The sequence below is a fragment of the Mesorhizobium sp. WSM4819 genome, assembly GCF_055811215.1.
In genome coordinates, this window is sequence record NZ_JBVVQO010000011.1 from 56,662 (window position 1) to 111,491 (window position 54,830).

The window sequence follows — 54,830 nt, forward strand, 5'->3', positions numbered from 1 at the left end:
CGCCTCGCATCGTCGTCGCGGTTTGCGCTGGTATGATGCTGGGCGTGGTCGGCACGCTGATGCAGCGGATGACCGGCAATCCGATGGCGGCGCCCGAGGTGCTGGGTATCTCAGGCGGCGCCTCGCTAGGCATCCTGCTGCTCTTCGTCGCGACTTCTGATGTCAACCGTCCGGCGATGATCGCCGCCGGTCTCGTCGGGGCGCTGGTCAGCCTGGCGATGGTTTCGCCGACCGGCCGCCAGCAGCCTCTCGCGCCTGATCGGTTGCTGCTTTCCGGGGTCGCCGTGGCGACGATGGCGTCGGCATTCTCGGCGGTGATGCTCGCCAGCGGCGATCCTCGGCTCGATACGCTGATCGGCTGGCTGTCCGGCTCCACCTACCGGGCCACCGCCGCCGATGCCACAATCGCCGCCGTGGCGGCGACTGCTCTGCTCGCCATCGTGCCCCTCACCATCCGCTGGCTGGAAATCCTGCCGCTTGGAGAAGCCGCCTCGCGCGGGCTCGGGCTTAGCCTGTTTCGCGTGCAGGTCGTGCTCCTGGTGCTTATCTCGGTGCCGACGACAATAGCCACGCTGGTCATCGGGCCGCTGAGCTTCGTCGGATTGATGGCGCCGCACCTGGCCCGCATGCTCGGTCTTCAACGCGCCTTGCCGCAGCTTTTCGCTTCCGCGATGCTTGGCGGGATGATGCTTGTCTCGGCCGACTGGGCCGGCCGGATGCTGATTTTCCCGTGGCAGATTCCGGCGGGTTTGCTTGCTGCCCTGGTTGGCGGGCCTTACTTCATGGTGCTGATGTGGAAAGGCCGGCAATGAGCGGCCCCGCCACGCGCTTCGGGTTGGCGACCACAAAGCGCATAGCACGCGCTCAGCCGGCGCGTGCTTCGCGGATCACGCGAGGCGCAAACGCGCCGGGCTGAGGGACATCGGCCTCGCGGCGCGTCAGCGAATTGCGCAGCAGCGCGATCACCTCGCGGCCCGCCGCCGCGATGCCGCCCGGCCTGTCGACACCGACGATCATGAACTCCTCGATTCCCAGGGCAGCATAAGGAAGCAGGGAAAGCGCGACTTGTGCCGGCGGCTCTACAAATTCGACCGCCTTCTGGCCGGAAGCGTTGCCCTCCGAACGGATCCGGACGGGGAGCGCGAAACGCAGCTTGCCGGCCCGACCGTGTTCGGCGGCGGCATTGCGCACCCGCTCCATCAGTTGCCGGATCTCGTCGAGCGAACCCGGCGTCAGCTCGAAGACATCGGCATGCCGCCCGGCGACCCTGAGCGCCGTTCCGGACCGTCCGCCCATGCGGATGCTCACCCCGGCGCTACGCGGCCCCTTGCGCGGCACATAGCCGCCGCTGACGCTGTAGAAGGCACCTTCATGGTCGAACGGCCTGTCGTTCGACCACAACCGTTTCAGCAGCACCAGATATTCATCGATGCGCTGCCAGACAACCGTATGACCGACCGGGCGTGTTTCGGCATCGTCGTCGTTCAGCGGCTCGCTGAGCATCCTGAGCGACAACCGACCGCCGCTTTTCGCGTCGAGCGCCGCCAATTGCCGTGCCGCCACCGTCGGCTCGATCACACCAGCCCAATGCGTGAGAACGATCTCGAGCGAAGAAGTGCGGTCCAGCGCCCGGGCGGCAATATCCATATTGGCCAGCAGCCCGGCCGGATCGTCGACGACGATTTTCTGGAAACCGATGTCCTCGATCAGCGACAGCTTTGTCGCTGTTTCCACGAAATCGTAGAAAAACGGCGCGGTTGGGTCGGCCGGGTGAGTTTTACCGGGAACATGCGTGAACTCGATCGGCATTGCCATCTCCTCCATCACGTTGGGGCAAGGGGCGCGATAAAGCGCACCGGGACTCGGTTCATTCAACTCCGATATCGCGAAACGGCAGACAGTTATCCCTTTAGTCAGGCCCGATGACTCGCGGGCTCCATAGTCAGGGAACAAAACCCAGAACGACCGCCCCGGTGAACACGAACGCAAGGGCAAAGACGAGATAGGCAAAGGCGCCCGCATAGGCCGGCCGCCAAGTCTGCTCGGAACCGAGCCTTTGGCCTTTGCGGGCAGTGTGGGCGTTCTGGAAATAGGACATATCGGCCTCCGTCTCGGCAGTTAATCTATTAATTCAGTAGACTTTGTCGATTGCTATTTTCCAGCGATCCTTAGAATGTTTTTCTCCAACCTGAGGACAATTTGGTTTGTTTGCTGCTTAGCGCGGCACTTTCCGAGGCCGATCGGCCCGATGGCAAAACGCCCGGTCGTGCGGGCGGGCAGGGATGGGCGGAGCGGCCGCCTAGTTGGCGGGCGGCCTGTAAGCTTCCAGGCCGAACAGCATCAGCACGAGCGACACCAGGAAGAACCCGACCGCGACGCCGAGCGCGATCCGGGCGTAGAGTCTATAAACGTCGCCCGTGATGGTGCCGAACACCCGTCGTGCCGAGGCATCGGCTGGGCGCGATTTCTCGTCGAGGTAGAGCCAGACTTCGGTGTGCTTGGGATTTTTGAAGGCTGCGGTCGTGGCTTTCCACATCAGCGCCAGAACCATGGTCAGCGTGAGGAACGCGCCGGAGCGAAATGCAGACACCGGGTTGAAGGAGAATCCGACCATGACACAGCCAATGGCAAGCGAGCCGAACATGACGGCGCGCCCGATGCACCCCACGGCAACCCGCCTGATCTCATCCATCGGCGCCCTCGGCAGCAAGCTCGCCGACAATGTGCGAGCGCTGCGACCGTATCAAATCACTTTAAGGCGAATGTGCCGCCTGGACGTGCAGGCGCGCAACTCCCCGGCGCAACATTGCGAACGCCATAGCCTGACTTCGGCCATCGACGCGGCCCGCCGGCGCGCTCTATGTTGCATGGCAAGCCGGATCGAACCTTTTCGCACCGACAGGTGCTGTCTCGGACAGGCGCTGTCTCGGCGAGACATCCGGCAGAGGAAGGCTATCGGCTATGCCGCAGGAGACGGAATTGAAGCCGGCGAGCGGCGCGACACCGCTGATAGCAATTGCGGCTGCCGCCGTCGACACCGAAACAACCGGGCCCGACGCCACCAAGGCGCGCGTGGTCCAGATTGGCGCGATCGGCATCGCGCATGGCAAGGTCGTCCGGGAAACTCAGCTCGATCTCCTCATCGATCCCGGTGAAGCAATCCCGTCCGAGGCTTCGCTCGTCCACGGCATCACCGATGCCGATGTTGACGGAGCCGGCAGCTTCCCGGATGCATGGGCACAATTCCAGGAGTTCGTCGGCGACCGCATCCTCGTCGGCCATTCGATCGGCTTTGACCTCGCGGTATTGGAGCGCGAATGCCGACGCGCCCGCTTGCCCTGGAAAAAGCCTCGGGCGCTGTGCGTCCGGCTTCTTGCAACCATAGCAAATCCCAATCTGGCAGACCATTCGCTGGAAACGATCGCCGGATGGCTTCGCCTGGAGATAACCGGCCGGCATTCGGCTCTGGGCGATGCGATTGCGGCCGGAGACATTTTTGCCGCGTTGATTCCGGAGTTGCGCAAGCGCAACATCCGAACACTTGGAGAGGCCGAGGTTGCCTGCCTTGCCCTTTCGGACGCTCTCGAAGCCGGCCATCGCGCGGGCTGGGCCGAGCCGGTGTCGCGACCCCAGGCTCCCGCGTTTCAGCCGGTTGATCCCTATGCCTATCGCCATCGCGTCGGCAGCCTCATGAGCAGCCCGCCAATTGTGGTGAAGTCGACCAAACCGACAAGGCAGGTCATCGACCTCATGGTCAAGCGCAAGATCAGCTCGGTCCTCGTGTCCGAGCGTGGAACGCCGGATCAAGCGATCGAGGCGTATGGCATCGTTACCGAGCGTGACCTGCTGCGCCGCATGTCGTCCGACGCCGAGTTGGCTTTTGACATGCCGGTCGGAAACATCGCAACGCGACCGCTGATAAGCATCCGCGCCGCCGCCTTCGCTTACCGGGCGATCGGCCGCATGGATCGGCTGAATGTCCGCCACCTCGCCGTCCGCGACGACGGTGGCATGCTGGTCGGCGTGCTTTCGGCGCGCGACCTGTTGAGGCTCCGCGCCGCCGCTGCCATCGATCTCGACGACACCATCGAACATGCCAGGGATGCTGCCGAACTGGCGGCCAGTTGGTCGATGCTGCCGGGCGTGGTACGTTCGCTCCTCGGCGAAGCAATCGACCCGCGCGTGGTGGCGGAAATCATCAGCGACGAACTTTGCTCGCTTACCCGCCGCGCCGCCGTGCTTGCCGAACAGCAGATGCAGATCGAAGGCCACGGCCCGCCGCCCTGCGCCTACGCCGTGCTCGTGCTCGGCTCAGGCGGCCGTGGCGAAAGCCTGATGGCCCCCGACCAGGACAACGCAATCGTCTTTGCAGATGGCGAGCCGGATGGGCCCGAAGATCGCTGGTTCAAGAATCTCGGGGCCAGGCTCGCCGACATGCTCGACATCTCAGGCGTGCCGTATTGCAAAGGCGGGGTAATGGCCTCGAATGCCGCATTCCGCGGTAGCCTCTCCAGCTGGAAGGGGCGCGTCGAGGATTGGGTTCGCCGCCTGCGGCCTGAGGACCTGCTCAACGTCGATATCGTCTACGACCTGCGACCGGTGCATGGCGACACGACGCTGGCCGCGCAATTCGTCGAATATGCGTATGACCGCGCCCACGCCGAGCCGGTGTTCGCGAAGCTGCTCGGCGAGCAGATGACGACCGGCAGTCCCTTCACTGTCTTTGGCGGCTTTCAGCTTGAAAATGGCCGGCTGGACATCAAGAAGCATGGCCTTTTTCCAATCGTCGCGACCGCACGCACGCTTGCAATTCGCCACGGCATCCGCGAGCGGAGCACCCGTGCCCGGCTCGAGCAACTGATCGCCCTGGATATTGGCGGGGAGCCCGACATGAAGGCGATGCTGGCCGGCCACGCCATGCTGGTCGGCTTGCTGCTCGCTCAGCAGACGCATGACATCTACGCCGGTATACCGGTATCCAACCGCGCCGAGATCAATGCGCTGTCGCGCGATCAGCAGGCACAGCTCAAGACACTCATCAAGCGCCTTCAGTCGGCACCCGATCTGGTGCGGGACCTGATGTTCGCATCGCCGGCGACGCTCGGACAGTAAACAAACTCAGCTGCGCGCGGCGCCAAGCAGTTGGTCGACGAGGGCGCTGCGGTCGGCCTGCACCAGGAAATCCTCATGCGCGCGCAGCAGATTCATTCTCAGGAAGTTGAAGATATAGTCGTAATCGTTGGTCAGCAGATTGGGGTGGATCGGGACCATCTCGAAAACCGTTCGCGCCAGCGGCTCGGGGATCTCGCGCACCGGCCGCTGTGGGCCGATCTGGGTGGCGGCGAGGCGCTGACGGGTGAGCTCGGCGGCGTCCTCCCAGAAAGTGGGGGGCGAGCCCGCCGGAACGGCATATTTGGAGAAGCTTGTTAAGGCGACTTTTTCCAGCGCCGCTGGCAGGCCCCGCTGGCGCAAGCCGGCGGGTTCGCGCAGCGCACCCTCCACCATTTCCGCCACCATGGCGTAACACGCAGGGTAGGCGCGCCAGCGTGAATGGTTGAGCGCCGCCTGGAATTCCTTCTCGCTGAACAGCTTCTGCCAGTAGACCCCTGCCCTGACCCGGCAGAACTCGACGATGCTCTTCTGGGCCAGGAAGGCGGCGCGCGAATCCATGAAGTCAGCCAGTTCATCGACGCTGACGATCGGCTGCGGCTTGCGCAGGAACTCGGGCAACAGATCGTTCAGCAGGCCCATGGCGTTCTCCCTTCGGTCTTGTTTCCAACCGATATTGACCGTGTAGCCCCCGCGACGCCGCACGGCCAGCCCTCTTACCGATTCAAGTCCTCCCACCGATTCTCCAGTCCTCTCACCGATTCTAAAGTCGTATGAACAGGCGCGACAAGAAGTGATACTCATACAAAGTTACGGTCGGCTGATTCTATACCTGGCCGCGACCTATGCCGGAGGGCTTCCGCGTCAGCGGAAGAGGCAAGCTTTAAACGGCGCCTTGCGGTCGAGACGGTTCGCAAGCTGCCAACCAAGGGAGGGTTCAAGCTATGGCGACGCCAGACCGCGTAAGTTATTGGAACAAGACCAAGAGCCTCATGTTCGTCATGCTCGGCCTCTGGGTGTTCTTCGGTTACGTCATCCACATGTTCGTGGAGCAACTCAACAGCATCGTCATTTTTGGTTTTCCGCTCGGCTTCTACATGGCCGCTCAGGGCTCGCTCATCGCCTTCGTCGTCATGCTGTTCTGGTTCGCACGGCGCCAGAACGCGATCGACGAAGAGCATCATGTCAATGAAGAATGATCGGGGGAACTTCAATGGCTAACACGACAGCGACTACAGCAGGCGGAGGCGACTTCACCTCCAATCTCGGTCGTATCTACGGCATTTACACCGGCGGCTTCATCGCTTTCATCATCCTGATGGCGATCATCAGCGCGATGGGCGTCCCGAACAGAATCATCGGCTATCTGTTCGTGGCGTTCACGATCACAATATATGCCGTCATCGGCATTCTCAGCCGCACCATGCAGGTCGGCGAGTACTACGTGGCGGGGCGCAGGGTCCCGGCGATCTACAATGGCATGGCAACCGGCGCTGACTGGATGTCAGGCGCGTCCTTCGTCGGCATGGCCGGCACGCTCTATCTGCTCGGCTATGACGGCCTCGCCTTCGTGCTGGGCTGGACCGGCGGCTACGTGCTCGTGGCCATCCTTGTTGCGCCCTATCTGCGCAAATTCGGAGCCTATACGGTTCCCGACTTCCTGTCGGCGCGCTATGGCGGCAATCTGGCACGCTTTATCGGCGTGATCGTGCTGTTCTCCTGCTCTTTCACTTATGTGGTAGCGCAGATCTACGCGACCGGCATCATCTCGGCACGCTTTCTCGGCCTCGACTTCAACGTAGCAGTCTATGTCGGCCTTGCCGGCATCCTGGTCTGCTCAATGCTGGGCGGCATGCGCGCCGTCACGTGGACGCAGGTCGCACAGTACATCGTGCTCATCATCGCCTATCTCATCCCAGCCATCTGGATGTCCACCGTGAAAACCGGCGTGCCCATCCCGCAATTGATGCAGGGACAGGCACTCGCAAACATCACCGCGCTTGAAACGGCGCAGGGCATCACGGTGCATCACATCACGCCGTTCGTGCATGGCGGCTACAACGCGCTCAACTACTTCCTGCTTATTGTCTGCCTGATGGTCGGAACGGCATCCCTGCCGCACGTCCTGATGCGATACTTCACCACCCCGTCGGTGCGTGAAGCGCGCGTCTCGGTCGCCTGGTCGCTGTTGTTCATCTTCATCCTCTACTTCACGGCGCCGGCCTATGCGGCGTTCGCCAAATGGACGATGCTCGACCTGGTGGCATCGGGCCTGACGCCCGAGAACATCAGTGAGAAAGCCGGATGGATGATGCGCTGGGCGGCAGCCGACGGCACGCTCGTACAAATCTGCGGCAAGGCTGCCACTGACGCAGCAGCAATTGCAGCGGCCTGCGCCGAAAAGGGCGTGACAGCACTTTCATTTGCCGACATCAACCTCAACGCCGACATGATCGTGCTGGCCACGCCGGAAATGGCCGGTATGCCTTACGTCATCTCGGGCCTCGTCGCCGCTGGCGGCCTTGCTGCCGCGCTATCGACTGCGGATGGCCTGCTGCTGGCCATCGCCAACGCGCTCAGCCACGACATTTACTACAAGATGATCGACCAGAATGCTCCGACCGCCCGCCGTCTGGTGGTGTCGCGTATTTTGCTCGTGCTCGTGGCCATCGCCGCCGCCTACGTGGCGTCGACCAAGCCGGGCGACATCCTCGCCATGGTGTCTTGGGCATTCTCGCTTGCCGCCGCGGGCCTGTTCCCTGCGCTGGTGCTCGGCGTTTGGTGGAAGCGCACGAACTCTGCCGGCGCCGTTGCAGGCATGATCGCCGGTTTTGGCATCTGCCTGTATTATTTGCTCGGTACCCGCTACGGCGCGGTAGGATTTTACGAGACGTGGAGTGGCCTGTCCGCGGCACCGGCTGACGCCGTTGCAAAATATGCGGAGCTGAAGGCGGCTTGGGCTTCTGCTGCTCCGGACGCACAGGCCGCTGCATGGGCGGCACTCGACAAGCATGCCCAGACCATCGCCAACTGGTGGGGCGTCAAGAACCTGTCGGCAGCCGCGTTCGGCCTGCCTGTCGGCTTCCTGATCATGATCGTTGTCTCCAGGCTGACCAGGGAACCATCTTTGGCAATGCAGGAGTTCATCGAGGAACTGCGTGTGCCGCGTGGCAAGCAGATGATGGAAGAAAAGACTGCCTGATCGCGCATAGCGATCGGCGCTCAAGGCGGGGTCCGGTGACGGACCCCGCTTTCATTTTGGAGGCGTCGCTGGCATAACGCGGCGCCGCCGCTGCTTGGAAACTCCCACATGAACGATTTCTGGTCCTATTGGTATTTCCACATCCCGAATTTCATCCTTGCCGCGGTGATGTACACTCTGATGGGGCGTCTCCTGCTCGGCCTCTTCGTGCCCGAAAGCTGGGACAACTACATCTGGCGCTTCTTCAAGAGTGTCACGGACCCGTTCCTGCGGGCCGTGCGGAGCATTACCCCGTCGATCCTGACCCAGCCGGTGGTGATCGTCTTCAGCGTGCTCTGGCTTATGGCCTTGCGCGTGTTCTACCTCGTCTTTCTGATCAATTTCGGCATTGCGCCGATGGCTTCGCAGGGGGGTTGAGGCAATGGACAGAAACGGTCTTGTCCCGGTCATGGCGGTCGCCATCGTCAACGGCATCTTTTCGCCGTGGGTGCTGATGGTGTTCCTGTTCTATCCGATCTGGTATCCGGGCTGGGCGCCTCCCCTGAGCCAGATCGTCTACATGGCAAGTGCGCTGATCCTGTCGACGATGACCATCATGCTCGCCGGCGTGCCGGCCGCTCTCTATGAGCGCTGGTCGGCGCGCCCCAGGAGCATCGTCGTCGCGTCGATCTGGCTTGCCGGCACGGTTTTGCTGACGCTGCCGGCGCTGCCGAATGTGATGCGGGCGCTAAGCGGTGGCTGAGAATTCCCTTCCCCGCCCTGTCAGCGTTCTTCGCGGCGGAACGGCTTGAGGAGCGCCGAAGGCGCGACGGCGTTGCGTGACATCACCGCCATGGCGACGATGGTGAAGATGAAGGGCAGCATCAGGAACGCCTCATAGGGGATATGGCCGAGCCCGCTCGCCTGCATGCGCAGTTGCAGGGCATCGACGAAGGCGAACAGCAGGGCGGCCCCTGCCGAACGCCAGGGATCCCAGCGGCCGAAGACGACGAGCGCGATCGCCACCCAGCCACGCCCGGAGACGAGGCCGAAGGTGAAGGCGTTGAACTGCACCATCGACAGGAAAGCCCCGGCCAGCCCCATCAGGGCACCGCCAAGGATCACCGCCTGGAAGCGAGTGGCGATGACGCCGACGCCGGCCGAATCGGCGGCGCGCGGATTTTCGCCGACCATGCGCACCGACAGGCCCCACGGAGTCCGATAGAGCACGAAGGCGGCAAGGGGAACGGCTGCCATCGCCATGTAGACCAGCGAAAACTGGTTGAACACGGCTGGTCCGAGCACCGGGATGTCGGAGAGAACAGGGATCGGCAGCGTTTCGAAACTCTTGATGCTGGGCGGCACCGATTGCTGGCCGAAGATCAGCCGGTAAAGGAAATAGGCTAGGCCCGACGAGAACAGCGTCACGCCGATGCCGCAGACATGCTGGCTGAGGCCGAGAGCGACCGTGAACAGCGCATGCACGGCACCCATCAGCGCACCGGTCAGCACCGCCGCAAGCACGCCGAGCCACAGGCTGCCGCTGAGGCTGGTCGCGGTGAAGCCGGTCATCGCCGACAACAGCATGATGCCTTCGATGCCAAGATTTAGCACGCCGGCCCGCTCCGAAAACATCTCGCCCAGCGTCGCGAAAGCCAAAGGCGTGGCGATGCGGATGATCGCGGCGAGGAAGCCGACCTGAAAAATTTGTTCGAGCACGACGCTCATCATGCGGCTCCGACGCGGCGGATGCGATAGGCCGTGAACAGCAGCGCCACCAGCATGGCGAGCAGCGCGGTGCCCTGGATGACGTCGCTGAGGAAGGCCGGAACGCCGGTGGCCCGCGACATCGCCTCGGCGCCGGTCATGACGGCGGCGAGGAACAGCGCCGCCGGCATCACGCCAAGCGGGTTGAGCCTCGCCAGCATGGCGACGACGATGCCGGAATAGCCATAGCCCGGCGAGATGTCGCTCATCACCTGGAAATGCACGCCGCCGACTTCGCTGACGCCGGCAAGGCCGGCGAGCGCCCCGGACAGCAGCGCCGTCGAGATCAGCACCCGCTCGACATGGATGCCGCCATAGCGCGCGGCCTCGGGATTTTCGCCGATCACCCTGATCCTGAAGCCGAGCGTCGTGCGCGCAATCAGGAACCAGATGACCGGTGCCGCCACGAAAGCCGCCACGACGCCGAGATGCAGCCGCGTGCCTTCGAGCAGCACCGGGAAATTCGCTGAATCCTCGATCGGCGGCGAGATCGGGTACCCGCTGAAACTGTCTTTCCAAGGGCCTTCGATCAGCGCCATCAACGCGTAGAAGATGACCGAGTTGAGCAGCAGTGAACTAACGACATCATCGACTTTGAATTTCACCCGCAGCGTTGCCGGGATCAGGGCGACCGCAGCACCGGCGGCGGCGCCGGCGAGCGCCATCAGCAGCATGGCGAGCGGTCCCGGCATCGGGATGGCGCCGACCGCACAGCTCGCCACCGCACCGGCAAGCAACTGCCCCTCGGCGCCGATATTCCAGAATTTGGCGCGGAAGGCGACCGCTACGGCAAGGCCGGTGAAGATCATCGGTGTTGCGCGCACCAGCGTTTCGGTGATCGCGTAGCTGTCGCCCAGCGACGCCGAGAACATCACGCCATAGGCCTCGATCACCCCGGCGCCGGCCACCGCAATGAGGCCGCTGCATAGCACCAATGTCGCGCCGATGGCCAGCAACGGCAGAGCCAGGTTGAACCAGGCGGGCGTTGAGGTGCGGGCTTCGAGGCGGAACATCAACTATGGCCCCCCGCTCCGGTCATCATCAGTCCGAGCCGCGCGATGGTGGCGTCGGCGCTGGCCAGCGTGCCGGCAATGCGCCCCTCATACATCACCGCGATGCGGTCGCAGAGCATCAGCAGCTCTTCGAGGTCTTCGCCGATGACGACGATGCCGCAGCCCCTGGCACGCATGTCGAGAAACTTTTCGTGGATGAAGCGCGCCGCACCAATGTCGAGGCCGCGCGTCGGCTGTGACACGATCAGCACCTTCGGGTCGAAGGCGAGCTCGCGCGCCAGCAGCGCCTTTTGCAGATTGCCGCCGGACAGTGCTCCGGCCCGCGTCATCGGCCCGGGGCAGCGTATGTCATAGGCCTTGATCTGCGCCTCGGCGAAGGCGCGGATCGCATCCGGCCTGAGCAGTCCGTTGCGGCTGAACGCCGCCGTGCCGATACGCGGCAGCACCATCGAATCGGCGAGCGGCAGATTGGTGACCAGTCCCGTCGTCATCCGATCTTCCGGAATGCGCCCGAGACCGAGCGCCTGCACCTCGCGCGGCGAGAACCGCGAGACAGCTTTGCCGGCTATCGTCATCCGGCCGGCATCGGGCACGAGCACGCCGGAGATCACTTCGGCAAGCGCCCGCTGACCGTTGCCCGAGACACCGGCAATGCCGAGGATCTCGCCGGCACGGACAAAGAGCGACACGTCGCGCAGCGCCATACCGGAATGCGACGTCGAGATGCCGTCCAGGGTCAGCACCGCGGCACCCGGTGTCGACGGTCCCCTGGCCGGCGGAACGATCTCGTGGCCGCACATCAGCCGCGCCATCTCCGAGGATGTCGTGCTGGCAGGTGCATCGACGCGCCCGGTTACGCGGCCGTGCCGCAGCACGACGCAGCGATGGGTCAACGCCCTGACCTCGTTGAGCTTGTGCGAGATGAAGATGATGCCGAGACCCTGGGCCGTCATCGACCGCAGCGCCGAAAACAGCCCGTCGACCTCTGTCGGCGCCAGCACCGCCGTCGGTTCGTCGAGGATCAGCAGCCTTGCACCGCGAAACAGCGCCTTGACGATTTCGAGCCGCTGCTGCTCGCCGATCGACAGCGCCGAGACGGGACGATCCGGATCGAGCGTGAGGCCATGCTGGCGGTCGATATCCGCCAGTCGCGCCAGCCCGCCGGCGCGGTCGATCCGGCCCGATTTGCCGGGAATGCCGATCAGCAGATTTTCCAGCACCGAAAGCCGCGGCGCCAGGTGAAAATGCTGGTGCACCATGCCGATGCCGGCGGCGAGCGCATCGGCCGAGCTGTTGATCGTCACCGGCCGGCCCTGAACCAGGATCTCGCCGGCGTCGGACGCATAGGCGCCGAACAGCACGTTCATCAGCGTCGTCTTGCCGGCGCCGTTTTCACCGAGCAGCCCGAGAATCTCGCCCGGCGCGACGCTGAGATCGACGGCTTCGTTCGCCATGACGGCGCCGAAGCTCTTGGAGATGCCGCGCATTTCGATGAGAGGGGCGGGCAAAGGCGAGGGGTGCTCCTGAATTGGCTTATGATTTGAGGGATGCAGCGCCAACCCCCAAAAAACTGCGCTCAATCCGAAACCGGCGTGTTCTCGTCGACGACGACACGGAAATTGCCGTCGAGGATTTCGGCCTTTTTCTTCTCGACCAGCTCCTTGACGTCGGCGGGCAGCGTCTTGTCGAATTTGTGATAGGGCGCCAGAAAGGAGCCGCCCTTGGCCATGCGCGAGAAATCGCCGTAATCCTGCGCGGTGAAGACGCCGGCCTTGACCAGTTTGATCGCATGCTCGACCGTCGGATACATGTCCCAGACCGGGCCGGTGATCACCGTGTCCGGGCCGAGGTTGGACTGATCGGACATGTTGGAGATGGCGAGGATCTTCCTCTCGACCGCCGCTTCGATGACGCCGAAACGTTCGGCATAGATCACGTCGACGCCGGCGTCGATCTGGGCGATAGCCGCTTCCTTGGCCTTGGGCGGGTCGAAGAAGGAGCCGATGAATGCGACCTTCCTCTTGATGTCAGGATTGACCTCGCGGGCGCCGGCAAAGAAGGCATTGACCAGCCGGTTCACTTCCGGAATGCCCATCGCCGCAACGGCGCCGATCGTGCCTGTCTTCGACATCTTTCCGGCGATCAGGCCAGAGAGATAGGCGGGCTCGTGGATCCAGTTGTCGAAGACAGCGAAATTCGGCTCGGCCGGCCCGGCGCCGGAGCCGAACAGGAAGGCGACCTTCGGAAATTGCTTGGCGGTGCGGCGGGATTCGCGTTCGGCAGCGAACGCGTCGCCCAGCACCAGCTCATAGCCGCCTTGCGCATATTCGCGCATCACACGGCTGAAATCGGCCGTCTGCACCTTCTCCGACCATTTGTACTCGATGCCGAGTTCCTTCTCGGCCCTCTGCAGGGCGACATGGATCTGGTGGACCCATGGCTCCTCGGTCGGCGTGGCGAAGATCGCCGCCACCTTCAGCTTCTTGTCCTGCGCCAAGGCACTGCCCGGCAGCATGGCTGCCGCCAGGCCGAGCGCGCCGAGTTCCAGCAAATTGCGTCGCGAAAGTCCTTCGCGTTTCGACTGGATTTTGCTCTTCCCGTTTTCCATTGCATGCCCCTCTGATTGGCGCCGTGTCGAACCGGCTGTTTCTTTGGATATCAGGCGAGGGAACTATGGAACGGCGTCCGACCTTTGTCCACATGGTCAAATTTGTCGCGAAGCTGCGTTGCCGCCCTCCGTCGCAAGACCACGGCGGCAGTGGATCGCTTGCTCAATGCTTGATGCGGTCGCGCATGGCGTACCAGAGCATGCCGAGGACATAGAGCAGGCCGCGCAGTGCGGTACCGCCGGGAAACGGCATTGGCCTCAGCGTCGAAAACAGATCGAGCCGCGACGCATCGCCGGTGATCGCCTCGGCAAGCAGCTTTCCCGACAGCGTCGACAGGATCACGCCCTTGCCTGAATAGCCATGCGCAAAATAGACCTCGCCATAGTGGCCGACATCCGGCAGGCGCGATGTCGTCACCGAGACCAGCCCGCCCCAGGCATGCTCGATGCGGCGGCCGCGCAATTGCGGAAAGGTCTTTTCCATATGCGGCCGCACGAAGCCGGCAATGTCGGCGGGCGGCGACGGCGTGTAGCGCTCGCCACCGCCGAACAGCAGGCGGCCGTCGGCCGACAGCCGGTAGTAGTTGACGACGAAGCGTGTGTCGGAAACGGCGGCATTGCTTGGGATGACGTCGCTGGTGTCGTCAAGCGGCTCGGTGGCGATGATGTAGTTGCCGACCGGCATGATGCGGCTGTTGACGCGCGGTTCGAGCCCCTGAAGCAGGGCGTCGCCGGCCAACACGACATGCCGGGCCCGGACCGTGCCCTTGGCCGTGGAAACCCGGATGGAAGGTTCCCGCTCCAGCCGCAGCGCCACCGAATTCTCGTGGATGGTGACGCCTGCCGCTGCCGTGGCGCGGGCAAGACCCAGCGTGTAGTTCAGCGGATGCATATGGCCGCCGAGCTTCTCGTACATGGCGCCGTGATAGGGTGTGTTCACCATTTCACGCGCCCGCGCTGCCGACAGCATCTCGACGTCATGAAAATTCATCACGCTGGCAAGGCACTCGGCCTCTTCCTCGAGATCGCGCAGGTCGGAGCCGTTGACCGCACCAGCCAGATGGCCGGTGAGCCGGAGGTCGCAATCGATGGCATGGCGCTCGATCAGGTCCAGCACCAGCCCGCGCGCCTCGAGGGCGAGAGCGAAAAGCGCCCGCGCCCGTTCGGGCCCATAAAGCTTGACCAGGCCCTTGGCGCCCTTGCGCAGGCCGGGGATGATCTGGCCGCCATTGCGCCCCGACGCCCCCCAGCCGATCTTACCGCCTTCGAGGAGAACCACCTTCAGCCCGCACTCGGCGGCATGAAGGGCCGCGGACAGGCCGGTGCAGCCGCCGCCGACCACCACCAGATCGGCGTCGACGTCGCCCTGCAGCGCCGAATGATCAGGGGCCGGATTGGCGGTCGCGACATAGTAGGATCTGCCGATGTCCAGGCCGGAATTGAAGCCCCCAGAATCCAAGCTCATAGTCAGACCTTGAGCAGCAGGTGGTCGCGTTCCCAGCTGGTGACGACGCTCTGGAACAGGTCGAGCTCGACGCTTTTGACGCGCAAATAGGTCTGGACGAAATCCTCGCCGAGCAAGTCCCGAACCGGACTGCAGGCGGCGAAACGGTCGAGCGCCTCCTCCATGGTTTTCGGCAGCGTGCTCTTGCTGCGATAGGCGTTGCCCGATGCCTCGGGCGAACGCGAGAGCTTTTCCTCGACGCCGAGATAGCCGCAGAGCAGCGAGCCGGCCATCGCCAGATAGGGGTTGGCATCAGCGCCGGGCAGCCGGTTTTCCACCCGCCGTGCGGCCCGCCCGCCGGCCGGCACACGCAGGCCGCAGGAGCGATTGTCATGCGACCACTCGATGTTGGCGGGGGCGCTGTGGTTCGGCCGGATGCGGCGAAACGAATTCACGTTCGGCGCAAACAGCGGCATCACCTCCGGAATGTATTTCTGCAGGCCGCCGATGAAATGCCCGAACATCTCGGTGTCGGCATCGTCACGCCCGGCGAACAGCGTATTCCCGGCCTCGTCGATGACCGACATGTGGAGATGCATGGAGCTGCCGGCTTGTGCGGCGATCGGCTTGGCCATGAAGGTCGCATGCATGCCATTGTCCTGCGCGGCCTGGCGCGTCATCCGCTTGAACAGCAGCACCTTGTCGGCCAGCGGCAGCGCGTCGCCATGCAGGAAATTGATCTCCAGCTGCGCCGTGCCTGATTCGTGGATCAGCGTATCGAGCGGCAGCCCGGCCTTTGCGGCATAGTCGTAGAGCCGCTGGATCACCGACTCGAATTCCTCCAGCGCCGCCATGTCATAGGGGTGCTGCACGGTTTCGGAGCGGCCATTGCGCCCGACCGGCGCGATCAGCGGCCGATCGGGATCGGGATTGGGCGCAGTCAGGTAGAATTCGAGCTCCGGCGCCACCACTGCCCGCCAGCCGCGCTGGTGATAGAGATCGAGCACGGCCCTCAGCACATGACGTGGCGAGGCCATCCACGGCCGGTCGTCCATGTGAAACGCATCGGCGAAGACATAGGCCTTTTCAGCTCCAGCGCCGGGCGCAAGGCAAAGCGTCGCGACATCCGGCACCATCCGCATGTCGGGATCCTGATAGGCGAAGCCCTCGTCGTTGGAACCGGAATAGCGGCCGTCTATGCAGACCAGGAAGGCGCTGCTCGGCAGGTAGAGCGCGCGGTCTTCGAGCGACTTCAGGAACTTGGCCGTTGGCAACGCCTTGCCGCGCAACACGCCATTCACGTCCGGCACCAGGCATTCGACTTCCCTGATCCCCTGCTGCTCCAGCCATCGCTTCGGATCGTCCGTTGGGGTCATTTGCGGTGCACCCGTTGTCGTGGTGTTGAGCATCAGGTCACGTCCTTACGAGGGCGAGAATGGATTCGGCGGCGATTTCGGTTCCCCGCGCCCGTGCCATGGTGGCTGCATTCTCCTTGAGACGAAAGCGCATCTCGCCATCGGCCATTAGGCCAAGGATGGCGTTTTCCAGTTCGTCGTCGCTCCAGCCATCGCGGCTGAGGTGGCGGCCAACGCCGGTTTCCTCGGCGCGTTGCGCATTGTCGTGCCCGTCCCAGCAATAGGGCATGATCAGCGACGGCACGCCGAAACGCAGCGCTTCGCAAAAGCTGTTGTTGCCGCCGTGATGGATGAAGAGATCGGATTTGGCGACAACCGACGGCTGCGGAAACCAGGCGTCGAGATAGACATTGTCCGGAACCGCGCGATAGCTGTCGCGCAGACCGCCGACATTGACGATGAAGCGGGCCGGAAGCCGGTCGAACACGGCGAGCATGCGCTCGATCAGGCCGACATCCATCGCGCCCAGGCTGCCGAAGCTGAGATAGACCAGCGGCCCGTCATTGCGTGGAAAGACCGGCACGTCGAACGGCCCTTCCGAACGGACGCAGCCTTCGAGATAGACGAAGCGGGCCGGGTCGAGCGGCTCGGCGCGCTGCCTGCGCACGATCGTCGGGGTCAGCAGCAGATTGAGATCGGGCGAAGCTTCGAGAAAAAGGCCCCTCGGCAAGGGTGCAAGACCGGCGTCGGTCCGAAGCCGGTTGAACCGGTCATGAGCCGGAGCGACGGCTGCCAGGTAGCGCGCCTCGAAGGCCGCGCGATCGGGGTCGTCGGCGGCGAGACCGGACAGATAGGGTGGTACATCGGCGTCGGGCAGCTCGGTCTCGGCGCAGGAGACGACGCGCACCCATGGGCAGCCGGCGGCAGCAAGTGCTGGAAACATGATGACATTGTCGAGCACCACGGCGTCCGGCTTCAACCGGGTCAGCAATTGGCGCAGCGGCGCCTCGGCATTGACCGCGGTATCGACGATCGCTTCCCAGGTCGGGGCGACATAGGTTTCGAGCTGGTCGATCGGGCTCAGCCTGAAATGCGGCAGATGCCGGCGCACGAAAGCCTGCCAATAGCTCTGGCGTTCGCTGTCGGTCAGCGGATCGTCGGTCGGCAACTGATATTCCTGAAACCCGTAGTCGGCGAACACACCGGAAAAGCCGGCGTGACAGATGAACACCGGCCGCGCGCCCCTTGCGCGCAAGGCCTGCGCGATGCCGACGCAATTGAGCGCGGCACCGAAGCTCGCTTCGGGAAACAACGCGATAGTCGGGCTGGTTTTGCGCGTCACTGTTCTCGTGGTCCTCGTCAATCCGGCCGGCTGATCATGCCGAACAATGCGGGGGCGCCGCGACTGGCCGCCTGCGGTCGCTGGCTGCGGGACAATCGCAGATGGACGCGAAGCAGATCGGCTGCAACTTCATACTGCCGGCTTTCCAGTTGGTCGAGTATGGTCAGGTGCTCGCGCAGCGATTGCTTCAGCCGGAAGACGTTGACGCCGGCATAAGTCCCCGGCAGCCGGCGCAGCCTGAGATGGTCCGACAGCGCGTCGGTGACGAAGCGGTTGCTGGAGCCGTCGGCGATCATGCCGTGAAAGTCGATGTCCAGCCGCTGGAACTCTCTTATATCGAATGTGGCGTCGGGCAGCGCCAGCAGCGCCTCCATGCCCTGGCGCAAGGCTGCCGCGCGGGTCCCGTCCAACCGAAAGCCAGGCGCCAGAATGGCGGCGGGTTCGAGCAGCAGGCGGAACTCGTAGCTTTCCCCTTGCGCCTCCGGATCGTCAGGCGCCCGCCTGAACAGCCAGGCCTGTCCCGGTGCGCGATCCAGAAGATTTTCGTCTGTCAGTTTCTTTAGCGCTTTTAGTACTGTCTTTCGTTCGGCACTGTAGCGCCGCATCAACGCGCCGACGGTCACCGTCTGATCCAGCCGGCGCGCCGACCGATCACGCAGGATCATCTCCGCGAGTTCGTCCTCCTCGGCGCTTGGCAGGTCAGTGGCAAGGGTCGCCTGCTTGGTGAGGTCGACGGCCAGCCGATAGCCGGATTCGGCTTCCCAGCGTACGACGCCTTTTTCGGTGAGCAGGCGCAGCGCGGCCCGCACCGGGGTTCGCGAGACGTTGCAGAGCGAGGCGATCTGCTGTTCCGGGAGATGGGCGCCGGCCGTAAAGCCGCGCTGCCGGGCCACGTCGAGAATGCGCTGCGCGAGATCAAGATGATTGGTGCGCGGGCGTCTGGCAACGGCTTGCATGGCGTTTCTCGTGAACGGGCTCGACCGCCGCGGTTTGACCGATTGCCCTTGCGGGCGCGATCGGCTGGATTTCGCGGCGATTTTGACAAATTATGGATTGACGTACTTTTTTCTGCAATAGTACTGTGGGTTCAATCGGCAATAAAAAGACCGGGGAACAGGATCGAAGCACGTCGCAAGCGCTGGTCCGACGATTGATTGAATTCGACGATCAACCAGAATGGGAGTCTGTCATGACCGCCACCACCCTGCGGCACCGTTCGTTAAAAACATCCGCGATCGCGCTTGGCCTCGCTATGGCGCTGTCGGCGCCGGCGGCCGCCGCCGACCTCGTCATTTCCAACTGGGACGGCTACATGGCGCCGGACGCCATGGCCGCCTTCAAAGCAGCGACCGGCGTTTCCGGCGAGGTCGTGGTTCACGCCACCAATGAAGAGATCATGGGCAAGCTCGTCGCTTCCGGCGGCAAGGGCTATGACGTGGTCTTCGTATCCTCGCCCTTCGCAGAAGTGCTGAACAATCTCGGCCTGATCGAGACGATCGACCACGCCAAGATCCCCAATCTCGCCAATCTCTATCCTGAGGCGGCCAAGCTGCCGCACGATGTCGGCAACAATTTTTCCGTGCCTTACACCTGGGGCACTACCGGCCTCTGCTACCGGTCGGATCTGGTGAAGACCGAGCCGGCCAGCTGGAACGATCTTCTCGCCCCGTCCGAGGCGCTCAAGGGCAAGACCACGATGCTGGCGACCGACCGCTGGCTGCTTGCCGCCGGGCAACTCGCCAAGGGCTATTCGGTCAACGAAACCGATCCGGCCAAGCTCGCCGAGGTCAAGGACCTGCTGATCTCGGCCAAGAAAACCTTGCTCGCCTATGACGACACCACCTTCTATTCGAAGCTGGTTTCGGGCGAGGCGCTGATGGTGCAGGCATGGGATGGCTGGTGCAACTATGGCATCGCCGAGAATCCGCAGATTAAATACACCATACCCAAGGAAGGCTCGGACCTGTGGGTCGATACGATGGTGGTGATGAAGGCATCGGCCAACAAGGACGCCGCCTTCCAGTTCATCAACTTCATGCTGGACGCCAAGAACCACGCCTGGGCGGCTCAGAACATCGATTACAAGGTGCCGAACAAGCCGGCTATGGAAAGCCTGCCGGCGAATTTCCTCGCCAAATTCCCAAATATGAACATGCCTGTGGCCGAACTGGTCAAGTTCGAGCAGTTGCGCGACGTCGGCGACGCCCAGCGCGACTATTCGAAGATCGTCAGCGAGATCAAGGCGGCGCAGTAGTTTCGGCATCTGGAATCAGGCTTGCGTTCCTTCACGCCCCCCTCTGGCCTGCCGGCCATCTCCCCCTCAAGGGGGGAGATCGGCGGGCTTGCAGCCGCTCGCCAATCTCCGGCGCAGCACCCCCTCATCCGGCCGCTTCGCGGCCACCGTCTCCCCGCTGGGGAGAAGAGGCTGACGCCAAGGTCGGCGACCTCCTCTCCCCTCGGGGAGAGGTCGGATTGCCCCGAATTACCCTTTGCAATTAGGTTGGCAATCCGGGTGAGGGGGCGCTTGTCCAAACACAATTTCGATGCCTTTGAGATGGCCTCAAGGCCAGAGGAGGGTGCGACATGAGATCGTTCGCACCCTCCCGCTCCTCCTTGCTGATGGCGCCGGCGCTGGCTTGGCTCACCGCCTTGATGGTGGTGCCATGCGCGCTGGTGCTGGCGCTCGCCTTCTTCCGGCGCGGCATTTATGGCGGCATCGAATACAGCTTCACGCTGGAGAATTTCGGGCTGGTGCTCGACCCGCTCTATGCCGGCATCTTCCTCAATTCGGCGCGCATCGCCGGCACGGCAACGCTGATCGCGGTGGTGATCGGCTATGCCGCCGCCTATGCGATCGCGGCAGCACCGCGCCGGTGGCAGCCGGTGTTCCTGTTCTTCGCCGTCTTGCCTTTCTGGTCCAATTACCTGATCCGCACCTATGCATGGATCGTGCTGCTCAACCGCGAAGGCCTGATCACCCAGCTCTTGCGCTGGTTCGGCTATACCGGCGAGCCGCCGTCGATGCTCTATACCGAAGGCGCCGTCATCGCCGGTCTGGTCTACAATTACCTGCCTTTCGTCATCCTCGCCTGCTACGCGCCGCTGTCGCGGCTCAATCCGGAGCTGGCCGAGGCCTCGCGCGATCTCGGCGCTTCGGCCATGACCACATTTCGCCGGGTTATACTGCCGCTGACGGTGCCGGGCATCGCCGCCGGGGCGGTGTTCGTCTTCGTGCTGTCGATCGGCAATTTCGTCACGCCGGCACTGCTCGGCGGCGGCCGCTTCCAGATGATCGGCAATCTTGTCTACGACCAGTTCCTGACCGCCAATGACTGGCCGTTCGGCGCAGCGCTGGCGATGGCGCTGATCGCCATCATGCTTTTGGTGCTGACGGCGCAGGCCCTGGCTGCCGATCGCGCCGCCGGCCGTATCGCCGAAGCGAAAGGAGGCGCCGATGACTGAGCGCTCCCCTTTCTTTCCCTTCTCCCCGTTCACGGGGAGAAGGTGCCCCGAAGGGGCGAATGAGGGGCGGCGCAAATGCCGGCAACGTTGGGCGCTGCCCCTCATCTGCCTGCCGGTATCTCCCCATAAACCGGGAGAAGGACGCTCGCCGCTCGCTTGCCTCCAGACCATCGGACGTCAGCCATGACTTCATCGCCAGCGCGCATCTTCGGCCTGCGAACGATACTCGTCCTCGTCTTCGCCTTCCTCTACATTCCGATCGCCGTACTGGTGGCGCTGTCGTTCAACCAAGGCGGGCTGCCGACCGTCTGGTCGGGCTTTTCGCTGAAATGGTATGCCTCGCTCGCCGGAAACGCCGCGATCCTTTCCGCCGCCCTCAATACGCTGATCGTGGCGCTGGTCTCGACAGCCATCGCCACGCTGCTCGGCACCTTGCTGGCCATCGGCGTCGAAATGCGCCGGCAGTACGGAAGCGGCCTCGAGGCGCTGATCTTTGCGCCGATGATCATTCCCGACATCGTGCTGGCGGTGGCGCTGCTCAGCTTCTTTTCCATGCTCGATTTCACCCTGGGCCTGCACACCATCATCCTCGCCCATGTCGTCTTCAACCTCGCCTTCGTCTGCTCGGTGGTGCGCGCGCGGCTGAAAAGCTTCGACTGGTCGATCGTCGAGGCCTCCGCCGATCTCGGCGCTTCCGCGCTCACCACCTTCAGGCGGGTGACATTGCCGGTCATCCTGCCTGCGGTCGTCGCCGGCGCGCTGCTCGCCTTCACCCTTTCGGTCGACGAGTTCATCATCGCCTTCTTCACCGCCGGCGCCGGCCGCGCCTCGACTACGCTGCCGATGCAGATCTATTCGATGATCCGCTTCGGCATCACGCCGGAGATCAATGCATTGGCGACCATCGTCATGGCGGTCTCAATCACCGCGCTGACCCTGTCGCAGCGGCTCAACCGCGGAGTGATCGGCCAATGAGCGAGCCCCGCACGCTGCTGGCGATCGACAAGGTGTCGAAGAACTTCGGCCGGGTGATGGCCGTCGACGGCATCTCGCTCGATATCCGCGAGAACGAGTTCTTCGCCTTGCTCGGACCTTCCGGCTGCGGCAAGACCACGCTGCTCCGCATGCTGGCCGGTTTCGAGACGCCCAATGAGGGGCGCATCCTGCTCGACGGCCGCGACATCGCCAAAACCCCGCCCAACAGGCGGCCGGTCAACCTGATGTTCCAGTCCTACGCGCTGTTTCCGCATATGAGCGTCCGGGCCAATGTTTCCTACGGCCTTGAAATGGAGCGCTTGCCGGCAAACGAAATCCGCTCCCGCGTCGACGCCATCCTGGCGACGACCGAGCTTGTCGCCTTCGCCGACCGCAAGCCGGAGCAATTGTCGGGCGGCCAGAAGCAGCGCGTCGCGCTTGCCCGGGCGCTGGTCAAGCGGCCGCGGCTGCTGCTGCTCGACGAGCCGCTCGGTGCGCTCGACAAGAAATTGCGCGGCGCCATGCAACTGGAGCTGAAGAGGCTGCAGCACGAAGTCGGCATCACCTTCGTCATCGTCACCCATGACCAGGAGGAATCGCTCGTTATGGCCGACCGCATGGCGGTGCTGAGGGACGGCAAGCTGCTGCAATGCGACACGCCGCATGCGGTCTACGAACATCCGGCCGACCGTTTCGTCGCCGACTTCATTGGCGTCATGAATTTCGTGCCGGGCAAAGCCGCCGACGATGGCGTGCTGGCAGCCAATGGTGCGCGGATATCAGGCATGGTTCCCGAAATACTTTCGCCCGGCGCTGCGGCGGTCGCTTCGGTGCGGCCCGAGCGCATCCGGCTGTTCCCGCCGCCAGAGACGGCCAACCGTGTTGCCGGCATCGTCGAGGCGCTCGCCTATCACGGGCTCGACCTGCAGCTGCATGTCCGCACCGCTCTGTCACAAAAACCGTTCCTGGTGCGCGTCACCGCCGACGCCGCCGACCGCCGCCCGGTTGCGTCCGGCGATGCGGTCGAGCTCGGCTGGGATGCCGCCGACGTCAGAATTTTCGCAGATTGATCGAAGGAGAACTTTCATGGCGCAGAAGACCATCGCGTTTTTTCCGGAAGCGGCCTATGGCCCGGCGCTCAATTCCGTCGGCATCGCCCAGGCGGTCGAGGCGCGCGGCCACAGAGCGGTGTTCCTGTCGGACCCCGGCTTCGTCGACGTCTACAAGGGCTACGGCTTCGAGGCGCATCCGGTGAACCTGTCCGAGCCGATGCCGCCCGAGCAGATGGCCAAGTTCTGGGAAGACTTCATCAACGGCCACATCCCGAATTTTCGCAAATCGCCCTACGACCAGGTCGACAATTACGTGAAGGACTGCTGGACGGCGATCGTCGACAGCGCCAAATGGGCTGAGAAGGACCTGCCCGGCGTGCTTGCGACGATCAAGCCCGACGTCATCTGCGTCGACAACGTCATCCTGTTCCCGGCGATCAAGCAGTATGGCAAGCCATGGGTGCGCGTCATCTCCTGCTCGGAAAACGAGATCGAGGACGAGGACATCCCGCCGCATCTGTCCGGCTGCGGCGAGAACGACCACGCCTGCCATCAGCGCTACCGCGACCATTTCAACGCGGTCATCAAGCCGATTCATGACGACTTCAACGCGTTCTTGAAAGCCAACAATGAAGCGCCGTATCCGATCGGCCAGTTCTTCGAGGCCTCGCCCTACCTCAACCTGCTGCTTTATCCCGAGGCGGCAAAGTTCAAGCGCCGCCATCCGCTCGACCCAGCAAAATTCCAGTATCTGGAAGGCTGCGTGCGGCAGGAGAAGCCCTACACCGTGCCGAGCTTTGCTGAGAATACTGACGGGCCGCTGCTCTACGTCTCGTTCGGCAGCCTTGGCGCCGGCGATGTCGATCTCTTGAAGCGCATCATCGCGACGCTGGCCGAGACTCGCTACCGGGCGCTGGTCAATGTCGGCGGCTACAAGGACCAATACGCGCAAGTGCCCGGCAATGTCATCGTCGAGAGCTGGTTTCCGCAGCCCTCGGTGATCCCGCAGGTCGATGCGGTGATCCACCATGGGGGCAACAACTCGTTCACCGAGTGTCTCTACTTCGGCAAGCCGGCGATCATCATGCCCTATGTCTGGGATGGCCACGACAACGCGACCCGGGTCGAGGAGACCAGCCACGGCTTCGGCATGCCGCGCTACGACTGGAGCGACGCCGAGCTGATCGCCAAGATCGAAACCTGCCTGACCGACCCGGCAATCAGGGCCAAGCTGGCGAAGACGTCGGCGCAGATGCAGGCGCAGAACGGCCCGGAGAAGGCAGCGGGGCTGCTGGAGAAACTGCTGTGAGCGGGCTGATGGGTATGGCATTCCTTCGCGCCCCCGCCGTAGAGCGCGGGCACGTCAAGCACAAGCATGGCGGAGCTCCCACATGACCTCCTCCGCCCCACACCTCCACCAAGCCTCCACCCGCACCGACCTGATCGACTGGGGCGCCCAGCCCGACGCGCTGGAAGGTGCTTCGCACTCCACCGGCAGGCTCGTCCACAAGGGGCCGAACAACCAGCCGGAATCCGGCATCTGGGTCTGCACGCCCGGCCGCTGGCGGCTGGCGATCCCGCGCGACGAACTGTGCCATTTCGTTGCCGGCTGCGCGACCTACCGATCGGACGACGGCGAGGTGATAGAAGTCTCCGCCGCCACGGTGGTCATGTTCCCGGCCGGCTGGACCGGCGAATGCACCGTCCACGAGACCATCCGCAACATCTACATGCTGGCCTGAAGCCAGCCACTGGAGCTTCACGACATGCCGACACCGATCATGAAATCGCCGCTTGCCCTCACCGACCTCGTCGACTGGGGCGTCATCCCCACGATGATCGAGGGCGAATCCCGCACCTCCGGCAAATTGCTGCACAAGGGGCCGGAAGGCCGCTCCGAATGCGGGCTGTGGGCCTGCACCCCAGGCAAATGGCACTGCCACGTCACCCGCGACGAATTCTGCCATTTCCTCGAGGGCCGCTGCACCTATGTCCACGAATCCGGCGAGGTGATCGAGATCGAACCCGACACCGCGGCGTTCTTTCCGCAGGACTGGAAGGGCGTCTGCACCGTCCACGAGACCATCAAGAAGGTCTACATGATCCGTTGAGCGACTTGAAAGGACGACCATGGACTTCTCACCTGACCGGCCGGCCTTCTTCGTCAATCCGGATTATCGGCCGATGACCGGTGCGGCAAAACCGGTGATCGATCCGGCGACACTGGAAACCGTCGGCGCCATCGCGACTGCAACCGACGGCGAGATCGACGCCGTGCTCACTGCTGCGGCCAGGGCGCAAGCTGCCTGGAAAAAGCGCGACGCCAAGAGCCGCGCCAGGCATCTGCATGCAGTCGCCAACGCCATCGAGGCGGCCGACTTCACCTGCTGCGCCGAGCTGATGGTGCGCGAGATGGGCAAGCCCTATCCGGAAGCAATCGGCGAGATCGCCAATTGCGCGCCGATCTTCCGCTACTACGCCGAAATGGCGCGCGACGATGCCGGCAAGATCGCCGGCACGACGCAGGCGGGTTCGTTCCAGTATGCGCGCTACGAGCCCTACGGCACGTCTGTGCACATCATGCCCTACAATTTCCCGATCCTGTTGATGTGCTGGACCGTTGCCGCCTCGCTTGCCGCCGGCAATGCCTGCGTCATCAAGCCGGCCGAAGCGACGACACTGTCGACGCTGGACTACATGACCGTGTTCCGCTCACTGCCGGAGGGCCTGGTTTCCTGCCTGCCCGGCGCGGCGGCCACGGCGCAGGCTTTGATCGCCTCCGATCGCACCCATGCGGTTGCCTTCACCGGTTCGGTCGCCGCCGGCAAGGCTGTCGCCGTCGCTTGCGCCGAGCGCATGAAGCCATGCGTCATCGAGGCCGGCGGTAGCGATCCGCTGATCATCAGCCGACACGCCCCGCTCGACGTGGCGGCCGCCGGCAGCGTCACCGCCGCGTTCCATCTCACCGGCCAGGTCTGCACCTCGGCCGAACGGTTTTTCGTCGTCGATGCCGTTCATGACCGCTTTGTCGAGCTGTTTGCGCAGAAGACACGGGCGCTGCGCATCGGCAACGGCCTCGACAAGACCGAGATCGGGCCGCTGGTCAGCGAGGCGGCGCGGGCGAAAGTCATGCGGCTGGTCGACGATGCCGTGCGCAATGGTGCCAAGGCGATCACCGGCGGGCGTATTCCGCCGGCGCACAATGTCGGCTGGTTCTACGAGCCGACGATCCTGACCAGCGTCACCCCCGACATGGCGATCGTGCGCGAAGAATGTTTCGGGCCAGTCGCCGCGATCTGCCGGGTCAAGGATTTCGACGAGGCGATAGAACTTGCCAATGACAGCCCGTTCGGGCTCGGCGCCTCGGTGTTCACCACTGATCTTGCCGAGGCGCATGAGGCTGCGGAGCGGCTTGAGGCCGGGATGGTCTGGGTCAACAATCCGCTGATCGACAATGACGCGCTGCCGTTCGGTGGCTGGAAGGCGTCGGGCCTTGGCCGCGAACTTGGTCGCCAGGGGCTGGATGCCTTCCGCCGCTCGAAGATGGTCATCATCGACCACAGGCCAGCGATCCAGGACTGGTGGTATCCCTATCCCGACAGCTGGTTCCGCGAATCTGGCGGGCGCAAGCACGTATGAGATGACACGGGTCAGCGCCGCCAAGAGCTGCCGCTTGCTAGCGCAGCGCTTTCTGCCCGCCGGCGGCAGTGATGACGCCGACGATGATCAGCCCGGTCAGCAACAGACGGACGCCGGCGCTGACGCCGAACGTGTTGAGCATGGTCAAAAGCAGCACCAGGAACAGGGCCGCGCCCCAGACACCCGGCACGTTGGCCTTGCCGCCGGCCACCGACGTGCCGCCGATGACGACGACGGCGATCGAGGCCAGCAGGTATTCGTTGCCGATATCGACATTGGCGCCGCGGAAATAGCCGGCGAGCAGCGCCCCGTCGAGTCCGCCGAGCGCGCCCGACAGCGTGTAGGTAAGAAAGCGGATGCGGCCGACATTGACGCCAGCCAGCCACGCCGCGCGGATGTTCTGGCCGATCGCCAGCACCGAACGGCCATAGATCATGCGCTGCAGCGCGATCGCAGCGCCGATGGAGAACAGCACGGTGAGGATCGCCAGCACCGGAATGCCAAGAATCTGCCAGTTGGTGAAACTGGCAAAGCCCGGCGGCGGCTTGATCTGCAAGCCGCGGCCATAGCTGATGTCGATCGACTGGATGATGAAGCTCGCCGACAGTGTGGCGATGATCGGTGGAATGCGCAGCGCCCAGATCAAGAGATAATTGGCGGCGCCGATCGCCATGCCGCAGGCCAGCGCCGCCAGCAGCCCGACCGCGATCATTGAATCATTGCCGTCCATCACCTTCATGGCGACGGCGCTGGCGAGGCCGATATTGGCGGGCAGCGACAGGTCGACATTGCCGGGACCGAGCGTGATCACAAACATCTGGCCGACACCGACGATGACGGTGAAGACGGCGAGCGAAAGTGCCGCCGTGATCATGCCGCCGCCGCCATATCCGCCGGTGAAGGTGATCGTCGCCAGCCACACCAGCAGCGCACCGATGAAGGACCATATCCAGGGTTTTGCGAGCAGCAATCGCAACGATGCCATCCCCTCACCTCTCCCTGCGGCTGATCAGCACCCGGGCCGCCAGCACGATGATGAGGATGGCGCCGTTGGCGGCCACCTGCCAATCGGGAGGGATGTGCATGAAGGTCAGCAGCGGCGAGGCGGCGAGCGCCAGCGTCAGCGCGCCGATTACCGCGCCGATCGGCGATACCCGGCCACCGACGAATTCGCCGCCGCCTAGGATGACGCCGGCGATCGAAAGCAGCGTATAGCCATTGCCGATATTCGCATCGGCCGAGGTGGTGATGCCGATCAGGGCCATGCCGGACAAAACGCCGAACAGACCGGTCAACGCGAACAGCACGACCTTGGTCTTGAGCAGCGACCAGCCGGCACGGCTGAGGGCCGCGGCATTGCCGCCGGAGCCGCGCAGGATCACGCCATACGAGGTGCGCATCAGCCCGAAATGGACGACCGCGGCAATCAGCAGCGCCGCAATGATCGGGAAGGGAACGAAGGGCGGCTTGAAGGCCATCAGCGACAGCAGCCAGTCCGGTGCCTTGCCGCCGGGTTTCGGCAGGATGAGGATGGCGAGGCCCTGCCAGACAAAGCTCATGCCGAGCGTCACCACGATCGAAGGCAGATTGCGCAGATGGATCAATGCGCCGAGCAGCGCATAGACGCCGATCGACCCGAGCAGGATCAAGACGCCGACCAGCGGCGCGTCCTTCAGCCACGTCGCCGTGACGCAGCCGACGAAACCGACGAAGGTGCCGATCGACAGGTCCAGCTCGTTGCCGGCGATGACGAACATCTGCGCGATCGTCGCCAGGGCGATCGGGACCGCCAAATTGAGCATCAGGCTGAAGCCGAAATAACTGATGGCGCGCGGGTTGAGCCAGGCGATCGCCAGCAGCACCAGCATCAGCGACATCGCTGGCAGCAGCCCGCGCAGCAGACGCGCCCGCGCCAGCGCGCTTCGCTCGGAAGAACTCTTGGGACCGGTCTCGACGGGTGCTGCCGTCATCTCAGGCCGCGTCGCCGAACGAGGACTGAATGATCTTTTCCTCGGTCAGATCGTCGCGACCAAGCCTGGCGACGATCCGGCCGTTCTTGAAGACATAGACGTGGTGGCAATTGTCGAGCTCTTCGGTTTCCGTGGTGTACCAGAGGAAGGTGCGGCCGCGGCCGGCCTCTTCGCGCACGAGGTCGTAGACTTCGAGCTTGGTGCCGATGTCGACGCCGCGCATCGGGTCGTCCATCAGCACGATCTTGGCGTCGGAACCGAGCGCCCGGGCAAACAGAGCCTTCTGCTGGTTGCCGCCGGACAGCGAGAAGATGTTGTTGTTCATGTCGGGCGTCCGGATGCCGATTTTCTTTTGCCAGAAGTCGGCGAGTTCGGCTTCGCGCCGCGGCGAGATCAGCAGGCCGTTGCGCAATCGCGCCAGCGAACGGATGCCGATGTTTTGCGCAATCGACCATTGCGGAAAGATCCCGTCAGACTGGCGGTCGCCGGCCACCAGCGCCACCGGTGCTGTGACCTCGATGCCGGTTTTAGTGCGTGCCGCAGCGGCGAAAATCGCCAGCAGCAGGTCGGTCTGGCCGTGACCGGCCAACCCGGCAAGGCCGATGATTTCGCCGGCATGCGCCACAAGTTCGTTGCCGTCCTCTTGCCGCGCCGGGCGGGCCCGGACCCGGAGCGGGCCGCTCTCCGGCTTTTGGGTCGCGATTTCGGCCGCGATCTTCTCACGCGCTGCCGCTCCACCCATGGTCGTCACCAGTCTGTCGCGATCGAAAGCCTTAGCCGCATCCGACGCAACGACCTTGCCGTCGCGCATCACCACGATGCGGTCGGCATTCCCGAGCACCTCGCCCAGAACATGCGAGATCAGGATGCAGCTCTTGCCCCCGGCGACAAAGCGCCGGACGAAGGCCAGCAACTGGCCGGCCGTGTGCGCGTCGAGCGAGGATGTCGGCTCGTCGAGGATGACCAGCTCAAGCGGATCCTGCGTAACCGTGAAGGCGCGCGCCACCTCGACCATCTGCCGCCTGCCGATGGAGAGGTCGCTGGCAATATCGGCGGCGGAGATGCTGTGGCCCGGGAATATCTCGTCGAGCTTGGCGACGATGAGATCGGCCGCCTTGCGCCGCCAGCCAAAGCCGCGCAGCGCCGGGTGGTTGATTCGCGTGTTCTCGGCAACGCTGAGATTCGGGCACAGCGACAGTTCCTGGAACACGCAGCGTATGCCCAGTTGTTGGGCGCGCGGCACCGAATAATTATCTTCGATGCCGCCACGCACCGCGATCCGACCGCTGTCGGGCACGAGCGTGCCCGCCACCATATGCATCAGCGTCGACTTGCCAGCGCCATTGTGGCCGACGAGACCGACGCATTCGCCGGCACCGACGTGGAAATCAACCCCGGCAAGCGCCCGGACGGCGCCGAAATGTTTTTCGGCTCCGTCCAGTCTGATGATGTCGACAGTGGCGGCGCCGAAATGTTTTTCGGCTCCGTCCAGTCTGATGATGTCTGCACCGGCCTCGGGCATACCTAGCGAAATCCGGAAGACGACGCGCGCGGCATTGGATGTGCCACGCTCACTTGATGTTGGCTTTGATCGCCGCGATGGCGTCTTCCTGCGTGTATTCGTGGCTGGCGACGCCGCCCTTGGGGATGTTCGGCAGCTCGGCCTCGAAATTATCCTGGGCGAAGGCGAGGTATGGCACCAACAGGTCATGCGGCACATCGGTGCGGCCGTCGAGCACCTGCTGCGCCACCCAGAAGGCCAGCGACGACACGCCCGGCGCAATCGACGCCGACCAGGTCTGGTAGCCATCCTTGTCCTTCTGTTCCTTCCACCACTGCAATTCGTCCTGGCGGTTGCCCATGATGATGGTCGGGCGCGGTTTGCCGGCGGCGGCGAAGGCTTGTGCCGCGCCATAGCCGTCGCCGCCCTGATCGACGACGCCGACGATTTCCGGCAGCGACGGCAGGATCGTCGCGACCGCCTTCTGCGCTGTGGTCTGGTCCCAGTCGCCGGTCACCGAACCGACGATCTTGAACTCGGGATGGGCGGCGACGCCCTCCAGAATCCCGGCGTGGATGGCGTCGTCGATCGACGTGCCGGCAAGGCCGCGGATTTCCAGCAGATTGCCGCCCTCGGGATGGAACTTGGCCATCTGCTCGACTTCCTGCCTGCCCATGTCCTTGAAGTCGACGACGACGCGGTAGGCGCAGGGCTCGGTGACGATGCCGTCGAAGGAGACGACGACGATGCCGGCATCGCAGGCCTGCTTGACGGCGCCGTTGAGCGCGTCCGGCGAGGCGGCGTTGATGACGATGGCGTCATAGCCTTGCAGGATCAGGTTCTGAACCTGGGCAGCCTGGGTCGGCACTTCCTTGTCGGCCGTCGTGAAGATGTCCGCGGCGGCGACCACCCCGTCGGCGACCGCCTTCTTGGTGACGATGGCATAGCTGTCGAGCATCGCCTGCCGCCACGAATTGCCGGCATAATTGTTGGAAAAGGCGATCTTCTTGTCGCTGGTGTCGGCAAACGCGGCGCCTGATGCGAGCATCGCCGCAAGGGCACTCAAGACGAGTATCTTCTTCATCTGTTATCCTCCCATGGATTGCTGGTCGTTGTTGGCTGCTGGCGGCTGTTATGACGACCCTCGTTTCAATATTGTCAGACAAATTTAGATGGGCGCACTTGTCAACAGCGATCGATGACGGTTTGACGATCAACTTGCGGTGCAATGATTGAAAAGGCTTCGGCTCCTGGTCTAGGGATGGGGCAGGAGACCAAAATCAAGATGGCAGCGACGCCGACTGATGCGCTGGGCCCACCCGGAATTCCGGCGCGCTGGACGTCGAGCGCCAAGAGCGGCGTCGGAACCGCGCTTTCGCCGGCCTGCCCTGTCTGGTTCACGATCAGCCACGGCATCCTCAACGAGGTCTATTATCCCCGCCTCGACAGCGCCTGCACGCGAGACATGGGACTGGTCGTCACCGGCCCCGGCTTCTATTTCTCGGAAGAAAAGCGCGATGCCGTGCACAGCCTCGAGCCGTTCGAGGATGGGGTGCCCGCCTACAGGCTGGTCAACACCGCCGCCACCTATCGAATCGAAAAGCGCATCGTTACGGATCCGGAACATCCTGTTTTGCTGCAGGAAATCAGCTTCACGCCGCTGAGCGGCACATACGCCGACCACCGCGTCTACGCGCTGCTGGCGCCGCATCTGGTCAACGCCGGCATGGCCAACACCGCCTGGGTCGGCGACTACGAGGGAAGGCCTGTCCTGTTTGCATCGGGACGTGGCGTTTGCCTGGCGCTCGCCTCGTCGCTGCCTTGGGGAGCATGCTCGGCCGGCTATGTCGGTGTCTCCGACGGCTGGCAGCAACTCCGTCGTGACGGCCGACTCGACCCGGCTTGCCGCAGGGCCGAGGACGGCAATGTCGCGCTGACCGGCGAGATCGGCTTTTCGGCTGCGAACCCGACGGCGTTGCTGGCGCTGGGTTTCGGAACGACGCCGCAAGAGGCGGCGGAAAATGCCTCGGCCAGCCTGAAGCGGGGTTTTGCGCCCGCGGCCAAATCCTTTATCGAAAAATGGCGAGAGTGGCAGGCTGGCTTGCTGCTGCTGGACCGGCATGGTGCGGGGATCAACACCTATCGTGTCAGCACGGCGGTTCTGGCAACGCATCGCTCATCCACTGGCGCGGCCGTCGCCAGCCTCTCGATCCCGTGGGGCTTCAGCAAGGGCGACGACGATATAGGCGGCTATCATCTGGTCTGGCCGCGCGACCTGGTCGAAACCGCGGGCGGTTTCCTCGCCGCCGGCGATCCGGCGCAAGCGCTTGAGATCCTCGCCTATCTCCGCTCGATCCAGCAGCCGGATGGGCATTGGCCGCAGAACGCCTGGCTCGACGGATCAGCCTATTGGCCGGGCATCCAGATGGACGAATGCGCGTTTCCGCTGCTGCTCGCAGACGCGCTGCGCCGCGCTGGGCATCTGGCAGACGCCGCGTTGCGCTCCTTCATGCCGATGGTCGAGCGCGCCGCTTCCTACGTCGTGCGCAACGGTCCGGTCACCGGCGAAGACCGCTGGGAAGAGGATGCCGGCTACAGCCCGTTCACGCTGGCCGTCGAGATCGCCGCCCTGCTGGCCGCGGCCGACCTGTTCGAAACTTGCGGCAAAGCAGAGCCGGCAAATTATCTGCGGGAAACCGCCGATGTCTGGAACGACCAGATCGAGCGCTGGACCTATGTCACCGGCACTCCACTCGGCGAAGAGGTCGGCGTCGAGGGCTATTACGTCCGCATCGCGCCGCCCGACACCGCCGGCGCGGCGTCGCCGAAGGACGGCTATGTGCCGATCAAGAACCGGCCGCCGGGCGATAGCGACCGGCCGGCCGAGGCGATCGTCAGCCCGGATGCGCTGGCGCTCGTCCGCTTCGGCCTCAGGGCCGCCGACGATCCGCGCATCGTCGACACGGTCAGGGTCATCGAAGCGCGGCTGCGCTGCGACCTGCCGCAGGGCCCCGTCTGGTATCGCTATACCAGCGACGGCTATGGCGAGCACGCCGACGGCGCGCCCTTCGACGGGACCGGCCAGGGCCGGCCCTGGCCGCTGCTGGTCGGCGAGCGCGCCCATTACGAACTGGCGGCGGGCCGCAAGGACAAGGCAGCGAGCTTGTTAAAGACCCTGGAGGATTCGGCCGGGTCTGGCGGGCTGCTGCCGGAGCAGGTCTGGGATGGTCCCGACATCGCCGAACACGAACTGCGGCACGGCGGACCGTCGGGCAGCGCCATGCCTCTGGTCTGGGCGCATTCGGAGCATATCAAGCTGCTGCGCTCGCTCAATGACGGCGCCGTCTTCGACATGCCGCCGCAAGGCGTGAAGCGCTACATCGAGGACAAGACCGTGGCGCCGCGCCGGACATGGCGCTTCAATCACAAGCTCCGCGCCATGCCCGCCGGCAAGCTGCTGCGCGTCGAACTGCTGGCCCGGGCGGTGGTCCATTGGAGCAACGACGATTGGGCAACCATCCGTGACGCCGCGACGATCGAGAACGCCTTCGGCATCCATCTCACGGACCTGCCCGTTGCCGATGTCCCGCCGGGCAATATGATCGTCTTTACTTTTTTCTGGCCCGATGCCGGCCGTTGGGAGAATGTCGACTTTTCCGTCGGTATCGACAAGCCGGGCTAGAGCATGATCCCGAACCGAAGGTCCGCGTTAGCGAAAAGTGGAAACCGGTTTTCGGAAAAGATCATGCTCCAACAATAGAGCCAGTAGATCTTCTATCCCTCAAGAAGCAGGACGAAAAACATGCAGATCGGAATGATGGGACTGGGCAGGATGGGCGCCAACATGGTGCGGCGCCTGCTGCGCGATGGCCATGAATGCGTGGTCTACGACATCAACCCGGCCAGCGTTGAAGCCCTTGTGACGGCTGGCGCGATCGGAGCCGCTTCGATGGAGGAGTTCGTCGGCAAGCTGACCAAGCCGCGCAGCGCCTGGCTGATGCTGCCGGCGGCGATCACCAGCCGGATCGTCGACCAGGTGGCTGACCTGATGGAGCCGGGCGACATCATCGTCGACGGCGGCAATTCCTATTATCACGAGGCTGTCGACCATGCCGCGCGCCTGGCATTGAAAGGCCTGAACTATGTCGATGTCGGCACCAGCGGCGGCGTCTGGGGCCTTGAGCGCGGCTATTGCCTGATGATCGGCGGCCCCGACAGCGCGGTCCAGCATCTCGACCCGGTCTTCGCCACCCTGGCGCCGGGCGCCGATGCCGGGATGCCTGCCCCTGGCAAGGATGCCGGAACCGCCCCGTTCGGCTATCTCCACTGCGGACCGAGCGGCGCCGGCCATTTCGTCAAGATGGTCCATAACGGCATCGAGTACGGCGTCATGGCCGCCTATGCCGAGGGCATGAACATCCTGAAGTCGGCGAATGCCGGCAAGCGACAGCGGACCGCCGACGCCGAAACCAGTCCATTGGAAAACCCGCAATATTACCAGTTCGACATCGATATCGCCGAGGTTGCCGAGGTCTGGCGGCATGGCAGCGTCATCGGCTCCTGGCTGCTCGACCTCACGGCGGGCGTATTGAAGGCCGATTCGGGGCTGACGCAGTTCGGCGGACGGGTTTCGGATTCCGGCGAAGGCCGCTGGACGCTGAAGGCGGCGATCGACACCGGCGTGCCGGCGCCGGTTCTGTCCTCGGCCCTGTTCGACCGGTTCGCCTCGCAAGGCGAATCCGAATTCGCCGACAAGCTGCTATCCGCCATGCGCTATGCCTTTGGCGGCCATGTCGAAAAGCCGAAGATCGGCTCGTGACGGGGAAGACACGCTCATGAACCAGGAACGGTCCGACACGCTGGTGCTTTTCGGGGCGACCGGCGACCTCGCCCACAAAAAAATCTTCCCGGCACTTTACGCCATGGTCGCCAAGGGAACGCTCACCGAACCGGTGATCGGCGTCGCTTTCGACGCCTGGGACCTGAAGCAGTTGCAGGCGCGGGCCTACGACGGGATCGTCAAGGCCATCGGCAAGGTCGACGAGAAGATATTCGCGAAACTTGCCTCGCTGCTTCGCTATGTCAGCGGCGACTACCGCAGCGCCGCGACATTCGAGAAGCTGAAAAGCGCGCTCGGGACCGCGCAGCACCCGCTGCACTATCTGGCGGTGCCGCCGACCATGTTCGAGACGGTCATCCAGGGCCTGGAACAGTCGGGCGCAGCCCAGGGCGCGCGCCTGATGGTGGAAAAGCCGTTCGGTCACGATCTGCAATCGGCGCGCTGGCTGAACCGGGTCCTTCACCTGGTGTTCGACGAGCAGTCGATCTTTCGCATCGACCATTATCTCGGCAAGGAGGCGATCCAGAACCTGCTCTATTTCCGCTTCGCCAATTCCTTTCTCGAGCCGATCTGGAACCGCAATTTCGTCGAGAGCGTGCAGATCACCATGGCCGAGGATTTCGGCGTCGAAGGCCGCGGCCGCTTCTACGACGAGGTCGGCTGCATCCGCGACGTCATCGAGAACCATCTGCTCAACATCCTGCTGCTGCTGGCCATGGAGCCGCCCGTTGGCCGCTCGGCCGACGATCTGATCGACGAGAAGGTGCAGGTGCTGCGGGCGATCCGGACGCTGACCAGTGACGATGTCGTGCGCGGCCAGTTCAAAGGCTATCTCAGCGAGCCGGGCGTCGCGCCGAATTCGCCGGTCGAGACCTTCGCGGCGGTGCGTTTCCTCGTCGACACCTGGCGTTGGCGGGACGTGCCCTTCTTCATCCGCGCCGGCAAATGCATGCCGGTGCACGCCACCGAGGTCATCGTGCGGCTGAAGCGGCCGCCGCTCGACGTCTTCGACCCGATCAAACCCGGAGATGCGAATCACGTCCGTTTCCGCATCGACCCGCAGGTGGCGATCTCGATCGGCGCCCAGCGCAAGGCCGCTGGTGACGACATGATCGGCGAGCAGGTCGAACTCACCGCGCTCGACGACAGCAAGGGCGACATGCCGCCCTATGAGCGGCTGATCGGCGACGCCATGAACGGCAACGGCCAGTTGTTCACTCGCCAGGATGCCAGCGAGCTTGCCTGGCGGATCGTCGGCCCGGTGCTTGGCGATACCACGCCGCCACACCTCTATGAGCCGGGAGCATGGGGTCCCGCCGAGGCGATGGCCGGGTTCGGACCGCCGAACGGCTGGATCAACCCGGCGAAATGAACTCAGAGGCGACGCAATGGCCAAAGCGGCGAAAAAGCCGGCACCGGAGAGCGAAAAGATCGTGCTTGCGATCGATATCGGCGGCTCCCATGTCAAGATCCTCACCAGCGCCGGCGGCGAGGAGCGCAGAACCGATTCCGGGCCCGGCCTGACGCCGCAGCAAATGATCGCCGTCGTGCAGACGCTCGCCGATGGCTTGCCCTACGATGTCGTCTCGATCGGTTATCCCGGCCCGGTGCACCACAACAGGCCACTGGCCGACCCCGCCAATCTCGGCAAGGGTTGGGTCGGATTTGACTTCGCAACGCAGTTCGGTAAGCCGGTGAAGCTGGTCAACGACGCGCTGATGCAGGCCGTCGGCAGCTATGAAGGCGGGCGCATGCTGTTCCTGGGTCTCGGAACCGGACTCGGTGCTGCGATGATCCTCGACAACGTCGCCCAGCAGATGGAACTCGCGCATCTTCCCTACAAGAAGGGCAGCAGCTTCGAAGACTATGTCGGCGAACGCGGCCTTGAAAAGCGCGGCAAGAAGAAATGGCGCAAACACGTTTTCGACGTCGTCGAGCGGCTGCGCGCCGCCCTTCAGCCTGACTATGTGGTCATCGGCGGCGGCAATGTCGACAAACTCGACGAATTGCCTGCCGGTTGCAGGCGTGGCGACAACACACGCGCCTTCGAAGGGGGATTTCGACTGTGGCGCGACAAATCCCTGATTGTCTGATATTATAGCGGTTCGGGCCCAAACCTGTTGATCTGGCCCGGCCGTTAGTATTGTTATTCAAAATAATGTGTAGCGTGGTGCGGCGTCATTGCGTTATGCAGATTTGCCGACTAGGAATTCTGCGACCCCACTAACGGAGAAAATAGATTGACCGACGACAGCAACAAAGCCCGCAAGGACATCGACCTTCTCGAGCTGACCGCTCACATCGTGTCCGCTTACGTCGAGAAGAACCGCTTGCCCGCTTCCGGCCTCGGCGATCTCATCGCCAGCGTCAGCGCGTCGATAGGTGGGCTCGGCCAGCCCGCCGTTCCGGTCGCAGCACCGCTGATCCCGGCGGTCAATCCCAAGAAATCGGTGACGCCGGATTACATCATTTGCCTCGAAGACGGCAAGAAGTTCAAATCGCTGAAGCGCCATATCGGCGTTCATTTCGGACTGACGCCGGATGCCTACCGAGCCAAATGGGGCTTGCCGGCTGACTATCCGATGGTCGCCCCGACCTATGCGGCCTCGCGCTCGCAGTTGGCGAAGGCGATCGGCCTTGGCCGCAAGGCCGCCCCGCCGGCGCCGGTCAAGAAGACCAGGAAGCCCAAGGCCACGGTCTGACGCGCTCGAAGTCGCCTTTGACGCTCGAGATTGGCGAAAGCCGTCGCGACGGCCAATCTCCCCCTTGGGGGGGAGATGTCCGGCAGGACAAGAGGGGGCGCGGGGAGAACTCGACCTGCGCGCCTAATAACCCTTCCACCTCCGCCGAGCTGTGCAATTAGCATGGTAGCCGGGAATCCTTGATCCAGAGCCGATTTTTGCGCGCGCCTCGCACCGAACTGCGCTAAAAGCGCGGTGGTCGGACCAGCGCCCTCGTGGAAGTGCCCCGCCGGCCGACTTCCTTGCCACGCGGCCTGATTCATGACACCCGAACCTCACGCACCGCCCGACCGGCGCTATGCCGCCTTCCGGCACAAACCCTTCCTGAGCTATTGGGCGGCACGCTTCCTCGCCACATTCGCCACCCAGATCGTATCCGTCGCCGTCGGCTGGCAGGTCTACGACCTGACCCGCGATCCGTTCGATCTCGGCCTTGTCGGCATTGTCCAGTTCCTGCCTTCGCTGCTGCTGGTGCTGATCACCGGGGTGGTCGCTGACCGTTTCGGCCGCCGCCTGATCATGGCGCTGATGGTGCTGCTGGAGGCGATCTGCGCGCTGGCCCTGCTGCTGCTGACGCTGCGCGGTCTTAGCGGACCGGGATTGATCTTCGGCGTGCTCGCCATGTTCGGCATCGCGCGCGCCTTCTTCGGACCGGCAGCGGCGTCGCTGTTCGCCAACCTCGTGCCGCCGGAGGATTTCGGCAACGCGATCGCCTGGAATTCGTCCGCCTGGCAGACGGCGACCATCGTCGGACCGGTCGCCGGCGGCCTGCTCTACGGGCTCTCGGCGCAAGCGGCATACGGCACCGCTGCCGTTCTGATGTTTGTCGCTGCGGTGCTGGTCTTCACCATCCCAAAGCCTGCCCAGCGCAGCGAGACCGACAGGCCGACGATGCAGACCCTGTTTGCCGGCTTCGGCTATATCTGGAGCGAGAAGATCGTGCTCGGCGCCATTTCGCTCGATTTGTTCGCCGTGCTTTTGTCCGGCGCCACGGCGCTGCTGCCGGTCTATGCGCGCGACATCCTCGAACTCGGCCCTTGGGGCCTGGGACTGTTGCGTTCGGCGCCGGGCATCGGCGCCATCTGCGTTGCCATCTGGCTGGCCGGACATCCGATCCGCAACCATGCCGGCGTGGTCATGCTCGGCTTCGTCGCGCTGTTCGGCGCCTTCACGGTGCTGTTCGGCCTTTCCACCATCAGCTGGCTGTCGATCGCAGCGCTCGCCTTGCTCGGCGCCGCCGACATGTTCAGCGTCTACATCAGAGAGACGCTGATCCAGCTGTGGACGCCGGACAAGGTTCGCGGCCGCGTCAACGCCGTCAATCAGGTTTTCGTCGGCGCCTCCAACGAGCTCGGCGAATTCCGCGCCGGCACCATGGCGGCATTGATCGGCACCGTGCCCGCGGTGGTGATCGGCGGCGTCGGCGCAGTCGTTGTCGCCGGGCTGTGGGCGGTGCTGTTCCCGCAGCTGCGCAAGGTCCGCCATCTCAACGGGCGAAACTGATCCCAGGGCGCACTGATCCGGGCAAACTAGACCAGATCAGGACAGCGCCGGCTTGCCGAAGATCGTCTGCAGGAATTCGCCGAGCCAGCGCTTCAGATGCATGTCCCAGATCAGCCGGCCGCCGAGATGATCGCGACCGGGCTGCGCGCCGGGCAACTCGAAGCGATGCGCGCCGCGAACGACCCAGCGCTGCATCATCGCCCTTGTCAATTCGCCATGGAACTGGATGCCCCAGGCATTGTCGCCATAACGAAACGCCTGGTTTGGATAGGTTTCGGCCGTCGCCAGCAGCGTCGCGTCCTTCGGCAGCGAAAAGCCCTCGCGGTGAAACTGATAGACCATCTCGGGCCAGCGCATCAGCTTCTTGCCGTCCTCGGTCGCTGTCAGCGGATACCAGCCGATCTCGACCAGCCCCTCGCCATGACCCTCGACCTTGCCGCCAAGATGGTTGACCAGCATCTGCGCGCCGAGGCAGATGCCGAGCAACGGCCGGTTCTCCCGGAGCGGCACTTTTAGCCAGTCGGTCTCACGGCGGACGAAATCGTCCTCGTCATTGGCGCTCATCGGTCCGCCGAACACCACGGTTCCGGCATGACCGTCCAGGGTTTCCGGCAAGGCGTCACCGAGCGGCGGGCAGCGGAGATCGAGGTCGAAGCCTTCTTCGATAAGCATGTGGCCGACGCGCCCTGGGCTCGAACTCTCCTGATGCAGCACGATCAGGATTTTTGGTCTCGGCCTCGGCGTGGATGGCATGGGGAATTCCGTCTATTCGTCGCTCGATGTTCCAGCCGCGCCCGGCACTTCGGCGGCCGCCTTGCGGCGTGCCTCGACGCGGTCTTGGCGTTCGACATCCATCAGCTCGGCGACGCGCCAGACGATATTGTCCTCGAGCTCGTGCAATTCGCCATCGGCATAGACGATTTCCCACATCAGGCCGATGAAGGCTTTTCGCGCGTCCGGATCGAGCTGACGCTTCAAAACGCTGGTGAAGGCGTAGAGGTCGATCGCCTCATTGTCGGCCCGCTCGCCGGCAGCGGCAAGCGCGTCGAGCTCGTCGCCGCTGATCGAATAGCTTTCCCCCAGCACCGCCTTGAACCGCTCCCATTCGGCATCCTGACGCACGCCGTCGGCACTCATCACATGGTAGAGAAGGGCGGATGCGGCAACGCGCGGATCATCGGCGTTGTTGCGGGCGCGGCCGTCTCCCGGCAGGTCCTTCAGAAACGACAGAACGCGTTCGAACATGTGATTCCTACTTCCCATCCGCCAAAACTTTCAAGCTCAGCCAACTTTTCAAGCTCAGCCAAATCAAAACAATCGAAACTTGCGTGGTGATTTTTGCTCTTCGTCGTCCGGATCGACGCCGGGATCGTCGGGCAGCCGGGCCATTTCCTCCGCCGGTTCGGCAGCGTCCCCATCCGGCGGCACCGCGGCAGACGCCGTGGCGGTGACCGGCGCAACATCGTCTTCGCCAGTTTCCGATGCCGCCGCGGTGGTCGGCCTTTCGGCCGAACCAGCGGGGTTCAGCTCGATCACATTTTCCTTTGCCGGCTTCGTTGGCGCCGCAATTGTCGGCACCGCGGCGGCCGGCGCATCCTCGTCACTGTCGATGAGCTGGCCGAGCCGCTCCATCGGCGCACGCCACTCGAAGGCGTCGAGCTTGCCGGTGATCGGCGACACCGGCGCCCAGCGATCGGAAACGACGCCGTCGGCGACCCAGGCCGGATCGCGCGGTGCACGCACTGCCTTGGACAAAAGCTGCCGCACCTTGCCCTGATCGCCGGTCTCGGCCTCCTCGATGTCGGCCAGAAGCAGATAGGCGCCTTCGCGGCGATCCATGCGGATAGCCGCCTCGGCCTCTTTGCGGGCGGTTGAAAAGTCCTGCGCGTCGAGCGCGGCGCGCGCCACCGCCAGCGACGATTCGGCGTGGTTCTTCTTCATCTCCTGCAGCTTCTTCGCCCGGTTCAGGCGGTCGAGCACGGCATCGCCTGGCCGGGCGTGGGTGTAAAGCTCGGCGATCTCTGGATGCGGCTCGGCTTTCCACGCCGTTTCGAGGATCTTCGCGCCCTTGCGCACATCATTCTGTCTGAACAGCAGTTTGGCTGCGATCCCCGCCGCCGGCGCGAAATCCGGCCGCAGCCGGTTGGCCTCCAGAGCAGCGGTTTTGGCGGCATTGAGATCGCTGTCGATCAGCGCCTGCGCCTTGGCGGTGAGCAGCACGGCGCGACGCCGGTTGGCGGCATCGCGCTCGATCTGCCGCGTCGATTTCTGCGCCTCGACCAGTTTCAGCGCGCCGTCCCAGTCGCCGCGCCCGGTCAGGTCTTCCAGCGTCGATTCGGCGGCCCAGGCCAGCTGCGGCGCCATCGCGGCAGCGCGGCCGGCGTAGTGCCGCGCCGCGTTGCGGTCGCCGAGGCGTTCGGCCTCGAGATAAAGCCCGCGCAGGCCGAGCAGCCGCATTTCGGGATCGTCGAGCATGGTCTCGAACTTTTCGCGGGCACCCTGATGGTCGCCTTCGAGCAGCGAGGCTTGCGCCTCCAGCAATTGGATCAGCGGCTCCTGGTCGGAGCGGATCAGCTTTGCCGCTTCCTTGGTCTTCTTGCGGGCGAGCGCTCCGTCACCGGCGCCGGCGGCAATCATGCCGGTCGACAGCGCCTGATAGCCACGATCGCGACGGCGCACGCGGAAATAGCGCGAGATCGCGTAGGGGCTGTTCCACAGCGCCTTGAGCAGCCACCAGGCGATCATCACCGCGGCAACCACGGCAACGACCGCCACCGCCGCCACCATCAGGCTGACCTGGTATTGGTAGCCGCTGAAGGTGACGACCATCTCGCCCGGCCGGTCGGCCAGCCAGGCGAAACCCAGCCCGAGCGCGAAAACCACGACGAGGAAAAGCAGAATGCGAATCATCGGGTTTCCCTCACGCCTTCATCGCACTGGCGATCAACGCGTCGACCTGCTTCTCGACCTCGATTCGCGCCTTCAGTTTGCCGGCAAATTCGGCGCCGGCAGCCTTCACCGCCTCGGGCAGCGTATCGTATTCGCTGAGCGCCTTGGCGTAATCGCCCTGATTGACCGCTACCTCCATGCGGGCGACGGCTTCCGGTGCGCCAGCGCCTTCGACGGCACCAATCGGCCTGACCTTGACCAGCGATTGCGCGCTCGACAGCAGGCTTTGCAGGAAGCCGGCATTCTGGTCGACGGGCTCGGAGGCAGCGACCATGGCATTGGCGGCGGCAGGCATTTCGGTTGCGATCTCCGACCGGGTCGGAACGCCCTTTTCGGCGTAGGCACGCAAGGCTGCGATCTCTGGAGCATCCGGCGAAATCGCCGTAAAGCTTTCGAGTTCGGCGGCGAATGGCGCGCCACGGTCGAGTGCTGCCTTCAGCGCCGATGCGGCGATGGCGAGCGCAACCTTGGGCTGCCCGGCCTGTGCCTCGACCTTGTCGGAAAGCTGCGACACCGACTGTTCCAGCGCCGCAAGCCGGCCGTCCTGTGCCTTCGCCGTCTCGCCGGCGGATTTCACTGCCGCGTCGAGCCCGGCCAGCTTTTCGTTGAGCGGTCCGAGATCGACCGGCGCCGTGTTGCCGGTCTGGCCAAGCGCCGCAACAGCCGTCTCGATCTGCCTGACCTTGTCGCCGAGGGCTGCAAGCCCGGCTGTGTCGCCTGCTCCGCCCTGCTCGATGGCGGATTTCAGCGCCGCGACATCCGTCTTGACCTGATCCAGCGCTGACGACAGCCCGTCCACCTTGGCCGTGGCGTCATTGTTGCCGGCTGTTTCCTTGAGTCCGGCAATCTCGCTTTTCAGCGCAGCGATTTCGCTATTGACGCCATCGAGCGACACGCCGCCCGAGGACAAATCGCCAGCCCCTGGCGCGCCGAGCAGGCCGGCATACTGCAGCCCTCCGGCGGCAGCCAGCGCGATGACGCCGCCGATAATGCCGGCGGCGATGCCGTTGATGCCGCCACGCTTCGGCTGTGCTGCCATATCTTCAGTCCCTGTCTGGGTTTCCTTCGCCGCGTCTGCGGCGCCCGCCTTGGCCGAAGCGTCCTTGGCCGATGCGTCGTCGAAACTGTAGTCGAAGCCCCGCTTCGCCGATGCCTCCAAGCCGGCCGGATAAGTCGGTTTGGGGCCTTCGGGACCTTTGGCGCCGCCCTCTGCCGGCTGTTCCGAGCCGGCCGGCGGGGCCGCTTCGGCATGTTCCCACGGCTCGATGTCGGTCTGGTCGGCATGGACGGGTTCTTCAGGCGCTTCTGGCTGCGACGCGCTTGCCGCCTCCTCCGCCTTCGCCTCGTCGGTCCGCCCGTTGGCGGCATCCTCGTCGGCAACACGCGAGACAGCGCCGGGCTCGATCTCGATGGTCACCGGCTCGCGACGGCTTTTCGAATGCCGCATCTTCGGCGTCTTGACCATGCTTGGGCTCCGCAAATTTCGCTTCGGGATGGTTCAGAAAGGGTCTAGCACATCACCAAGCGGTGAAAAGGGGCGGCGTGATGACACGGGGTCAAGGCGACGTCCGCAAAAGCTCCAGCAGGGCCTCCTCGCTGGGCTCCGGTGCAACGCGGAGCTGTTCTGAGGCAACAGTCTCCAAGGCTGCGGCGATACGTCCGGACAGCGCAAAAAAACATGCCTTTTTAAACAGCCCACGCAGCGCCGGCCGCCCAGCCAGTGCCTGCAGCGCTGTGGCGGCCTTGGCCGAAAAGAGCAGCACCGCCTCGACCGGCAGGCCGGACAAGCGCGCAAGAACGGCCTCATCGGAATAATCCAGCGCGACAGTGTCATAGGTCTCGACGGCGCGAACCTGAACGCCTGCCGACTGCAGCCGCTGCTCGAAACCCGAATAACGCACCCGCCCGCACAAATAGACGATGGTTTGTCCGGCGTAATCGCCAGCCAGCGCATCCGCCAGTGCCTCGGCATCGCCCGGCCCTTCGCTGACCGACAGAAACCCGGCCGCACGGGCGGCCTGCGCTGTCCGTCTGCCGACGGCATGGCAAGGCAAACCGGCGAGCGCCGCGCTGATTTCTTTCGGCGCATGGCGCACGGCATTGGCGCTGGTGACGGCAACGGCCGCGGCATTGGCTGCGACCCTGTCCGGATCCACCGGCAGCGCCACCGTTTCGGTCAGCGGCAGCAGGATCGGTTTAAAACCCAGGTCCTCGAGCCGCTGTGCCGTGCGCGAGGCCCCCGGCTCCGGCCTCGTCACCAGGACGCGACGCATGTCAGGCCCAGCCGTCGAAAAATTTTTCACCGGCCTTGGCCCGCACGGTCCTGGCGGCATCGTCGCCGATGCGGGGGGCATCCTGCGCCGGGCCTTCCGCCTTGACCTCATGCGATTGCACGCCGTCCGGCGAGATGATCAGCCCGCCGAAGAACACCGTTTCGTCCGATATCGTCGCATGGCCGGCAATCGGCGTGCGGCAGGAACCGTCGAGCGCCGCCAGGAAAGCCCGTTCGCAGGCCAGCGCCTGCCCGGTCGGCACGTCATGGACTGCCGTCAGCATCCTTTCCACATCGAGGTCGCCGATGCGGCTTTCGATGCAGATCGCGCCTTGCCCCGGCGCCGGCGGAAAGCTGTCGAGCGGCATCAGGTCGGTGATGACATCTTCGAGTCCGAGCCGCTTCAGCCCGGCATAGGCAAGGATGGTGCCGTCGGCGACGCCCTCGTCGAGCTTGCGCAGCCGCGTCTGCACATTGCCGCGGAACATCACCACGTCGAGATCCGGCCGCATCCGCCGTATCAGCGCCTGGCGTCGGAGCGACGACGAACCGACCTTCGCGCCGTGCGGCAATCCGGCGATCGTTTTGGCCGCCTTGCCGACGAAGGCGTCGCGGGCATCCTCGCGCGGCAGGAAGGCAGACAGTTCCAGCCCGTCGGGCAACACCGTCGGCATGTCCTTCGACGAATGCACGGCGATGTCGATGCGGCGCGCCAGCAGCGCCTCCTCGATTTCCTTGGTGAACAGCCCCTTGCCGCCGGCTTCCGACAGCGGCCGGTCCTGGATGCGATCGCCGCTGGTCGAGATGACGACCACCTCGAATGCCTCAACCGGCATGCCGTGAGCGGCCATCAGCCGCGCCTGCGTTTCATGCGCCTGCGCCAGCGCCAGCGGGCTGCCGCGTGTTCCGATTTTCAAGGTTGTTTGCATGGCGCGCTGTCCGTGATAACCGGCAGATAGAGGTCTGTTGAGATTCAGGTCAGGCCGAGCCGAAAATGGTGGTTTCCGAGAACCGGAGCGGAGCGTACTTTGAGTACGTGAGCACCGGAAGCGCAGGAACCCGCCATTTGCAGGCCGGCATCACCTGAATATCAACAGACCTTGGGCTTCTCCTAACGGGGAAAGCCTGGTTGCACAATCTCCAGGGATGGCAACGAATTGATCCGCGTTCTGGGCATTGAGACGAGTTGTGACGAGACCGCCGCCAGCGTCGTAGAGCTGGACGGCGGCGGCGCGCCGAAAATCCTGTCTGATATCGTGCTCAGCCAGATCGAAGAGCATACCGCCTTCGGCGGCGTCGTCCCGGAAATCGCCGCGCGCGCCCATGTCGAGGCGCTGGACGGCATCATCGAGGCCGCGCTTGCCGATTCAGGCGTCGATCTCGCCGATATCGACGCGATCGCTGCGACCGCCGGCCCCGGCCTCGTCGGCGGTCTGATCGTCGGGCTGATGACGGCCAAGGCGATCGCAGCCGCGGCAAACAAGCCGCTGATTGCCATCAACCACCTCGAAGGCCATGCGCTGACCGCGCGGCTGACCGACGGGCTCGACTTTCCCTATCTGTTGCTGCTGGTGTCCGGCGGCCACACGCAGATCGTCGCGGTGCGTGGCGTTGGCGACTACCAGCGCTGGGCGACGACCATCGACGATGCGCTCGGCGAAGCTTTTGACAAGACGGCCAAGATGCTCGGCCTGCCCTATCCAGGCGGGCCGAATGTCGAGAAGACGGCGACGACCGGCGACGCCGCGCGCTTCGCCTTCCCGCGGCCGATGAAGGGCTCGGCGCAGCCCGATTTTTCCTTTTCCGGGCTGAAGACCGCCGTGCGCCAGGCAGCGACGGCCATTGCCCCTTTGAGCGACCAGGACGTCGCCGACATCTGCGCCTCCTTCCAGGCGGCGGTTGCGGATGCGCTGGATGACCGTGTTTCGAGGGCGCTGAACCGTTTCCGCCAGGAGTTTCCGAGCGAGCTGAAGCCTGCGCTCGTCGTTGCAGGCGGTGTCGCCGCCAACCGGACGATCAAGACCACACTCGAAGCCCTGTGCGAGAAGGCCGGCTTTGCCTTCGTCGCGCCGCCGCTCAAGCTCTGCACCGACAATGCGGCGATGATCGCCTGGGCCGGCATCGAGCGGCTGCGCGCCGGCATATCGGGTGAAAACACCGCTGATTTCGTGCCGCGTTCGCGCTGGCCGCTGGACAGCATCTCCGCTCCGATGGTCGGCTCGGGCCGGCGCGGAGCCAAGGCATGAGCGGCAGCGGCCACAAGGTACCAAGCGGCTGGCGCGTTGCCGTGCTCGGCGGCGGTGCCTGGGGCACGGCGCTGGCGCTGGCCATGTTGCGCGCCGGCCATTTCGTCCGCCTCTATGCGCGCGACCCGGAGACCGTCGCCGCGATCGACCGTGGCGAAAATCCGCGCTATCTGCCTGGCATCGCGCTCCAGGCCGGCATCGTGGCAACGAGTGATATCGAGGCTGCGCTCGACGGCGCCGACTGCGTGCTGGCGGTGGCGCCGGCGCAGTCGCTGCGCGCCATGCTGGCCACCGCGAAAGCCCATATGCCGAAGGACGTCCCGCTGGTCCTCTGCGCCAAGGGCATCGAGCGCGACACCGGCGCATTGCTGTCGGCGGTCGCTGGAGAGACCCTGCCTGAAAATCCGGTCGCCGCCCTGTCCGGGCCGAGCTTCGCCACTGACGTCGCCAGGGGGCTGCCGACGGCCGTGGTGGTCGCCGCCGGCAATGAGGGTCTGGCGGCCGACCTGGCCGCACGCTTTTCGGCGCAGAATCTGCGCTGCTATTCGAGCGACGACCTCATCGGCGTCGAGATCGGCGGCGCGCTGAAGAACGTCTTCGCCATTGCCGCCGGTGCGGTCACCGGCGCCGAGCTCGGCGCCAGCGCCCAGGCCGCCATGGTGACGCGCGGCTTTGTCGAATTGCGCCGCATCGGCGCCGCCTTCGGCGCGAGGCCGGAAACGCTGATGGGACTTTCCGGTCTCGGCGACCTGTTGCTCACCTGCTCGTCCGCCCAGTCGCGCAATTACGCCTACGGGCTGGCGCTGGGGCAAGGCAAGCCGCTTGCCGGGCTGGCCCTGGCCGAGGGGGTGCCGACGGCGGCGATCGCCGCCCGCATCGCCACCGAGCGCAACATCGACGCGCCGATCATCACCGCCGTCGCCGCCATACTGGACGGCACGATCACCATCCGTCAGGCTGTGTCGGCACTGATGACAAGGCCGCTGAAGACCGAAACCGACGTGTAATGTTGAACAATCCGGAGATGGAAAGATGCTGTTTGCGCTGATTTGCAAGGACAAGCCTGGAAGCCTGCAGGTGCGGCTCGATACGCGGCCCGAGCATGTTGCCTTTTTGGAGGGACTGAACGGCGAGAACAAGCTGGCCTTCGCCGGTCCGTTCCTCAACGCCGACGGCAAGCCGAACGGCAGCCTCGTCGTGGTTGAGGCGCCCGATCTGGAGGCGGCAGAAGCGCTATCGGCGGCAGACCCCTTTGCCAGGGCAGGGCTGTTCGAAAGCGTCGAAATCCGGCAATGGAATTGGACCTTCAACAAGCCAGTGAGTGCATGACTCCGAAAATCGGAATCGATTTTCGGAAAGGATCATGCGCAAAATCAAAGTGCTACAGCGTCCTTTGCGCGTCTGAAAGACGCGCGGCGCTGTAGCTGATCTCCAGCCGTGGAGGAGCAAAAAATGAACTACTGGCTGTTCAAATCCGAACCCTCGGTCTTCTCCTTCGAGGACCTCAAGGCGAAGGGCGAGGCCGGCACGCAATGGGACGGCGTGCGCAACTATGCGGCGCGCAACAACATGAAGGCGATGCAGATCGGCGACCTCGGCTTCTTCTACCATTCCAACGACGGGCTCGACGTGGTCGGCATCGTCGAGGTCTGCGCGCTGGCCCATCAGGACACCACTACTGACGATCCGCGCTGGGAATGTGTCGATATCCGCGCCGTCAAGGATGTGCCGAAGCCGGTGACGCTGGAGCAGGTCAAGGCCAACCCCAAGCTTGCCGAGATGGCGCTGGTCCGGCTCGGACGACTTTCCGTGCAGCCGGTGACGCCGGCCGAATGGAAAGAGGTCTGCCGCATGGGCGACCTGACGCCGGCGCCGTGACGGCGCTGACGCCAAACAGCGCGAGAAACTTCATCCTCGACAACACGGCGCTGATGGCACCGCCGCATGTCCCGGAGATGCTGCTGCATCTGGCGGACGAGGCGCATGATCTGTGGCAGCGGACAGAGGACGAACTGGCCGAAATCGGTCTGCCGCCGCCTTTCTGGGCCTTCGCCTGGGCCGGCGGCCAGGGCCTTGCCCGCTACATCCTCGACAATCCGTCTGATGTGCAGGGCAAGCGCGTGCTCGACTTTGCCTCCGGTTCCGGCCTTGTCGCCATTGCGGCAGTAAAGGCCGGCGCGGCAGAGGTGATCGCCGCCGACATCGACCCGTTCTGCGCGACCGCGATCCGCCTCAACGCCGAGGCCAATGGCGTCGGGATAATGTTTCTTGGCACCGACTGCATCGGAACCGATGCGGGCTGGGATGTGGTCCTGGCCGGTGACGTCTTCTACGACAAATCCTTCGCCGACCGGCTGAAGCCATGGTTCGCGACGCTCAAGGCGCGTGGAGCCGACATCCTCGTCGGCGATCCCGGCCGCTCCTATCTGCCGAAAGCTGGACTGGAGCCGCTCGCCGTCTACGAGGTGGCGGTAACCCGGGCGCTGGAAGACGCGCTGGTCAAACGCACCACCGTCTGGCGGTTTTCTTGACGGCATCGCCGAACAGGCGTTCCATCACGCTTCGATTTTGAGAATACACATGCCGTTGTCCCAAAACCGCTGGGCACCCCCGGCTCGGGCCCCGGGGGGCATGCTTTTGAGCGACATGCTTCCGGGGAGGAAATCATGGATTTTTCAGCAGTGAACTGGCTGGCAGTGATCGTTCCCGCGGTGGTGGCGTGGTTGTTCGGCGCTGCCTGGTACATGGGCCTGAGCAAGCAGTGGCTAAAGGCCACCAGGCTTGATCCGGCGACCATGAGTAAATCGCCGCTGCCCTTCGTAATCAGCTTCGTCGCGGAAATTGTCATGGCGCTCGTCATGTCTCTGATCGTCGCAGCGATGACCGGTGGCGAACCGAGCCTCGTTGCCGGGCTCGTCTTCGGCTTCGTTCTCTGGTTCGGATTCGTCGCCACGACGCTATCCGTCAATCATCGCTACCAAGGGTTCGACTGGGACTTGACCATCATCGACTGCGGCCACTGGCTCGGCGTGCTGCTTATCATCGGCGCGGTGATCGGTTGGTTCGGCGCGGCGGATGTCGCGGGCTGACGCTGCCGCCATGAAAATAGGTCGACGACTGCCAGCTGATCACTCAGGGCGACCTGAAGCTCATCCAAGCGTCGGCTCCGGCTGCGGGTTGTGAACTTCGTTGAGGAGCCAATCCCTGAACGCCACGATCCTGGGATCATTGGCGGATGCGACGGGATAGACCAGGAAGTAGGCGAAGTCGGGCGGAACCTTGATGCCAAGTTCGAAGGGCCGGATCAGCCGGCCCTCGGAAAGGTCGCTCGCCACCATGGCAAAATCGGCGAGCGCAACGGCATTGCCGTCGAGCGCGGCCTGAACGGCGTCGGTCGAGGTGCCGAACACGATCGTCCGGCTGTCGTCGAAATCGTCGACGCCGGCCGCCGCCATCCACATCCGCCAGTTTGGCCAGGTCACGCCCTGTCGCGCCCACTCGATGTGGGCGAGCGTGTGATGGAAGAGATCGCGTGGCTCGCGCAGCGGCGGGCCGGAGGCCAGCAGGCTGGGGCTGCACACAGGGATGATGATGTTGTCGAACAGCCGGTGGGTGCAAAGGCCGGGATATTTTCCCGCGCCGAAACGGATGCCGACATCGACGTCGTCCAGGTCGAAATCGCGCAATTCAGAGGCAATGTCGAAGCGGAGCTCGATGCCCGGTCGCTGCTTGCGAAAATCATCGACGCGTCGCATCAGCCATTTTGTCGCGAACTGGGCGTCGAGTGTCACTTTCAGCAACGCCGTTCCACGCGCCAGCTTGTGCGCCCGTGAGACGGCGCGGCCAAGCAGGTCGAGCGCGTCGGTCGAGGCCTCGAACAGCACCGCGCCCGCCTCGGTCAGCCGGATGGTGCGGCTGGTGCGCGTGAACAGCACGATGCCGAGCTGATCCTCGATCTCCTTGATCTGGTGGCTGACCGCGGCCGGGGTCAGGCCAAGTTCGTCCGCGGCGCGGGTGAAATTGAGGTGCCGGGCGGCTGCTTCCAGCGTCCTCAGTGCACGGGTTCCTGGCAGCAGGCGCGCCATCAGAATAGGACGAGGAGAGGCCGGTCGAGCATTTTCAATCCTCAAACAAAACTTGAAGATGCAGAGAAAACTACTCGTTTCTCGTTTTAATTTCAATCAGTCATGATGTGACCATCGAACAAGCATCAAACCGGACTTGATGTCCGGAGAAGCCGGATTGCACCATGTCTCACATCGTCTTGAGTCCTGTAACCATCCGCCCGGCCTGGCTGCGCGCGGTGTCTGATTGGTTGCGCCATGCAAAAATGGCGGTCAACCTCCCGCCCGAGAACGTCGACGACCTTTCGGACCGGCAATTGCGCGACATCGGCGCCGAGCGCAAGGATGTCGCGCGCGCGATGGACCGGGAACTCGGCCGCTTGGGTCTGCTCGACATCGGCTGGCAGAGGAATAGGGCAGTAGGCAGTAGGCAGTAGGCAAAGAAAAAGGCAAGTGGGCGCGCCTGCGCAACCCTACTGACACTTTCTTCCTGCCCTACTGCCCTACTGCCTATTCCCCTCCCTCACCTCACCACCCTCATCACCGTGCGGTCCGACAGCAGCGGCAACAGCCGGGCCATCGTGCGTGCTGTCACCGCGACGCAGCCTTGCGTCGGTGTGAAGTCGGGGCGGGCCAAATGAAAGAAGATGGCGCTGCCGCGTCCGCGGCGACGTGGCGCAATGTTCCAGTCGAGCACCAGGCAGGCGTCATAAAGGCGGTCGGCGCGCAGCATCCGCTCGTGGCTGGCGCCATAGGGAATCTTGACCGGACGGTTGTAGTTGCGGTCCTCAGGCACTTCGCACCAGCCAAGATCGCGACCGATCGGCGCCATCGCCAGCCGGGTTTTGCGGCCGCCGGGAAAATGATCGTTACGGAAATATCCCGACAGTATCCGCATCGACCCAAGCGGCGTGGCGCCATCGCCTTCGCGCTTGCCGGCCGATATGCCGCCGCGCCCCAGCGCACAGGAAAACACCAGTTTGCCAGCCTGCAGAAGTCCCTGGCTGGGGTGGCCGGGCCTGGCGCGCACGGTGAGAACACGAAGCCCTTTTCGCAAAAATGCGCTCGCCTCATTGCACGCGCGTTTTTTCTTGTATGATCGTGCCACGGAACAAATCATTGTGATCGGCTGTTGTGCCGGTCAGCTTCCGCATAAACAGGCAGCGGTCAACTGAATTTTCTTTTCAAAACAACGGATTGATCCATGACTTCACGCACCATTCTGATCGTCGATGACGATGACGACCTGCGCGGCACGCTCGTCGAGCAATTGTCTCTCTATGAAGAATTCGACGTCCTGCAGGAATCAACCGCCGCCAAAGGCATCGCCACGGCCCGCGGCGGCATCATCGATCTGCTCATCATGGATGTCGGCCTCCCCGACATGGATGGCCGAGAGGCGGTGAAGATACTGCGCAAGGGCGGCTACAAGTCGCCTATCATCATGCTGACGGGACACGACACCGATTCCGACACGATTCTCGGCCTCGAAGCCGGCGCCAACGACTATGTGGTCAAGCCGTTCCGCTTCGCGGTTCTCCTGGCCCGCATCCGTGCCCAGCTTCGCCAGCATGAGCAGAGCGAAGACGCCACCTTTTCGGTCGGCCCCTACACTTTCAAGCCTAGCCAGAAGCTTCTGATCGACCAGCGCGGCGCCAAGGTGCGGCTGACCGAAAAGGAAGCCTCGATCATCAAGTATCTCTATCGCGCCGACCAGAAGGTGGTGACGCGCGACGTGCTGCTTGAGGAAGTGTGGGGCTACAATTCCGGCGTCACCACGCACACGCTGGAAACCCATGTCTATCGACTGCGCCAGAAGATCGAGCGCGATCCTTCCAACGCAGAAATTCTTGTGACAGAAAGTGGTGGCTACAAGCTGGTTCCTTAAACATTTAATCATTCAATCAGCGGTTAGGGGAGGCGCCGCTTTCGGGTACGATCCTGAGACTGGAGGTGGTTCTGGATCGAGCTCGCTGACGCAACGGCCCAAAAACCCGATTCGTTTTTTGGAAAGCCCGATGCGTCGATTTCAAAGCGTTTAGAGCGTCCTTTGCCGCGTCCAAAGGAACGCTCGGCGCTCCAATGGAGGGATTGGACTGGCCGTTCGGGGACACAGCTAGATGGCGTTGGATGACGACATCCGCATCCTGTCCGCCGTGAGGCTCTTCGAGAGCTTCACGGAGGAACAGCTGCGTCTGCTCGCCTTTGGCGCGGAAACCACCAGGCTGCAGGCCGACCACAAGCTCTACCGCGAGGACGACGAGGCCGATTGCGCCTATATCGTGGTCAGCGGGCGCATCGTGCTGTATCGCGAGCAGGATGGCGCCCGCGTCCCGATAGGCACGGCCGGCCCCGGTACGATGCTAAGCGAACTGGCACTGATCGCCGACACCAACCGGCTGACCAGCGCATCCGCCGAGATCGATTCGGAAGTGCTGCGGCTCAGCCGCAAGATGTTCCACCGCATCCTGGAGGAATATCCCGATATCGCGGTCCACCTGCACCAGCGCATCTCCGAGGATTTTCTGGCAATGATCCGCCGCATCGAGAAGCTGGCGCCGCGTTTCGACGACTGAACGGGGATAGGATGTGAGATGGCGAAGCTGCCAATCTCCCCCCTTGTGGGGGAGATGTCCGGCAGGACAGAGGGGGGCGCTGTCCCGCCGAAATCGCGAGATTCTGCGCTGTCGCGACGCTCAAAAGGAACGGCATGGATCCTCGGGTCTGCGCGGTTCGCTTCGCTCCCGCTCCGCCCGAGGATGACGAAGCCGTGGAGGCTAATCCAGGTCGAACCGCGCTATGACAGGCACATGGTCCGACGGCCGTTGCCAGCCGCGCGCCGGCCGCAGGATCTCGTAGCCGGCAAAGCTCGGCACCAGGTTCGGCGACGACCAGACATGGTCGAGCCGCCGGCCGCGATCCGACGCTTGCCAATCCTGCGCGCGATAGCTCCACCAGGTGTAGAGCTTCTGCTCGTAAGGCACGTTGAGCCGCATCAGGTCGACCCAGTCGCCGGCGAGCCGCATCGCCTCGAAATTTTCCGTCTCGACCGGCGTATGGCTGACCACTTTCAGGAGCTGCTTGTGCGACCAGACATCGTGCTCGAGCGGCGCGATGTTGAGGTCACCGACCAGGATCGAGCCGGACACTTCGTCGTGCTCGGCGCGGATGGCGTTCATTTCGGCGACGAAATCCAGCTTGTGCTTGAACTTGCGGTTGATAACGGGGTCGGGCTCGTCGCCGCCGGCCGGAACATAGAAATTGTGCAGCAGGATCGCCTTGCCGCCGGCCCGCACGGTGACCGACAGATGTCGGCAGTCCTCGATCTCGCAGAAGCGGCGCTTTTCGACAATCGCTATCGGCCGGCGCGCCACCGTCGCCACGCCGTGATAGCCCTTCTGGCCGTGGAAGGCGATGTGCTGATAGCCGAGCTTGCGAAACGCCTTCTCGGGAAACAGTTCGTCCGGAACTTTGGTTTCCTGCAGGCAGAGCACGTCCGGTGCCTGTTCGACAAGCAGGCGTTCGACGAGCGGCATGCGCAGGCGGACGGAATTGATGTTCCAGGTCGCGATCGAAAAGGGCATGTTTGGGATTCCGGGACAGTGCAAGGTCCGCCAGATGGCTCCGACGGAAAGTCAATCCCGGAAACTACTGCCAGCCGCGCATCGCAAAAACAAGCCGGGCGCGCGCGCAGCGCGGCCGGGGGGGGGGCCCGGGTAGGAGAGATTAAAGTAAGGGCCGGTCGGGAAATGTGGGTTGGGAGAGACCGCGCGGGGCGGAGGTTAAAAAAATTAGGA

General features: G+C 64.1%; 54 protein-coding genes (1 of these 54 running past the window's edge). 29 read left to right on the plus strand and 25 right to left on the minus strand.

The features are described from left to right. Positions 1-812, plus strand: partial view of a Fe(3+)-hydroxamate ABC transporter permease FhuB gene (gene fhuB, locus AC0L18_RS12660; RefSeq protein WP_473492522.1) — the end only. 1,186 nt of this gene lie to the left of the window's left edge; the window shows 812 of its 1,998 coding nt (coding positions 1,187-1,998); its start codon lies beyond the left edge, outside the window; the stop codon is at positions 810-812. A gap of 52 nt (positions 813-864) precedes the next feature. Here the strand turns inward: fhuB and AC0L18_RS12665 are convergent, their stop codons facing one another. The 3 genes from AC0L18_RS12665 to AC0L18_RS12675 form a co-directional block, all read right to left on the minus strand. Then, positions 865-1,809, minus strand: a complete 945-nt coding sequence (locus tag AC0L18_RS12665; RefSeq protein WP_473492524.1) for an LLM class flavin-dependent oxidoreductase — start codon at positions 1,807-1,809, stop codon at positions 865-867. 133 nt (positions 1,810-1,942) lie between these two features. Then, positions 1,943-2,098: a hypothetical protein gene (locus tag AC0L18_RS12670; RefSeq protein WP_091592315.1), complete on the minus strand. Its 156-nt coding sequence runs from the start codon at positions 2,096-2,098 to the stop codon at positions 1,943-1,945. A 201-nt stretch (positions 2,099-2,299) separates the two neighbouring features. Then, the gene (locus AC0L18_RS12675) at positions 2,300-2,692 is read right to left on the minus strand and encodes a hypothetical protein (protein WP_473492526.1); all 393 of its coding nucleotides are present in this window, start codon (positions 2,690-2,692) and stop codon (positions 2,300-2,302) included. Positions 2,693-2,961: 269 nt separating this feature from the next. On the opposite strand from AC0L18_RS12675, the gene AC0L18_RS12680 reads away from it, so the two are divergent. Then, on the plus strand, positions 2,962-5,112 hold the full coding sequence (locus AC0L18_RS12680; protein WP_473492528.1) for a DUF294 nucleotidyltransferase-like domain-containing protein: 2,151 nt from the start codon (positions 2,962-2,964) through the stop codon (positions 5,110-5,112). Positions 5,113-5,118: 6 nt separating this feature from the next. On the opposite strand, the gene AC0L18_RS12685 is transcribed toward AC0L18_RS12680, so the two are convergent. Beyond that, entirely contained in the window at positions 5,119-5,751 is a 633-nt protein-coding gene (locus AC0L18_RS12685) for a hypothetical protein (protein ID WP_473492530.1), read from the minus strand. A gap of 302 nt (positions 5,752-6,053) precedes the next feature. Here AC0L18_RS12685 and AC0L18_RS12690 point away from each other — a divergent pair, with 302 nt between their 5' ends. From AC0L18_RS12690 to AC0L18_RS12705, 4 genes are all read left to right on the plus strand, one after another. After that, positions 6,054-6,308, plus strand: coding sequence for a DUF4212 domain-containing protein (locus AC0L18_RS12690; RefSeq protein ID WP_473492532.1), 255 nt, complete (start codon positions 6,054-6,056; stop codon positions 6,306-6,308). A 14-nt stretch (positions 6,309-6,322) separates the two neighbouring features. Beyond that, positions 6,323-8,311, plus strand: coding sequence for a sodium:solute symporter family protein (locus AC0L18_RS12695; RefSeq protein WP_473492534.1), 1,989 nt, complete (start codon positions 6,323-6,325; stop codon positions 8,309-8,311). Positions 8,312-8,419: 108 nt separating this feature from the next. Continuing rightward, the gene (locus AC0L18_RS12700) at positions 8,420-8,728 is read left to right on the plus strand and encodes a YggT family protein (protein ID WP_128173652.1); all 309 of its coding nucleotides are present in this window, start codon (positions 8,420-8,422) and stop codon (positions 8,726-8,728) included. Positions 8,729-8,732: 4 nt separating this feature from the next. Continuing rightward, positions 8,733-9,053 carry a hypothetical protein gene (locus tag AC0L18_RS12705; protein ID WP_091592307.1) on the plus strand — a complete coding sequence of 107 codons (321 nt, stop codon included), beginning with the start codon at positions 8,733-8,735 and terminating at the stop codon, positions 9,051-9,053. 20 nt (positions 9,054-9,073) lie between these two features. Here the strand turns inward: AC0L18_RS12705 and AC0L18_RS12710 are convergent, their stop codons facing one another. From AC0L18_RS12710 to AC0L18_RS12745, 8 genes are all read right to left on the minus strand, one after another. Further along, positions 9,074-10,018 carry an ABC transporter permease gene (locus AC0L18_RS12710; protein ID WP_023800524.1) on the minus strand — a complete coding sequence of 315 codons (945 nt, stop codon included), beginning with the start codon at positions 10,016-10,018 and terminating at the stop codon, positions 9,074-9,076. After that, positions 10,018-11,070 carry an ABC transporter permease gene (locus AC0L18_RS12715; RefSeq protein ID WP_473492536.1) on the minus strand — a complete coding sequence of 351 codons (1,053 nt, stop codon included), beginning with the start codon at positions 11,068-11,070 and terminating at the stop codon, positions 10,018-10,020. The genes AC0L18_RS12710 and AC0L18_RS12715 overlap by 1 nt, the downstream gene beginning before the upstream one ends. Continuing rightward, a complete protein-coding gene (locus AC0L18_RS12720) occupies positions 11,070-12,578 on the minus strand; it encodes an ABC transporter ATP-binding protein (protein WP_473492538.1) in 1,509 nt (502 codons plus the stop codon). Before AC0L18_RS12720 ends, AC0L18_RS12715 begins: the two co-directional genes overlap by 1 nt. Positions 12,579-12,646: 68 nt before the next feature. Continuing rightward, positions 12,647-13,678, minus strand: a complete 1,032-nt coding sequence (locus AC0L18_RS12725) for a BMP family protein (protein ID WP_473492540.1) — start codon at positions 13,676-13,678, stop codon at positions 12,647-12,649. A 163-nt stretch (positions 13,679-13,841) separates the two neighbouring features. Continuing rightward, positions 13,842-15,143, minus strand: a complete 1,302-nt coding sequence (locus AC0L18_RS12730; protein ID WP_473492542.1) for an NAD(P)/FAD-dependent oxidoreductase — start codon at positions 15,141-15,143, stop codon at positions 13,842-13,844. Between the two features lie 2 nt (positions 15,144-15,145). Further along, the gene (locus AC0L18_RS12735; RefSeq protein WP_473492544.1) at positions 15,146-16,498 is read right to left on the minus strand and encodes a glutamine synthetase family protein; all 1,353 of its coding nucleotides are present in this window, start codon (positions 16,496-16,498) and stop codon (positions 15,146-15,148) included. Between the two features lie 37 nt (positions 16,499-16,535). After that, positions 16,536-17,819 (minus strand): glycosyltransferase, encoded by a 1,284-nt coding sequence (locus tag AC0L18_RS12740; RefSeq protein ID WP_473492546.1) that lies wholly within the window; start codon positions 17,817-17,819, stop codon positions 16,536-16,538. A gap of 17 nt (positions 17,820-17,836) precedes the next feature. Continuing rightward, positions 17,837-18,775, minus strand: a complete 939-nt coding sequence (locus AC0L18_RS12745; RefSeq protein ID WP_473492548.1) for a GntR family transcriptional regulator — start codon at positions 18,773-18,775, stop codon at positions 17,837-17,839. A 233-nt stretch (positions 18,776-19,008) separates the two neighbouring features. Here AC0L18_RS12745 and AC0L18_RS12750 point away from each other — a divergent pair, with 233 nt between their 5' ends. The 8 genes from AC0L18_RS12750 to AC0L18_RS12785 all read left to right on the plus strand — a co-directional run bounded on the left by AC0L18_RS12750 (position 19,009) and on the right by AC0L18_RS12785 (position 26,947). After that, on the plus strand, positions 19,009-20,073 hold the full coding sequence (locus tag AC0L18_RS12750; RefSeq protein ID WP_473492549.1) for a polyamine ABC transporter substrate-binding protein: 1,065 nt from the start codon (positions 19,009-19,011) through the stop codon (positions 20,071-20,073). A gap of 365 nt (positions 20,074-20,438) precedes the next feature. Then, entirely contained in the window at positions 20,439-21,281 is an 843-nt protein-coding gene (locus AC0L18_RS12755) for an ABC transporter permease (RefSeq protein ID WP_036269997.1), read from the plus strand. Positions 21,282-21,464: 183 nt separating this feature from the next. Beyond that, complete coding sequence (locus AC0L18_RS12760) at positions 21,465-22,256, plus strand: ABC transporter permease (RefSeq protein ID WP_473492550.1); 792 nt, start codon at positions 21,465-21,467, stop codon at positions 22,254-22,256. After that, positions 22,253-23,326 (plus strand): ABC transporter ATP-binding protein, encoded by a 1,074-nt coding sequence (locus AC0L18_RS12765; RefSeq protein ID WP_473492552.1) that lies wholly within the window; start codon positions 22,253-22,255, stop codon positions 23,324-23,326. The genes AC0L18_RS12760 and AC0L18_RS12765 overlap by 4 nt, the downstream gene beginning before the upstream one ends. A gap of 16 nt (positions 23,327-23,342) precedes the next feature. Then, entirely contained in the window at positions 23,343-24,617 is a 1,275-nt protein-coding gene (locus AC0L18_RS12770; protein ID WP_473492554.1) for a glycosyltransferase, read from the plus strand. 82 nt (positions 24,618-24,699) lie between these two features. Then, a complete protein-coding gene (locus tag AC0L18_RS12775) occupies positions 24,700-25,050 on the plus strand; it encodes a cupin domain-containing protein (protein WP_473492555.1) in 351 nt (116 codons plus the stop codon). A 24-nt stretch (positions 25,051-25,074) separates the two neighbouring features. Further along, a complete protein-coding gene (locus tag AC0L18_RS12780; RefSeq protein WP_473492557.1) occupies positions 25,075-25,419 on the plus strand; it encodes a cupin domain-containing protein in 345 nt (114 codons plus the stop codon). Positions 25,420-25,438: 19 nt separating this feature from the next. Beyond that, complete coding sequence (locus tag AC0L18_RS12785; protein ID WP_473492559.1) at positions 25,439-26,947, plus strand: aldehyde dehydrogenase family protein; 1,509 nt, start codon at positions 25,439-25,441, stop codon at positions 26,945-26,947. A gap of 37 nt (positions 26,948-26,984) precedes the next feature. Here AC0L18_RS12785 and AC0L18_RS12790 read toward each other — a convergent pair whose 3' ends face one another. From AC0L18_RS12790 to AC0L18_RS12805, 4 genes are read right to left on the minus strand one after another with little or no spacing between them, the layout of a single operon-like run. Continuing rightward, the gene (locus tag AC0L18_RS12790; protein ID WP_128181260.1) at positions 26,985-27,932 is read right to left on the minus strand and encodes an ABC transporter permease; all 948 of its coding nucleotides are present in this window, start codon (positions 27,930-27,932) and stop codon (positions 26,985-26,987) included. A 4-nt stretch (positions 27,933-27,936) separates the two neighbouring features. Next, on the minus strand, positions 27,937-28,917 hold the full coding sequence (locus AC0L18_RS12795; protein ID WP_287059004.1) for an ABC transporter permease: 981 nt from the start codon (positions 28,915-28,917) through the stop codon (positions 27,937-27,939). Position 28,918: 1 nt separating this feature from the next. After that, complete coding sequence (locus AC0L18_RS12800) at positions 28,919-30,439, minus strand: ATP-binding cassette domain-containing protein (RefSeq protein WP_473492561.1); 1,521 nt, start codon at positions 30,437-30,439, stop codon at positions 28,919-28,921. Between the two features lie 49 nt (positions 30,440-30,488). Beyond that, a complete protein-coding gene (locus AC0L18_RS12805; protein ID WP_473492562.1) occupies positions 30,489-31,502 on the minus strand; it encodes a substrate-binding domain-containing protein in 1,014 nt (337 codons plus the stop codon). 201 nt (positions 31,503-31,703) lie between these two features. Between AC0L18_RS12805 and AC0L18_RS12810 the strand changes: the two genes are divergently transcribed. From AC0L18_RS12810 to AC0L18_RS12835, 6 genes are all read left to right on the plus strand, one after another. Then, on the plus strand, positions 31,704-34,100 hold the full coding sequence (locus AC0L18_RS12810; protein WP_473492564.1) for a glucan 1,4-alpha-glucosidase: 2,397 nt from the start codon (positions 31,704-31,706) through the stop codon (positions 34,098-34,100). Positions 34,101-34,220: 120 nt separating this feature from the next. Beyond that, positions 34,221-35,237: a phosphogluconate dehydrogenase (NAD(+)-dependent, decarboxylating) gene (gene gnd, locus AC0L18_RS12815; RefSeq protein ID WP_473492565.1), complete on the plus strand. Its 1,017-nt coding sequence runs from the start codon at positions 34,221-34,223 to the stop codon at positions 35,235-35,237. A 16-nt stretch (positions 35,238-35,253) separates the two neighbouring features. Further along, complete coding sequence (zwf, locus tag AC0L18_RS12820) at positions 35,254-36,630, plus strand: glucose-6-phosphate dehydrogenase (protein WP_473492566.1); 1,377 nt, start codon at positions 35,254-35,256, stop codon at positions 36,628-36,630. 16 nt (positions 36,631-36,646) lie between these two features. After that, positions 36,647-37,351 (plus strand): ROK family protein, encoded by a 705-nt coding sequence (locus tag AC0L18_RS12825; RefSeq protein WP_473492568.1) that lies wholly within the window; start codon positions 36,647-36,649, stop codon positions 37,349-37,351. Positions 37,352-37,498: 147 nt separating this feature from the next. Further along, entirely contained in the window at positions 37,499-37,960 is a 462-nt protein-coding gene (locus AC0L18_RS12830) for a Ros/MucR family transcriptional regulator (protein WP_023800548.1), read from the plus strand. Positions 37,961-38,260: 300 nt separating this feature from the next. Next, positions 38,261-39,502, plus strand: coding sequence for an MFS transporter (locus AC0L18_RS12835; protein WP_473492569.1), 1,242 nt, complete (start codon positions 38,261-38,263; stop codon positions 39,500-39,502). A gap of 36 nt (positions 39,503-39,538) precedes the next feature. Here the strand turns inward: AC0L18_RS12835 and AC0L18_RS12840 are convergent, their stop codons facing one another. The 6 genes from AC0L18_RS12840 to hemC all read right to left on the minus strand — a co-directional run bounded on the left by AC0L18_RS12840 (position 39,539) and on the right by hemC (position 45,652). Beyond that, positions 39,539-40,255 (minus strand): glutamine amidotransferase, encoded by a 717-nt coding sequence (locus AC0L18_RS12840; RefSeq protein ID WP_287218882.1) that lies wholly within the window; start codon positions 40,253-40,255, stop codon positions 39,539-39,541. A gap of 12 nt (positions 40,256-40,267) precedes the next feature. Further along, positions 40,268-40,747 (minus strand): tellurite resistance TerB family protein, encoded by a 480-nt coding sequence (locus AC0L18_RS12845; RefSeq protein ID WP_473492571.1) that lies wholly within the window; start codon positions 40,745-40,747, stop codon positions 40,268-40,270. Positions 40,748-40,810: 63 nt separating this feature from the next. Continuing rightward, positions 40,811-42,412: a heme biosynthesis HemY N-terminal domain-containing protein gene (locus AC0L18_RS12850; protein ID WP_473492573.1), complete on the minus strand. Its 1,602-nt coding sequence runs from the start codon at positions 42,410-42,412 to the stop codon at positions 40,811-40,813. Between the two features lie 10 nt (positions 42,413-42,422). Then, a complete protein-coding gene (locus AC0L18_RS12855; RefSeq protein ID WP_473492574.1) occupies positions 42,423-43,916 on the minus strand; it encodes a COG4223 family protein in 1,494 nt (497 codons plus the stop codon). 91 nt (positions 43,917-44,007) lie between these two features. Next, on the minus strand, positions 44,008-44,724 hold the full coding sequence (locus AC0L18_RS12860; RefSeq protein WP_473492575.1) for a uroporphyrinogen-III synthase: 717 nt from the start codon (positions 44,722-44,724) through the stop codon (positions 44,008-44,010). Position 44,725: 1 nt separating this feature from the next. Further along, a complete protein-coding gene (hemC, locus tag AC0L18_RS12865; RefSeq protein WP_473492576.1) occupies positions 44,726-45,652 on the minus strand; it encodes a hydroxymethylbilane synthase in 927 nt (308 codons plus the stop codon). 231 nt (positions 45,653-45,883) lie between these two features. Between hemC and tsaD the strand changes: the two genes are divergently transcribed. The 6 genes from tsaD (at position 45,884) to AC0L18_RS12895 (ending at position 50,058) form a co-directional block, all read left to right on the plus strand. Beyond that, entirely contained in the window at positions 45,884-46,969 is a 1,086-nt protein-coding gene (gene tsaD / locus AC0L18_RS12870; RefSeq protein ID WP_473492637.1) for a tRNA (adenosine(37)-N6)-threonylcarbamoyltransferase complex transferase subunit TsaD, read from the plus strand. After that, the gene (locus AC0L18_RS12875; protein ID WP_473492577.1) at positions 46,966-47,976 is read left to right on the plus strand and encodes an NAD(P)H-dependent glycerol-3-phosphate dehydrogenase; all 1,011 of its coding nucleotides are present in this window, start codon (positions 46,966-46,968) and stop codon (positions 47,974-47,976) included. The genes tsaD and AC0L18_RS12875 overlap by 4 nt, the downstream gene beginning before the upstream one ends. Before the next feature lie 25 nt (positions 47,977-48,001). Continuing rightward, positions 48,002-48,298 (plus strand): YciI-like protein, encoded by a 297-nt coding sequence (locus AC0L18_RS12880; protein WP_473492578.1) that lies wholly within the window; start codon positions 48,002-48,004, stop codon positions 48,296-48,298. Positions 48,299-48,421: 123 nt separating this feature from the next. Further along, positions 48,422-48,847: an EVE domain-containing protein gene (locus AC0L18_RS12885; protein ID WP_473492579.1), complete on the plus strand. Its 426-nt coding sequence runs from the start codon at positions 48,422-48,424 to the stop codon at positions 48,845-48,847. A gap of 53 nt (positions 48,848-48,900) precedes the next feature. Further along, positions 48,901-49,500, plus strand: a complete 600-nt coding sequence (locus AC0L18_RS12890) for a class I SAM-dependent methyltransferase (RefSeq protein WP_287059049.1) — start codon at positions 48,901-48,903, stop codon at positions 49,498-49,500. A 135-nt stretch (positions 49,501-49,635) separates the two neighbouring features. Further along, positions 49,636-50,058: a DUF1761 domain-containing protein gene (locus tag AC0L18_RS12895; RefSeq protein ID WP_473492581.1), complete on the plus strand. Its 423-nt coding sequence runs from the start codon at positions 49,636-49,638 to the stop codon at positions 50,056-50,058. A 60-nt stretch (positions 50,059-50,118) separates the two neighbouring features. On the opposite strand, the gene gcvA is transcribed toward AC0L18_RS12895, so the two are convergent. Then, positions 50,119-51,054: a transcriptional regulator GcvA gene (gene gcvA, locus AC0L18_RS12900; RefSeq protein ID WP_287218903.1), complete on the minus strand. Its 936-nt coding sequence runs from the start codon at positions 51,052-51,054 to the stop codon at positions 50,119-50,121. A 164-nt stretch (positions 51,055-51,218) separates the two neighbouring features. Between gcvA and AC0L18_RS12905 the strand changes: the two genes are divergently transcribed. Then, entirely contained in the window at positions 51,219-51,470 is a 252-nt protein-coding gene (locus AC0L18_RS12905; RefSeq protein ID WP_473492582.1) for a hypothetical protein, read from the plus strand. Between the two features lie 86 nt (positions 51,471-51,556). Here AC0L18_RS12905 and AC0L18_RS12910 read toward each other — a convergent pair whose 3' ends face one another. Next, positions 51,557-52,153, minus strand: a complete 597-nt coding sequence (locus AC0L18_RS12910) for a L,D-transpeptidase family protein (protein WP_027155920.1) — start codon at positions 52,151-52,153, stop codon at positions 51,557-51,559. 84 nt (positions 52,154-52,237) lie between these two features. Between AC0L18_RS12910 and AC0L18_RS12915 the strand changes: the two genes are divergently transcribed. Next, complete coding sequence (locus tag AC0L18_RS12915) at positions 52,238-52,921, plus strand: response regulator transcription factor (protein WP_027155919.1); 684 nt, start codon at positions 52,238-52,240, stop codon at positions 52,919-52,921. Between the two features lie 232 nt (positions 52,922-53,153). After that, positions 53,154-53,609: a cyclic nucleotide-binding domain-containing protein gene (locus tag AC0L18_RS12920; protein ID WP_023800566.1), complete on the plus strand. Its 456-nt coding sequence runs from the start codon at positions 53,154-53,156 to the stop codon at positions 53,607-53,609. 201 nt (positions 53,610-53,810) lie between these two features. Here the strand turns inward: AC0L18_RS12920 and AC0L18_RS12925 are convergent, their stop codons facing one another. Next, complete coding sequence (locus tag AC0L18_RS12925) at positions 53,811-54,617, minus strand: exodeoxyribonuclease III (protein WP_027155918.1); 807 nt, start codon at positions 54,615-54,617, stop codon at positions 53,811-53,813. Positions 54,618-54,830 lie beyond the last annotated feature (213 nt).

What these genes read in the sequence shown, in the direction of transcription:
- AC0L18_RS12705 (WP_091592307.1), top strand. Translation starts at nt 8,733, where the DNA reads ATGGACAGAAACGGTCTTGTCCCGGTCATGGCGGTCGCCATCGTCAAC.
- AC0L18_RS12755 (WP_036269997.1), top strand. Translation starts at nt 20,439, where the DNA reads ATGGCGCCGGCGCTGGCTTGGCTCACCGCCTTGATGGTGGTGCCATGC.
- AC0L18_RS12685 (WP_473492530.1), bottom strand. Translation starts at nt 5,751, where the DNA reads ATGGGCCTGCTGAACGATCTGTTGCCCGAGTTCCTGCGCAAGCCGCAG.
- AC0L18_RS12895 (WP_473492581.1), top strand. Translation starts at nt 49,636, where the DNA reads ATGGATTTTTCAGCAGTGAACTGGCTGGCAGTGATCGTTCCCGCGGTG.
- AC0L18_RS12875 (WP_473492577.1), top strand. Translation starts at nt 46,966, where the DNA reads ATGAGCGGCAGCGGCCACAAGGTACCAAGCGGCTGGCGCGTTGCCGTG.
- AC0L18_RS12710 (WP_023800524.1), bottom strand. Translation starts at nt 10,018, where the DNA reads ATGAGCGTCGTGCTCGAACAAATTTTTCAGGTCGGCTTCCTCGCCGCG.
- AC0L18_RS12780 (WP_473492557.1), top strand. Translation starts at nt 25,075, where the DNA reads ATGCCGACACCGATCATGAAATCGCCGCTTGCCCTCACCGACCTCGTC.
- AC0L18_RS12910 (WP_027155920.1), bottom strand. Translation starts at nt 52,153, where the DNA reads ATGATTTGTTCCGTGGCACGATCATACAAGAAAAAACGCGCGTGCAAT.
- AC0L18_RS12885 (WP_473492579.1), top strand. Translation starts at nt 48,422, where the DNA reads ATGAACTACTGGCTGTTCAAATCCGAACCCTCGGTCTTCTCCTTCGAG.
- AC0L18_RS12765 (WP_473492552.1), top strand. Translation starts at nt 22,253, where the DNA reads ATGAGCGAGCCCCGCACGCTGCTGGCGATCGACAAGGTGTCGAAGAAC.
- AC0L18_RS12795 (WP_287059004.1), bottom strand. Translation starts at nt 28,917, where the DNA reads ATGACGGCAGCACCCGTCGAGACCGGTCCCAAGAGTTCTTCCGAGCGA.
- AC0L18_RS12840 (WP_287218882.1), bottom strand. Translation starts at nt 40,255, where the DNA reads ATGCCATCCACGCCGAGGCCGAGACCAAAAATCCTGATCGTGCTGCAT.
- gcvA (WP_287218903.1), bottom strand. Translation starts at nt 51,054, where the DNA reads ATGGCGCGCCTGCTGCCAGGAACCCGTGCACTGAGGACGCTGGAAGCA.
- AC0L18_RS12730 (WP_473492542.1), bottom strand. Translation starts at nt 15,143, where the DNA reads ATGAGCTTGGATTCTGGGGGCTTCAATTCCGGCCTGGACATCGGCAGA.
- AC0L18_RS12750 (WP_473492549.1), top strand. Translation starts at nt 19,009, where the DNA reads ATGACCGCCACCACCCTGCGGCACCGTTCGTTAAAAACATCCGCGATC.
- AC0L18_RS12760 (WP_473492550.1), top strand. Translation starts at nt 21,465, where the DNA reads ATGACTTCATCGCCAGCGCGCATCTTCGGCCTGCGAACGATACTCGTC.
- AC0L18_RS12800 (WP_473492561.1), bottom strand. Translation starts at nt 30,439, where the DNA reads ATGCCCGAGGCCGGTGCAGACATCATCAGACTGGACGGAGCCGAAAAA.
- AC0L18_RS12790 (WP_128181260.1), bottom strand. Translation starts at nt 27,932, where the DNA reads ATGGCATCGTTGCGATTGCTGCTCGCAAAACCCTGGATATGGTCCTTC.
- AC0L18_RS12805 (WP_473492562.1), bottom strand. Translation starts at nt 31,502, where the DNA reads ATGAAGAAGATACTCGTCTTGAGTGCCCTTGCGGCGATGCTCGCATCA.
- AC0L18_RS12775 (WP_473492555.1), top strand. Translation starts at nt 24,700, where the DNA reads ATGACCTCCTCCGCCCCACACCTCCACCAAGCCTCCACCCGCACCGAC.
- AC0L18_RS12690 (WP_473492532.1), top strand. Translation starts at nt 6,054, where the DNA reads ATGGCGACGCCAGACCGCGTAAGTTATTGGAACAAGACCAAGAGCCTC.
- AC0L18_RS12825 (WP_473492568.1), top strand. Translation starts at nt 36,647, where the DNA reads ATGGCCAAAGCGGCGAAAAAGCCGGCACCGGAGAGCGAAAAGATCGTG.
- AC0L18_RS12860 (WP_473492575.1), bottom strand. Translation starts at nt 44,724, where the DNA reads ATGCGTCGCGTCCTGGTGACGAGGCCGGAGCCGGGGGCCTCGCGCACG.
- AC0L18_RS12670 (WP_091592315.1), bottom strand. Translation starts at nt 2,098, where the DNA reads ATGTCCTATTTCCAGAACGCCCACACTGCCCGCAAAGGCCAAAGGCTC.
- AC0L18_RS12855 (WP_473492574.1), bottom strand. Translation starts at nt 43,916, where the DNA reads ATGGTCAAGACGCCGAAGATGCGGCATTCGAAAAGCCGTCGCGAGCCG.
- AC0L18_RS12735 (WP_473492544.1), bottom strand. Translation starts at nt 16,498, where the DNA reads ATGACCCCAACGGACGATCCGAAGCGATGGCTGGAGCAGCAGGGGATC.
- AC0L18_RS12785 (WP_473492559.1), top strand. Translation starts at nt 25,439, where the DNA reads ATGGACTTCTCACCTGACCGGCCGGCCTTCTTCGTCAATCCGGATTAT.
- AC0L18_RS12835 (WP_473492569.1), top strand. Translation starts at nt 38,261, where the DNA reads ATGACACCCGAACCTCACGCACCGCCCGACCGGCGCTATGCCGCCTTC.
- AC0L18_RS12725 (WP_473492540.1), bottom strand. Translation starts at nt 13,678, where the DNA reads ATGGAAAACGGGAAGAGCAAAATCCAGTCGAAACGCGAAGGACTTTCG.
- AC0L18_RS12665 (WP_473492524.1), bottom strand. Translation starts at nt 1,809, where the DNA reads ATGCCGATCGAGTTCACGCATGTTCCCGGTAAAACTCACCCGGCCGAC.
- AC0L18_RS12810 (WP_473492564.1), top strand. Translation starts at nt 31,704, where the DNA reads ATGGCAGCGACGCCGACTGATGCGCTGGGCCCACCCGGAATTCCGGCG.
- AC0L18_RS12915 (WP_027155919.1), top strand. Translation starts at nt 52,238, where the DNA reads ATGACTTCACGCACCATTCTGATCGTCGATGACGATGACGACCTGCGC.
- AC0L18_RS12715 (WP_473492536.1), bottom strand. Translation starts at nt 11,070, where the DNA reads ATGTTCCGCCTCGAAGCCCGCACCTCAACGCCCGCCTGGTTCAACCTG.
- AC0L18_RS12880 (WP_473492578.1), top strand. Translation starts at nt 48,002, where the DNA reads ATGCTGTTTGCGCTGATTTGCAAGGACAAGCCTGGAAGCCTGCAGGTG.
- AC0L18_RS12700 (WP_128173652.1), top strand. Translation starts at nt 8,420, where the DNA reads ATGAACGATTTCTGGTCCTATTGGTATTTCCACATCCCGAATTTCATC.
- AC0L18_RS12925 (WP_027155918.1), bottom strand. Translation starts at nt 54,617, where the DNA reads ATGCCCTTTTCGATCGCGACCTGGAACATCAATTCCGTCCGCCTGCGC.
- AC0L18_RS12770 (WP_473492554.1), top strand. Translation starts at nt 23,343, where the DNA reads ATGGCGCAGAAGACCATCGCGTTTTTTCCGGAAGCGGCCTATGGCCCG.
- hemC (WP_473492576.1), bottom strand. Translation starts at nt 45,652, where the DNA reads ATGCAAACAACCTTGAAAATCGGAACACGCGGCAGCCCGCTGGCGCTG.
- AC0L18_RS12845 (WP_473492571.1), bottom strand. Translation starts at nt 40,747, where the DNA reads ATGTTCGAACGCGTTCTGTCGTTTCTGAAGGACCTGCCGGGAGACGGC.
- AC0L18_RS12675 (WP_473492526.1), bottom strand. Translation starts at nt 2,692, where the DNA reads ATGGATGAGATCAGGCGGGTTGCCGTGGGGTGCATCGGGCGCGCCGTC.
- AC0L18_RS12680 (WP_473492528.1), top strand. Translation starts at nt 2,962, where the DNA reads ATGCCGCAGGAGACGGAATTGAAGCCGGCGAGCGGCGCGACACCGCTG.
- AC0L18_RS12905 (WP_473492582.1), top strand. Translation starts at nt 51,219, where the DNA reads ATGTCTCACATCGTCTTGAGTCCTGTAACCATCCGCCCGGCCTGGCTG.
- zwf (WP_473492566.1), top strand. Translation starts at nt 35,254, where the DNA reads ATGAACCAGGAACGGTCCGACACGCTGGTGCTTTTCGGGGCGACCGGC.
- gnd (WP_473492565.1), top strand. Translation starts at nt 34,221, where the DNA reads ATGCAGATCGGAATGATGGGACTGGGCAGGATGGGCGCCAACATGGTG.
- AC0L18_RS12745 (WP_473492548.1), bottom strand. Translation starts at nt 18,775, where the DNA reads ATGCAAGCCGTTGCCAGACGCCCGCGCACCAATCATCTTGATCTCGCG.
- AC0L18_RS12920 (WP_023800566.1), top strand. Translation starts at nt 53,154, where the DNA reads ATGGCGTTGGATGACGACATCCGCATCCTGTCCGCCGTGAGGCTCTTC.
- AC0L18_RS12850 (WP_473492573.1), bottom strand. Translation starts at nt 42,412, where the DNA reads ATGATTCGCATTCTGCTTTTCCTCGTCGTGGTTTTCGCGCTCGGGCTG.
- AC0L18_RS12890 (WP_287059049.1), top strand. Translation starts at nt 48,901, where the DNA reads ATGGCACCGCCGCATGTCCCGGAGATGCTGCTGCATCTGGCGGACGAG.
- AC0L18_RS12695 (WP_473492534.1), top strand. Translation starts at nt 6,323, where the DNA reads ATGGCTAACACGACAGCGACTACAGCAGGCGGAGGCGACTTCACCTCC.